The organism is Nocardia donostiensis (genome assembly GCF_002081715.1).
Taxonomy (GTDB): Bacteria; Actinomycetota; Actinomycetes; order Mycobacteriales; family Mycobacteriaceae; genus Nocardia; species Nocardia donostiensis.
Genome location: NZ_MUKP01000020.1, coordinates 1 through 57,671 on the forward strand (window position 1 = coordinate 1; position 57,671 = coordinate 57,671).

Annotated in this window: 46 protein-coding genes (1 of these 46 running past the window's edge); 30 read left to right on the forward strand and 16 right to left on the reverse strand. The window is 67.0% G+C overall.

What is annotated here, in order from left to right; all coding sequences use genetic code 11:
* A partial coding sequence (locus B0T44_RS28050) for a type I polyketide synthase (protein WP_081512162.1) occupies positions 1-12,667 on the reverse strand: 12,667 nt, incomplete at its 3' end.
* A gap of 794 nt (positions 12,668-13,461) precedes the next feature.
* Positions 13,462-14,931 (reverse strand): MFS transporter, encoded by a 1,470-nt coding sequence (locus B0T44_RS14770; protein ID WP_081512164.1) that lies wholly within the window; start codon positions 14,929-14,931, stop codon positions 13,462-13,464.
* A gap of 89 nt (positions 14,932-15,020) precedes the next feature.
* Here B0T44_RS14770 and B0T44_RS14775 point away from each other — a divergent pair, with 89 nt between their 5' ends.
* The gene (locus B0T44_RS14775; RefSeq protein WP_077120276.1) at positions 15,021-15,719 is read left to right on the forward strand and encodes a TetR/AcrR family transcriptional regulator; all 699 of its coding nucleotides are present in this window, start codon (positions 15,021-15,023) and stop codon (positions 15,717-15,719) included.
* Positions 15,720-15,841: 122 nt separating this feature from the next.
* On the opposite strand, the gene B0T44_RS14780 is transcribed toward B0T44_RS14775, so the two are convergent.
* Positions 15,842-16,909 (reverse strand): ferredoxin--NADP reductase, encoded by a 1,068-nt coding sequence (locus tag B0T44_RS14780; RefSeq protein ID WP_077120278.1) that lies wholly within the window; start codon positions 16,907-16,909, stop codon positions 15,842-15,844.
* Between the two features lie 212 nt (positions 16,910-17,121).
* On the opposite strand from B0T44_RS14780, the gene B0T44_RS14785 reads away from it, so the two are divergent.
* Positions 17,122-17,910: a mycofactocin-coupled SDR family oxidoreductase gene (locus tag B0T44_RS14785; RefSeq protein ID WP_175648114.1), complete on the forward strand. Its 789-nt coding sequence runs from the start codon at positions 17,122-17,124 to the stop codon at positions 17,908-17,910.
* A gap of 2 nt (positions 17,911-17,912) precedes the next feature.
* Entirely contained in the window at positions 17,913-18,740 is an 828-nt protein-coding gene (locus B0T44_RS14790) for a mycofactocin-coupled SDR family oxidoreductase (RefSeq protein ID WP_077120411.1), read from the forward strand.
* Positions 18,741-19,132: 392 nt separating this feature from the next.
* Here B0T44_RS14790 and B0T44_RS14800 read toward each other — a convergent pair whose 3' ends face one another.
* The 4 genes from B0T44_RS14800 to B0T44_RS14815 all read right to left on the reverse strand — a co-directional run bounded on the left by B0T44_RS14800 (position 19,133) and on the right by B0T44_RS14815 (position 21,680).
* Complete coding sequence (locus tag B0T44_RS14800) at positions 19,133-20,005, reverse strand: alpha/beta fold hydrolase (RefSeq protein WP_077120284.1); 873 nt, start codon at positions 20,003-20,005, stop codon at positions 19,133-19,135.
* 143 nt (positions 20,006-20,148) lie between these two features.
* A complete protein-coding gene (locus B0T44_RS14805; RefSeq protein WP_077120286.1) occupies positions 20,149-20,940 on the reverse strand; it encodes an SDR family NAD(P)-dependent oxidoreductase in 792 nt (263 codons plus the stop codon).
* A 25-nt stretch (positions 20,941-20,965) separates the two neighbouring features.
* Entirely contained in the window at positions 20,966-21,223 is a 258-nt protein-coding gene (locus tag B0T44_RS14810) for a hypothetical protein (protein ID WP_077120288.1), read from the reverse strand.
* 85 nt (positions 21,224-21,308) lie between these two features.
* The gene (locus tag B0T44_RS14815) at positions 21,309-21,680 is read right to left on the reverse strand and encodes a nuclear transport factor 2 family protein (RefSeq protein ID WP_077120290.1); all 372 of its coding nucleotides are present in this window, start codon (positions 21,678-21,680) and stop codon (positions 21,309-21,311) included.
* Between the two features lie 277 nt (positions 21,681-21,957).
* Here B0T44_RS14815 and B0T44_RS14820 point away from each other — a divergent pair, with 277 nt between their 5' ends.
* The gene (locus B0T44_RS14820) at positions 21,958-23,535 is read left to right on the forward strand and encodes a flavin-containing monooxygenase (RefSeq protein WP_281254080.1); all 1,578 of its coding nucleotides are present in this window, start codon (positions 21,958-21,960) and stop codon (positions 23,533-23,535) included.
* A 68-nt stretch (positions 23,536-23,603) separates the two neighbouring features.
* Here B0T44_RS14820 and B0T44_RS14825 read toward each other — a convergent pair whose 3' ends face one another.
* Positions 23,604-24,110 carry a flavin reductase family protein gene (locus B0T44_RS14825; RefSeq protein ID WP_077120295.1) on the reverse strand — a complete coding sequence of 169 codons (507 nt, stop codon included), beginning with the start codon at positions 24,108-24,110 and terminating at the stop codon, positions 23,604-23,606.
* A 124-nt stretch (positions 24,111-24,234) separates the two neighbouring features.
* Between B0T44_RS14825 and B0T44_RS14830 the strand changes: the two genes are divergently transcribed.
* Positions 24,235-24,945 (forward strand): PadR family transcriptional regulator, encoded by a 711-nt coding sequence (locus B0T44_RS14830; RefSeq protein WP_077120413.1) that lies wholly within the window; start codon positions 24,235-24,237, stop codon positions 24,943-24,945.
* A gap of 339 nt (positions 24,946-25,284) precedes the next feature.
* On the opposite strand, the gene B0T44_RS14840 is transcribed toward B0T44_RS14830, so the two are convergent.
* The 4 genes from B0T44_RS14840 to B0T44_RS14855 all read right to left on the reverse strand — a co-directional run bounded on the left by B0T44_RS14840 (position 25,285) and on the right by B0T44_RS14855 (position 29,667).
* Entirely contained in the window at positions 25,285-26,157 is an 873-nt protein-coding gene (locus B0T44_RS14840) for an IclR family transcriptional regulator (protein WP_077120300.1), read from the reverse strand.
* Positions 26,158-26,339: 182 nt separating this feature from the next.
* Positions 26,340-27,245, reverse strand: a complete 906-nt coding sequence (gene bphC / locus B0T44_RS14845; RefSeq protein ID WP_077120302.1) for a biphenyl-2,3-diol 1,2-dioxygenase — start codon at positions 27,243-27,245, stop codon at positions 26,340-26,342.
* A gap of 27 nt (positions 27,246-27,272) precedes the next feature.
* On the reverse strand, positions 27,273-28,451 hold the full coding sequence (locus B0T44_RS14850; RefSeq protein ID WP_077120304.1) for an acyl-CoA dehydrogenase family protein: 1,179 nt from the start codon (positions 28,449-28,451) through the stop codon (positions 27,273-27,275).
* Positions 28,452-28,461: 10 nt separating this feature from the next.
* Positions 28,462-29,667 carry a 3-ketosteroid-9-alpha-monooxygenase, oxygenase component gene (locus tag B0T44_RS14855; protein WP_077120306.1) on the reverse strand — a complete coding sequence of 402 codons (1,206 nt, stop codon included), beginning with the start codon at positions 29,665-29,667 and terminating at the stop codon, positions 28,462-28,464.
* Between the two features lie 174 nt (positions 29,668-29,841).
* Between B0T44_RS14855 and B0T44_RS14860 the strand changes: the two genes are divergently transcribed.
* The 3 genes from B0T44_RS14860 (at position 29,842) to B0T44_RS14870 (ending at position 31,443) form a co-directional block, all read left to right on the forward strand.
* A complete protein-coding gene (locus B0T44_RS14860) occupies positions 29,842-30,291 on the forward strand; it encodes a hypothetical protein (protein ID WP_077120308.1) in 450 nt (149 codons plus the stop codon).
* Positions 30,288-30,689, forward strand: a complete 402-nt coding sequence (locus tag B0T44_RS14865) for a hotdog family protein (RefSeq protein ID WP_077120310.1) — start codon at positions 30,288-30,290, stop codon at positions 30,687-30,689. Before B0T44_RS14860 ends, B0T44_RS14865 begins: the two co-directional genes overlap by 4 nt.
* A gap of 178 nt (positions 30,690-30,867) precedes the next feature.
* Positions 30,868-31,443, forward strand: coding sequence for a dihydrofolate reductase family protein (locus B0T44_RS14870; RefSeq protein ID WP_077120312.1), 576 nt, complete (start codon positions 30,868-30,870; stop codon positions 31,441-31,443).
* A 51-nt stretch (positions 31,444-31,494) separates the two neighbouring features.
* Here the strand turns inward: B0T44_RS14870 and B0T44_RS14875 are convergent, their stop codons facing one another.
* The 4 genes from B0T44_RS14875 to B0T44_RS14890 form a co-directional block, all read right to left on the reverse strand.
* Complete coding sequence (locus B0T44_RS14875; protein WP_077120314.1) at positions 31,495-33,210, reverse strand: ABC transporter ATP-binding protein; 1,716 nt, start codon at positions 33,208-33,210, stop codon at positions 31,495-31,497.
* Positions 33,207-35,060: an ABC transporter ATP-binding protein gene (locus B0T44_RS14880; RefSeq protein ID WP_077120316.1), complete on the reverse strand. Its 1,854-nt coding sequence runs from the start codon at positions 35,058-35,060 to the stop codon at positions 33,207-33,209. The genes B0T44_RS14875 and B0T44_RS14880 overlap by 4 nt, the downstream gene beginning before the upstream one ends.
* Positions 35,057-36,079 (reverse strand): alpha/beta hydrolase, encoded by a 1,023-nt coding sequence (locus tag B0T44_RS14885; protein ID WP_077120319.1) that lies wholly within the window; start codon positions 36,077-36,079, stop codon positions 35,057-35,059. Before B0T44_RS14885 ends, B0T44_RS14880 begins: the two co-directional genes overlap by 4 nt.
* 146 nt (positions 36,080-36,225) lie before the next feature.
* Positions 36,226-37,074 (reverse strand): helix-turn-helix domain-containing protein, encoded by an 849-nt coding sequence (locus B0T44_RS14890; RefSeq protein WP_077120321.1) that lies wholly within the window; start codon positions 37,072-37,074, stop codon positions 36,226-36,228.
* Positions 37,075-37,626: 552 nt separating this feature from the next.
* On the opposite strand from B0T44_RS14890, the gene B0T44_RS14900 reads away from it, so the two are divergent.
* The 22 genes from B0T44_RS14900 to B0T44_RS15005 all read left to right on the forward strand — a co-directional run.
* Entirely contained in the window at positions 37,627-38,817 is a 1,191-nt protein-coding gene (locus tag B0T44_RS14900; protein WP_077120325.1) for a lipid-transfer protein, read from the forward strand.
* A gap of 44 nt (positions 38,818-38,861) precedes the next feature.
* Positions 38,862-39,302 carry a type II toxin-antitoxin system Rv0910 family toxin gene (locus B0T44_RS14905; protein WP_077120328.1) on the forward strand — a complete coding sequence of 147 codons (441 nt, stop codon included), beginning with the start codon at positions 38,862-38,864 and terminating at the stop codon, positions 39,300-39,302.
* A complete protein-coding gene (locus B0T44_RS14910; protein WP_077120330.1) occupies positions 39,299-40,183 on the forward strand; it encodes a MaoC/PaaZ C-terminal domain-containing protein in 885 nt (294 codons plus the stop codon). The genes B0T44_RS14905 and B0T44_RS14910 overlap by 4 nt, the downstream gene beginning before the upstream one ends.
* Positions 40,184-40,207: 24 nt before the next feature.
* The gene (locus B0T44_RS14915) at positions 40,208-41,086 is read left to right on the forward strand and encodes an SDR family oxidoreductase (RefSeq protein ID WP_077120332.1); all 879 of its coding nucleotides are present in this window, start codon (positions 40,208-40,210) and stop codon (positions 41,084-41,086) included.
* Between the two features lie 2 nt (positions 41,087-41,088).
* On the forward strand, positions 41,089-43,299 hold the full coding sequence (locus tag B0T44_RS14920; protein WP_077120334.1) for an acyl-CoA dehydrogenase family protein: 2,211 nt from the start codon (positions 41,089-41,091) through the stop codon (positions 43,297-43,299).
* Between the two features lie 221 nt (positions 43,300-43,520).
* Entirely contained in the window at positions 43,521-44,240 is a 720-nt protein-coding gene (locus tag B0T44_RS14925) for a TetR/AcrR family transcriptional regulator (RefSeq protein ID WP_254854235.1), read from the forward strand.
* A 208-nt stretch (positions 44,241-44,448) separates the two neighbouring features.
* Positions 44,449-45,444 carry an alpha/beta hydrolase gene (locus tag B0T44_RS14930; RefSeq protein WP_077120338.1) on the forward strand — a complete coding sequence of 332 codons (996 nt, stop codon included), beginning with the start codon at positions 44,449-44,451 and terminating at the stop codon, positions 45,442-45,444.
* A gap of 23 nt (positions 45,445-45,467) precedes the next feature.
* Positions 45,468-46,358 carry an SDR family NAD(P)-dependent oxidoreductase gene (locus tag B0T44_RS14935; RefSeq protein WP_077120415.1) on the forward strand — a complete coding sequence of 297 codons (891 nt, stop codon included), beginning with the start codon at positions 45,468-45,470 and terminating at the stop codon, positions 46,356-46,358.
* A gap of 1 nt (position 46,359) precedes the next feature.
* Positions 46,360-47,280: a ferritin family protein gene (locus tag B0T44_RS14940; RefSeq protein ID WP_077120340.1), complete on the forward strand. Its 921-nt coding sequence runs from the start codon at positions 46,360-46,362 to the stop codon at positions 47,278-47,280.
* On the forward strand, positions 47,277-48,797 hold the full coding sequence (locus B0T44_RS14945) for a flavin-containing monooxygenase (RefSeq protein WP_077120342.1): 1,521 nt from the start codon (positions 47,277-47,279) through the stop codon (positions 48,795-48,797). Before B0T44_RS14940 ends, B0T44_RS14945 begins: the two co-directional genes overlap by 4 nt.
* 106 nt (positions 48,798-48,903) lie before the next feature.
* A complete protein-coding gene (locus tag B0T44_RS14950) occupies positions 48,904-49,671 on the forward strand; it encodes a MerR family transcriptional regulator (RefSeq protein ID WP_077120344.1) in 768 nt (255 codons plus the stop codon).
* Between the two features lie 449 nt (positions 49,672-50,120).
* A complete protein-coding gene (locus B0T44_RS14955; RefSeq protein ID WP_077120346.1) occupies positions 50,121-50,852 on the forward strand; it encodes a hypothetical protein in 732 nt (243 codons plus the stop codon).
* A 48-nt stretch (positions 50,853-50,900) separates the two neighbouring features.
* Entirely contained in the window at positions 50,901-52,397 is a 1,497-nt protein-coding gene (locus B0T44_RS14960; RefSeq protein ID WP_077120349.1) for a YHS domain-containing protein, read from the forward strand.
* Between the two features lie 27 nt (positions 52,398-52,424).
* Positions 52,425-52,685 (forward strand): toluene-4-monooxygenase system B family protein, encoded by a 261-nt coding sequence (locus tag B0T44_RS14965; protein ID WP_077120351.1) that lies wholly within the window; start codon positions 52,425-52,427, stop codon positions 52,683-52,685.
* On the forward strand, positions 52,686-53,027 hold the full coding sequence (locus tag B0T44_RS14970) for an MmoB/DmpM family protein (RefSeq protein ID WP_077120353.1): 342 nt from the start codon (positions 52,686-52,688) through the stop codon (positions 53,025-53,027).
* Positions 53,024-54,010, forward strand: a complete 987-nt coding sequence (locus tag B0T44_RS14975; RefSeq protein WP_077120355.1) for a ferritin family protein — start codon at positions 53,024-53,026, stop codon at positions 54,008-54,010. The genes B0T44_RS14970 and B0T44_RS14975 overlap by 4 nt, the downstream gene beginning before the upstream one ends.
* Before the next feature lies 1 nt (position 54,011).
* Entirely contained in the window at positions 54,012-55,106 is a 1,095-nt protein-coding gene (locus tag B0T44_RS14980) for a 2Fe-2S iron-sulfur cluster-binding protein (protein WP_175648111.1), read from the forward strand.
* A 24-nt stretch (positions 55,107-55,130) separates the two neighbouring features.
* Positions 55,131-55,451 carry a Rieske 2Fe-2S domain-containing protein gene (locus B0T44_RS14985; protein WP_217697546.1) on the forward strand — a complete coding sequence of 107 codons (321 nt, stop codon included), beginning with the start codon at positions 55,131-55,133 and terminating at the stop codon, positions 55,449-55,451.
* A gap of 33 nt (positions 55,452-55,484) precedes the next feature.
* Positions 55,485-55,694: a tautomerase family protein gene (locus B0T44_RS14990; RefSeq protein ID WP_077120359.1), complete on the forward strand. Its 210-nt coding sequence runs from the start codon at positions 55,485-55,487 to the stop codon at positions 55,692-55,694.
* A gap of 48 nt (positions 55,695-55,742) precedes the next feature.
* Positions 55,743-56,459 carry a 5-oxoprolinase subunit PxpA gene (locus B0T44_RS14995; RefSeq protein ID WP_139347962.1) on the forward strand — a complete coding sequence of 239 codons (717 nt, stop codon included), beginning with the start codon at positions 55,743-55,745 and terminating at the stop codon, positions 56,457-56,459.
* Positions 56,460-56,501: 42 nt separating this feature from the next.
* The gene (locus tag B0T44_RS15000; RefSeq protein ID WP_077120363.1) at positions 56,502-56,747 is read left to right on the forward strand and encodes an acetyl-CoA carboxylase; all 246 of its coding nucleotides are present in this window, start codon (positions 56,502-56,504) and stop codon (positions 56,745-56,747) included.
* 6 nt (positions 56,748-56,753) lie between these two features.
* Positions 56,754-57,671, forward strand: partial view of an acetyl-CoA carboxylase biotin carboxylase subunit gene (locus B0T44_RS15005; protein ID WP_077120365.1) — the 5' portion only. Its footprint extends 441 nt past the window's final position; the window shows 918 of its 1,359 coding nt (coding positions 1-918); it begins with the start codon at positions 56,754-56,756; the stop codon falls past the right edge of the window.

The following is a 57,671-nucleotide window of genomic DNA, read 5'->3' on the forward strand; positions in this document are numbered from 1 at the left end:
CGGTGAGCAGGGTGTGGAGGTGGTGTGCGGTGTCGGTGGGGGTGGGGTGGTCGAAGACGAGGGTGGTGGGGAGGGGTAGGCCGGTGGTGGTGGTGAGTCGGTTGCGGGTTTCGACGGCGGTGAGGGAGTCGATGCCGTGGTCGGCGAAGGTGCGGTGGGGGTCGATGGCGTGTGGGTGGGTGTGGCCGAGGACAGCGGCGGTGTGGCTGCGGACCAGATCGAGCAGCAGGTCGTGCTGTTCGGATTCCGGCAGTCCGGCCAGCCGCCGGCGCAGACCGCCGCCGTCACCCTCGGCCACCGCCCGGCGTTCGGCCACCAGGCCGCGCAGGATCGGCGGCAGCTGGCCTGCGCGGGCTCGGGCGGCCAGCGCGGGCCGGTCCAGCCGCGCGGCGATCGGCGCCGGATACGGCTGGGCGAGGGCGGCATCGAACAGGGACAACCCCTGTTCGACGCTCATCGATGCCAGCCCACTGCGCGTGATACGCGCGGTATCGGCCTCGTCCAAGTGGGCGGTCATCCCGGTGGTCGATCCCCAGTAACCCCAGACGACGGACACCGCGGGCAGGCCGTGGGCTCGGCGCTGGGCGGCCAGGGCGTCCAGCGCGGTGTTCGCGGCCGCGTAGTTGCCCTGCCCGGGCGCCCCGAGCACTCCGGCGGCCGAGGAGTACAGCACGAACAGGTCGAGGTCGAGATGCGCGGTGAGCTCGTGCAGATACCAGGCGGCGTCGACCTTGGCGGCCAGCACGCGGTCGAGCCGGGCCGGTGACAGCGCGGTGATGACGCCGTCGTCGAGCACCCCGGCCGCGTGTACGACGCCACCGAGCGGGGCGTCGCCGGGTAGTGAGTCGAGCAACTCGGCGACGGCACCGCGGTCGGTCACGTCGCAGGTACGCACCAGAACACGTGCCCCGAAACCGTTGAGCTCGCTGACCAATTCGTGCGCGCCGGGCGCCGCCGGGCCCTGGCGGCTCACCAGGAGCAAGGAGCGAACACCGTAGCCGGCGACCAGGTGCCGAGCCAGTGCTGCGCCGAGCACACCGGTGCCGCCGGTGATGAGCACCGTGCGATCGGGGTCGGGCCGGGTGGGCAGGGTGAGGACGAGTTTGCCGGTGTGGCGGGTCCGGGCGAAATAGCGGAACGCCTGTTGCGCATAGCGGATATCCCAGGCGCGCAGCGGCAGCCGAGCCAGGCTGCCACGTTCGAATGCTGCCGCGAGTTCGGCGAGAATCCGCTGGAGCCGGTCCGGCCCGGCCTGCATGGTGTCGAAGGCCCGGTACCGGACACCCGGGTAGGTCGCGGCGATCTCCTCGGGGTCTCGGATATCGGTTTTGCCCATCTCGATGAACCGTCCGCCGCGCGGCAGCAATCGCAGCGACGCATCAACGAAATCACCGGCCAGACAGTCGAGGACGACATCCACCCCCACACCGTCGGTAGCGGTCAGGAATTGCTGTTCGAAGTCCAGACTGCGGGAATCGCCGATATGGTCGTCGTCGAATCCCATCCGCCGCAGCGCATCCCATTTGCCGCGGCTTGCGGTGGCGAACACCTCCGCACCCCAGGAGCGGGCGAGTTGCACCGCGGCCATCCCGACACCGCCGGTGGCGGCGTGGACGAGTACCCGATCCCCGCGCTGCACCTCGGCCAGATCCCGCAACGCGTAGAACGCCGTGGAAAACGCCGCCGGTATCGTCGCGGCCTCGGCGAACGACCAGCCGAGCGGAATCCGCACCAGCAGGCGGTGATCGACCACCGCCTCCGGGCCGATCCCCTCGGTGATCAGCCCCATCACCCGATCTCCTGGCGCGAATGCACCCGCGTCCGGTCCCGTCTCGACGACGACGCCCGCCATCTCACTGCCGATCACGTCGTCGCCGGGACGCATATTCAGGCAGACGAGCACATCGCGGAAGTTCAGCCCGGCCGCCCGCACCGCGACCCGGACCTCGCCCGCCGCCACAGGCGCGCTCTCCGCGCCGCTATCGGAACAGTCGACGAGCGCGAGACCATCCGGGGTGCCCTTCCGAACCGCCGCCAGCCGCCACGCCGCCGCGGTGGGCACGGTCAGCGCGGTATCGGAGACCGGGGTCATCCGCGCGACGGACAAAGCACCCGAGCGGTACACGATCTGCGGTTCGGCGCAGGCGGCGACGAACGGCATCCACTGCGCCGGATCCGAACCGGGAGAATCGGTGTCGACCACGACGATGCGGTCGGGGTTCTCGGTCTGCGCCGAACGCACCAGCCCCCACACCGCAGCCGCGGCCGGGTCGGTGACCACCGTGTCCTCCGTTGCCACGGCGCCCGAGGTGACCACCACCAAACGGCACACCGCATAGCGGTTGTCGCCGAGGAACTGCTGTAGGACCGCCAGCATCCGAACGGTCACCCGATGTGTATCGGCGATGACCGCACCGGATCGCTGGATGCTGCCCAGATCGAACACCACCATCTCAGCGCCGACGGGCGCGTCCCCACTGGAGACGGCGCCCCACGGCACGAACGACACGGGCCGCGGCGCGGACACCGACACCGGTGTCCAGCCCACGATGTGCAGCGCAGCCGAGGCAGGGGCGAAGCGGTCCGCGCGAGCCGGGCGCATGGTGAGCGAGCCGACCGACAGCACCGGCCGACCGGCCTCGTCGCAGGCGTGCAGGCCGAAGATGTCGGCACCGGAAGCGACGATCCGGGCCCGCAATACCGACACGCCGCCCGTATATCTCACCACCGCGCGCCATGCGAAAGGCAGGACAGGGCCTGCGGTGAATTCAGTGAATGCAGTGAATTTCGAGGAGGCGGCCACGGCGTGCAACAGCGCGTCCAGCAACGCCGGGTGGATACCGTAGCGGCCCGCATCGCTCGCGGGCTCCGGCAGCGCGGCCTCGGCGTACAGTTCGTCACCGCGCCGCCATACCGCGCGTAACCCGTGGAACAGCGGCCCGTACTCATATCCCGAGTCGAGAAGGCGGTCATAGAGGTCGTCGACATCGACAGCTACCGCCCCCGCCGGCGGCCACACCGCGAGCACGGCCGCAGTATCCGCCGCGCAGGCAGGGGTGTGCGCGGACAGGATGCCTTCGGCGTGGCGGGTCCAGGCGCCGGTCGCGGTAGCGCGGCTGTGGATGGTGACCGGCCTGCTCCCGTCGGCGTCGGCATCACCGATGCGGAGCTGAACGGCCACACCTGCGGGCGTATCGGGAACGACCAGGGGTTCGAGGAGCGTCAGCTCGGTGACGGTGGGAGTATCGGTTTCCGCACCCGCCCGCGCCGCCAACTCCAGCAGACCGGTACCGGGGAACAACACCACCCCGGCGAGAGCGTGGTCGGCCAGCCACGGATGGGTGCGCAGCGACAGCCGGGTGGTGACGGTGAGACCGCCCCCGTCCGGTGCGGGCACAGCCGCGGCGAGCAGCGGGTGATCAATGGGTATCTGCCCGGTAGCGGCCACATCCCCACCCGCAGGCACCGGGGCGAGCCAGTAGCGCTGGCGCTGAAAAGCATAGGTGGGCAAGTCGATCCGCCGTCGATCGCCGGTGAACATCTCCGCCCACCGCACGGGAGTGCCGGACACGAACAGTCGCGCCGCCGACAGCAATATCTGGTCCAGGCCGCCGCGGTCCCGGCGGAGCGTGCCCACCACGACCGGCGGTGCGGCCGCCACCATCGGCAGTGCAGGTGTTCCCATCGACGCACCTGGTGCAGGTGCGCCGGTCGTGCCTGTCGGGGGCATGACGCGGGCGGCCGGATTCAACGGCTCGGACGCACCCGATGGATTACCAGCCGTAGTGCCTGGTGCGCCGGCCGGGGGAGTGGGCGCATCCAGGATGTGTTCGATGTGCATGGCCAGGATCGGGTGCGGGCTGGCCTCGACGAAAACCGAGAAACCGTCCGCGCGCATGGTGCGGACGACCGGTTCGAACAACACCGGGTAGCGGCAGTTGTCGAACCAGTATTGCGCGGTCAGCTCGGTGCCGGCGACCACAGCACCGGTGACCGTGGAATACAGCGGAATGTCGCTGTCGCGTGGTGAGACGAACGACAACTCACGCAGCAACCGGTCCCGTAACCGGTCCACCGCCGGGGTATGCGACGGTACCGTGGCCGGCACCACCCGTACCCGCGCGCCGTCCGCCCGCAACACCTCCACCAGTCGGTCGAGCGCACCGGCAGGTCCGGCGACCGATACCGCGGCCGGGCCGTTCACACCCGCCACCGAAAGACCGGCGTAGTCGTGCGTGTGCAGATATTGCTCGACCTTCTCGCGCGACAACGCTATCGACGCGATCGCACCCGTGCCGGCCAATTCCTCGGCGAAGATCCGGGACCGGGTCACCACCAGACGCATCGCATCGCCGAGTGATACAGCGCCGGCGATATGCGCGGCCGCGATCTCACCTTGTGAATGACCCACCACCGCATGCGGATGCACACCCGCTGCCTGCCACACCCGGGCCAAGGCGACCATCACCGAGAACAGCACCGGCTGCAACACATCGATCCGCTCCAGCAGCGCTGCGCACTGTTGCGGCGGCGCGGTGAGCACATCGCGCGGCGACCAAGCAACCCATGGTGCGAGGGCGTCCGCACAGTCGCTGATCGTCGCGGCGAAAACAGGCGCCGTGTCCAGCAGTTCCCGCCCCATTCCCACCCATTGCGTGCCCTGACCCGGGAAGACGAACACCGTCTTCGCCGGGCCGCGGGCCACCCCGGACACCACTCGATCGTCGAGCGCGCCGTCAGCGAGGGCATGTATCCCGGCTAGCAACTCGGCACGGTCGGCGCCGACCACGACGGCCCGGTGCGGCAGCTGCGACCGTCCCGATACCAGGGACCAGCCGACGTCGGCCGCCTCGGCTTCCTGATGCGCCGCCAGGTGTTCCCGCAGCCGCCGCGCCTGCGCTGACAGCGCCTCACGCGTCCGGCCCGACACCACCCACGGCACCGCCGCCGCGATCCCGGTGCCCCGGCCGTCCACACCTGTCGGGGCGGAGACAGCTGGGCGCGGTGCCTGCTCGAGAACGATATGGGCATTGGTGCCGCTGATCCCGAAGGAGGACACTCCGGCCCGGCGCGGACGCCCCTGTTCGGGCCAGGGCCGTCGTTCGGTGAGCAGCCGCAACGCTCCCGAAGACCAGTCGATATGCCGCGACGGCGCATCGACGTGCAAGGTGCGGGGCAGGACATCGTGCCGCAACGCCTGCACCATCTTGATGACCCCCGCGACACCGGCAGCTGTCGCGGTATGCCCGAGGTTCGATTTGATCGATCCCAGCCACAGTGGCCGGTCCGCGGGCCGGTTCTGTCCGTAGGTGGCCAGCAACGCGTGCGCCTCGATCGGATCACCCAGTGTCGTTCCGGTGCCGTGTGCTTCGACGGCATCCACCTCATCCGCGGTGAGGCCGGCATCGGCGAGTGCCTGCCGGATCACCCGCTGCTGCGACAGGCCATTCGGTGCGCTGAGCCCGTTGCTGGCGCCGTCCTGATTGACCGCTGTGCCCCGGATGAGCGCCAATACCTCGTGCCCCAGTTCGCGGGCCCGTGACAGCGGCTCGATCACCAGCACGCCCGCGCCCTCACCCCAGCCGATACCGTCGGCGGCGTCGGCGAACGGTTTGCAGCGCCCGTCCCTGGCCATTCCGCCCTGCCGGGAGAACTCCACGAAATTGAACGGTGTCGCCATCACCATCACGCCACCGGCCAGCGCCATCGCGCATTCGCCCGCGCGCACCGCCTGCACCGCCTGATGCAGCGCGGTCAGCGACGACGAGCAGGCGGTGTCCACCGAGATCGCGGGCCCGCGCAGGCCCAGCTCATAGGCAACCCGGCCGGAGACAACGCTGGGCAGGGTGCCGGTCATCCGGTACCCCTCGACACCCGCGGCGGCCGCGCCGGTATCGCCAGGGCCGATACCGTAGGACTGGGTGGTCACCCCAGCGAATACGCCGGTATCGCTGCCGCGCAGGGATTCCGGGTCGATGCCCGCGTGTTCCAGTGCCTCCCAGGCGGTTTCCAGCAGCAACCGCTGCTGTGGGTCCATCGCGACCGCTTCCCGCGGGCTGATACCGAAGAACTCGGCATCGAAGTCGGCGGCGTCGTCGAGGAACCCGCCTTCGCGGACGTAGGTTCGGCCCACCGCGTCGGGGTCGTCGTCGAACAGGTTCGCCAGGTCCCAGCCTCGATCGTCTGGGAAGGGCGAGAACGCTTCACGTTCCTCGACCAGTAACTGCCACAGACCTTCGGGGGTAGACGCCCCGCCAGGGAACCGGCAGCCGATGCCGACGATCGCGATCGGTTCCGTCCGCGCCGGCGATACCGCGGACAGGGATACGGATTCGTCGGGGGCGTCGGTCAATCGCCGCCGCAGATCCGCCGCCAGCGCCGCAGGGGTGGGGTGGTCGTAGAGGATGGTGGTCGGCAGTGACAGACCGGTGGCGTTGGCCAGCCGTTTCCTGGCGTCGACTGCGGCGAGCGAGTCGAAGCCCATGTCCTTGAAGGTGCGGTCGATATCGATGGCGTCGGGCCCGGAATGGCCGAGGACGAGCGCCGCCTGTTCGCGGACCAACGCCAGCAGGACCCGCGCTCGTTCGGTGTCGTCGAGGCGCCGGAGCGGATCGGCCTGCTCCCGCACGGGTGCTTCAGCGGCCTGGGGTGCCTGCTGTCCGGCGACAGCGTCGTCGGCCGGCGCCAGCCAATAGCGGCGGCGCTGGAAAGGATAGGTGGGTAGCGGTATCCGGCGTACCCGGCCGCCGTCGAACAGACGGCGCCAATCGACCTCGGCGCCGGCGACGTGCAGGTGCGCCGCCGATTCCAGCAGCCGGTCCAGACCGCGGTCGCCGCGCCGCAGCGATCCCACCACCACTCGCGGCGCGGTGCGGCCGGAGACGGCCGCCGCGGTGTCGCAGGCCTCGAGAGTTTCCTCGATGCCCGGTGTGAGCAGGGTATGCGGGCTGATCTCGAGGAACGCGGTGTAGCCGTCGGTGTATGCGGCGGCGACGGCGTCGGTGAACCGCACGGTGCGACGCAGGTTGTCGTACCAGTAGCCGGCACCCAGGCCTACCGTGTCTGCGACGGCCCCGGTCACCGTCGAGTAGAACGGGATCGTGTCCGTCTGCGGGGTGATTCCCGCCAATTCTCGCAAAACGGAGTCACGCAGCGCGTCGACGTGGTGGGAGTGGGAGGCGTAGTCCACTGCGATCCGGCCGGTCTGCACGCCGTCGTTTGCGCAGTCACGGGTGAATGCGTCCACCGCGGCGGGATCACCGGAGATCGCTACGGCCGCCGGGCCGTTGATCGCGGCAATGCTCGCGGCGTCCCCATATGCGGCCAATCGTGCCGCCGCATCCGCCGGGGACAGCGCCACCGACGCCATCGCACCCGAACCGGCCAGCTGCTCGGCGATCAAACGGCTGCGGGCGACGACGAGGTGGGCAGCATCGGCCAACGACAGCACCCCGGCTATGTGGGCGGCGGCTATCTCGCCCTGGGAGTGCCCGATCACCGCGTCGGGTTCCACCCCGATCGACTGCCACCACCGCGCCAGCCCGACCATGACGGCAAACAGCACCGGCTGCACGACATCGACCCGCTCGAGCAAGGCCGATACGGTGGCGTCGTCCTCTTCGGCGTGGAGGATCTCATGCAGCGACCAGCCCACCGCGGGGCTGAACGCGTCCGCGCATTCATCGATCGCCGCGGCGAACACCGGCGCGATCTCGAGCAGTGCGCGTCCCATCCCCACCCACTGCGCGCCCTGGCCCGGGAACACGAATACCGTCCCGCCCACCGGCCCGGCTTTGCCCGACACCATCCCCGGCCCGATGCTGCCGTGTTCGGCGAAGGCGGTCAGCCGCGCTGATATCTGCTCGTCCTCGGCGCCGAGCACCACGAGCCGGTGCTCGAACCGAGTTCGCAGCGCCAACGACCATCCCACATCGATCGGGTCCGGTCGCCGATCTCGCACCGCCAGGGCCAGGCGATCGGCCTGGGCGAGCAAAGCGTCCCGACTACGTGCCGACAACACCCACGCCACCGGGCTAGAGGCGGCAGGCGCGGCCGAAAGCTCACCCCGCACCGCGGGCGCTTCCTCCAGAATCAGATGCGCGTTGGTGCCGCTGATACCGAACGAGGACACCCCGGCCCGCCGCGGCCGTCCGGTATCGGGCCACCGACGTTGTTCGATCAATAGTGCTATGGCCCCATCCGACCAGTTCACATGCGGCGAGGGTTCGGTCACGTGCAGGGTGCGCGGCAGGACACCGTGCCGCAGCGCCTGCACCATCTTGATGACACCGGCGACGCCGGCGGCCGCCTGACTGTGGCCGATATTGGATTTGATCGACCCCAACCACAGCGGCCGGTTCGCCGGGCGGCCCTGCCCGTAGGTGGCGACGAGAGCATCGGCCTCGATGGGATCGCCCAATACCGTGCCCGTGCCGTGGGCTTCGACTGCGTCCACGTCGCCTGCGTCCAGTCCCGCATCGGCGAGTGCGCGGCGGATGACGCGCTGCTGGGCGCCACCGTTCGGTGCGGTGAGACCGTTGCTCGCGCCGTCGGCGGTGACCGCGGACCCGCGCACGACGGCCAGTATCTGGTGACCGGCCCGCTGCGCGTCGGAAAGCCGCTGCAACACCAGCATTCCGGCGCCTTCGGACCATCCGGTGCCGTCGGCGGACGCGGCGAACGATTTGCACCGGCCGTCCGCGGCCACCCCACCGTGCCGGGAGAATTCGACGAACAGGCCGGGTGTAGCCATCACCGTCACCCCACCGGCCAGCGCCATCGCGCATTCGCCTGCCCGCAACGCCCGCACCGCCTGGTGCAGAGCCACCAGCGACGACGAGCACGCGGTGTCCACCGAGACAGCCTGTCCCTGGGTGCCGAGGACGTAGGCCAGCCGGCCAGAGACCACGCTGGCAGCCGCGCCGGTCAACCGATAGCCCGTCAGGCCGGCCGCGTTCACCCCCGACCCGTAGCCCTGCTCCATCACCCCGAGGAAGATCCCGGTGTCGCTGTCACAGAGCGATACCGGATCGATACCGGCGTGTTCCAGTGCTTCCCAGGCAGTTTCGAGGACGAGCCGCTGCTGCGGGTCCATGGCCAGCGCCTCGCGTGGACCGATCCCGAAGAACTCGGCATCGAAATCGCCTGCGCTGCCGAGAAAGCCGCCCCGTCGGGTCGCGCTGATTCCGATAGTGTCCGGCTGTTGGTCGAACAGGGCAGCTAGATCCCACCCGCGGTCGGTGGGGAATTCGCTGATGGCGTCACGACCGGAGCTGACCAGATCCCACAGCCCATCGGCATCGTCGGCCCCGCCCGGGTAGCGGCAGCCGATACCGATGATCGCGATCGGTTCCGTGGCGTCGGTCGGCTCGGTCCCGGCAGCCGATCCCACTGTTCCGGCTGCTGCTCCCACTGTCTCGGGTGCTGTTTCGGCTGTCTGCTGGACCGTTTCAGGTGTCGATCGAACCGTTCCGGTTGAGTGCGGGAACGATTCAGCTGTTGGTCCGGCTGTTTCGGCTGTCGGTCCGACTGCTCCGGTTTTCTGCTGCACCGCTTCGGCGGTCGACGCTTTGTCGAGCATCCGCTGCAATAGGCGGGCGAGAGCGCGCGGGGTGGGGTGCTCGTACAGTACGGTCGTGGGCAGCGTCAGGCCGGTGTCGTGCGCGAGCCGGGTCCGGGTTTCGACGGCGGTGAGGGAATCGACGCCGAGGTCGGTGAAGGTACGGTCAGGTTCGATGGCGGTGGTGTCGTCGTGCCCGAGTACCAGCGCGGCACGCGCCCGCACGAAATCCAGCAGGATCCGGGCCTGCTCACGCTGTGTCAGTCCGCCCAGTCGCGCCGCGAGCGTTGTCGATGGGGTTGGTACGGTTTGCCGCGCGACAGCGCCGGGAGCGGTATCGGTGCTCGGCGGTGTGGGTGCGGCGCCGAGCCAGTACCGGCGGTGCTGGAAGGCATAGGTGGGCAGCGGAACCGGTGGCGTCGGCGCGTCGACGTCGAACAGCCGATGCCAGTGCACCGGCACTCCCGTCACGAACAGTTGCGCCGCCGATATGAGCAGCCGGTCGAACCCCCCGTCGTCGCGGCGCAGGGTACCGGTCACCGTGACCGTGGCGTGGTTCTCCGTATCGGCCGCGCAGGTCTCGGCGCTCGCCGCGACGGCAGGCGTCAGCACCGGGTGCGGGCTGGACTCGACGAACACCGTATGACCGTCGCGCAGCAGAGCTATGGTCGCCTGCGCGAACTGTACCGGCTCGCGTAGGTTGCGAAACCAGTAGCCGGCGTCGAGTTCGGCGGTGTCCAAGACAGTTCCGCTGACCGTCGAGTAGAAGGCGATCCGGCTCGAGCGCGGTGTAACGGCAGCCAGGGCGCGCAGCAGCCGATCACGCAACGGGTCGACCCGGGCGCAGTGCGAGGCATAGTCGACCGCTATCCGCGTGGCCCGGACCCCGTCGCGTGCGCAGGCCTCGAGGAAACCGTGCAGGGCGGCGTTGTCTCCGCTGACGACCACCGCCTCGGGGCCGTTCACCGCCGCCACGTTCAGCGCCTCGCCCCACGCGCGCAGCCGATCACCGACTGCCTCGGGCGGCAAGGCGACCGAGACCATACCACCGCGGCCGGACAGTTCCTGCCGGACGAGCCGGCTGCGGGCGACCACGACCGCGGCCGCGTCCGCCAGCGACAATGCCCCGGCCACACAGGCCGCCGCGACCTCACCCTGGGAGTGACCGACCACCGCGTCCGGCCGCACTCCCAGCGACGCCCACAGTTCGGCCAACGCCACCATCACCGCGAACAGCGCAGGCTGCACCACGTCGACGCGCTCCAGCTCAGCCCATCGCGGCCCGCCGCCGCGCAGCACATCGACCAGCGACCACTCCACCAGCGGCGCGAACGCCGCGTCGCATTCCTCGATGCGGCGCGCGAACACCGGTGCGCTGTCGAGCAGTTCACGTCCCATCCCCAGCCATTGCGCGCCCTGGCCGGGGAACACGAACACCGTCCCGCCCACCGGTGCAGCCACCCCGGACACCACCTCGGCCCGCGGTGCGCCGCAGGCCACGGCGTCGAGGCCCGCCCGCAAGTTCCCTGCGTCATCGCCGACGATCACCGCCCGGTGCTCGAGCAGCGCGCGGCTGGTGAGCAGTGACCAGCCGACCTGCGCGGCACCGAACCCGGTGTGCCCGTCGAGGTGGTGAGCGAGCCGCCGGGCCTGCTCGGCGAGGGCCTCGTGGCTGCGCGCCGACAGCACCCACGGCAGCGCAGGCCCGGTAGCGGCAGCCTGCGCCGGTTCCGTCTGGAGAGCCTGTTCGAGGATGACGTGCGCATTGGTCCCCGATATCCCGAACGAGGACACCCCTGCCCGGCGCGGTCGCCCGTCCGTGCGCCATGCGCGGCGCCGGGTCAGCGGCTGTACGGCGCCGCCGGACCAGTCCACCCGGGTCGAGGGCCGGTCGATGTGCAAGGTCGGAGGCAGCACCCCGTGGCGCAGTGCTTGCACCGTTTTGATGACCCCGGCGATACCGGCGGCGGCCTGCGTGTGACCGATGACGGATTTGATCGATCCCAGCCACAGCGGCTGCTGCGGCGGCCGGTTGCGGCCGTAGGTGGCCAGCAGCGCATGCGCCTCGACCGGGTCACCGACGACCGTTCCGGTGCCGTGCGCCTCGACGAAATCGATATCGGCGGCTCGCACACCCGCGTTCGTCAATGCGGTGCGGATAACTCGTTGCTGGGCGGCGCCGCTGGGCGTGGTGAGACCATCGGTGGCACCGTCGGAAGCGATGGCCGACCCGCGTATCAGCGCCAGCACCTGGTGCCCGCGGCGGCGTGCCTGCGACAGCCGTTCCAGTACCAGCAGCCCCACGCCCTCACCCCAGGCGGTGCCGTCGGCGGCGTCGGCGAACGGTTTACAGCGCCCGTCCGGCGCCAGGCCGCGTAGTCGGGAATGCTCGACGAACGGTTCCGGCGTCGCCAGCACCGCGACGCCGCCCACCAGGGCGAGACCGCATTCGCCCGCGCAAATCGACTGTACGGCCTGATGCAGGGCGACCAGCGACGACGAACTCGCGGTGTCCACCGAGACGGCTGGCCCGTGCAGACCGAGCACGTGGGCGATGCGGCCGGACGCCACGCTCGGCGACAGCGCGGTCAGCCGGTACCCCTCCGCGGCATCAGCCCCCGTGCCACCGGACCGGCCCGCGTAACCGCTGGGACCGATGCCGACGAAAACCCCGGTATCGCTACCGGCCAACGAATCCGGCGGGAGCCCAGCGTGTTCCAGCGCTTCCCACGCGGTTTCCAAAAGCAGCCGCTGCTGCGGATCCATCGCGGCTGCTTCGCGGGGACTGATATGGAAGAAGTCGGCGTCGAACCCGCCTGCGTCGTCCAGAAAACCGCCGACGCGGACGTAGCTTCTGCCAGCCGCTGCGGGGTCAGGGTCGAACAGTGCCGCCGTATCCCAGCCCCGATCGGACGGGAACGGGCTGATTGCGTCCTGTTCACCCAGCGCCAGCTCCCAGAGTTCGTCGGGAGTGCAGACACCGCCGGGGAACCGGCACGCCATACCGACGATGGCCACCGGGTCGCCACCGTGGGGCTCGCCGCCGGACCGATGCGGGTGAGGATCAGACCCCCGCAGCTGATCGACAGACGCCGAGTCGTCCGACATTGGCCTCCTTCAGGCACCAACCCGTGACGCCGGAACCTCACGGAGGCAAGCAAATTGGCCCTTATCACCACGCGGTCCGGCTCTCGAACATTGCCGTACGCCATCACCGGCTGTCAATGGCATGCCCACCTCTCCGCTCGAGCGGGTGCGGTCGCATCGGCGGGTGGTGAACAGCGCCGCCGCCGAGGTGCAGCGCCGATCTCGTCCATGTCCCGAACGACTGCTCGGGCCAGTTCGGCGACCGCGGAATTCCGCGGTCGCCGACCAGCTCACTCATCGCAGCAGGGACCGTACTCGGCGCACTGCGCCGGATTCGTCAGCATGCAGGCCAGGGGCTGGGTTCCCACCCAGGCCAGGGTCGCGGCCCGAGGTGGCCGCGGGGGCAGTCGAACAGACCTCGCCATCGGTGAAGCTGCGTAGGAATCCCCACCGTTCACGGTGCGGAGGAAGTCAAACAGCCTTTGGTGCCGGGGTTGCTCCGATCAGAGGGGTACGCCCGAACGATCATCGCCGCGAATACCATGATCCGGCCGCTCGATGTCGACCAACGCCTCTGTGTGAGTCCTGCCCCTACCTGAGTTTCCGGCGCATCGCACTCGGCTCGTTCAGGGAGGGGACGAGCTCTCGACTGTGATGATCACTGCGTCGGCGTAGCGCATGGCCAGCAGCGGTTCTGTCGATACACCGGGGGTGGACTCCGAACTGGAGAAGACCAACGCGGCGCCACGGTGTCTCTTGTGTTCTTGATCGGTGCCGATGACCGAACACGGCTCGGCCTGTATGTGCCCGTTGTGTCACTTCCTCGGTGCCGTGGTCGCGGTGGGGAGGATCAGATAGCACAGTACAGCCGTCGCCGCGAGGACTGCGGCGCCGAAGGCAATCCCTGTGGTGTAGCCCTGGACTTGCGCGGATACCTGATCGGTGGCCGTATTGGATGCCAGTGCCGCTACCGTGACGCTTGCCGCGATGGTGTTGAGGAGTGCCGTGCCGAGTGCGCCGCCGATCTGCTGCGCGGCGTTCACCGCGGCGGAGGCGACGCCTGCCTCCGGGGCGTCGATGTCGGCTGTGGCCGTACTCATGGCGGGCATCATGACCAGGCCGAGCCCCGATCCGATCGCGAGCTGGGCGGGAAGCAGAAATACCAGGTAGACGTTCTGGGTGTCCGGCTGAAGCTGGGTCAGTGCTGCCATACCCGCCGCGGCGAGGAGCAGACCTGCCACGATGAGTGGCCGCGGTCCGGAAAGTGGCAGCAGGCGGGCGCCGACCACGCTCGCACCGATCGCCGTGGCGACGGTGAGCGGCAGGAAGGCGAGCCCGGCGAGCACAGGGGAGTACCCGAGAATCGCTTGCATGTAGTAGGTGATGAAGAGGAAGAACCCGAACAACGCGACCTGCGAAAGCGCAACCGCCAGGAAGGCGCCACCCCGGGCGCGGTGGAGCAGGATTCGCGGTGGCAGTAGCGGGCAGCGCACCGTTGACTCCACCCGTGCGAGCGCGACCAGCAATGCCGCACCGGCCACGAGCAGGGCGATGACCAGCTGATCGCCCCATCCGCGGGACTCCGCCTGCGCGAAGCCGAGCACGATCGCGGCGAGACCTGCGCAGCTCAGTACCGCACCGGGAATGTCGAGCCCGATATCGGCGCCCGGGCGGGTCCGCGGGATGGCTGCGGCGCCGCCGGTCAGCGCGAGCACCGCGATCGGGACGTTCACGTACAGGCACCAGCGCCAGTCGAGGAACTCGGTCAGCATGCCCCCGGCCAGCAAACCCACCGCCGCACCACCGCTGGACAAGGCCCCGTAGGCGCCGAAGGCGATGCCGCGCTGACGTGGCTCGGTATAGGTCGTACTCAACAGTGACAGCGCCGCGGGTGCGAGGAGCGCGGCGAAAGCCCCCTGCAGGGCTCGGGCCGCGAACAGCGCTCCGCCACCGGGTGCGGCACCGCCGAGTACGGATGCGACCGCGAAACCGGCGAGCCCGAGGAAGAGCACGCGCCGCGTGCCGAAGCGGTCAGCGATCCGGCCGCCGAGCAGCAGCAGGCCGCCGAAGAACAGGATGTAGGCGGTGATGACCCAGTGGCGGTCGCCGTCGGACAGCCCGAGGTCGGCCTGGGCCGACGGTAGGGCGATATTCACGATCGTCGCATCGAGTACGACCATCAGTTGCACCAGCCCGACCACGGCGAGCGTCCCCCATCCTGCCGTCACGTCGTCAGATGCGGGGTATATGCCCTGGGCCGGGGCGCGGGAGTCCTGGTGGCTCATGGATCCTCCTACGGAATAGCCGTGCGTAACATTGTTCGTACTAACCGAACAATGTTCGGATAGGAGAACAACGTACTACACTCGCCGGTATGACAACCGACGATCACGGACTGTCCGCCGGACAGGGCCGGGCGCGAATGCCCGGACAAGTGTGGCTGCGCCCAGAGCCCGCACGACGGGAGCCGCTGAGCCGCGACCGCATCGTGCACACCGCTCTGGAACTGCTCGATGAGGAAGGAGCCGACCGCCTCACCATGCGGCGGCTCGCCGAACGGGTCGGGTCAGGGCTGACGACCCTGTACGGGCATGTCCGAACCAAAGACGACGTGCTCGACCTGGCGCTCGACGCCGTCTATGCCGAGATCCAGGTGCCCGAACCGGCCGAGGATTGGCGGGAAGAGGTCGCCGGGCTGATGTGTGCATGGCGGGAGGCCCTGGTGCGGCATCCATGGTCGGCGCGTTTGCTGGGCCGCCCGCAGCTCGGCCCGCACATGCTGGCACGCGAAGAACGTCTGTACGCACTGCTGGCCGGGGCAGGCCTGACATCGCCGCGGTTGCAGGACGCCGTCTACGCACTGTCGAATTACGTGATCGGCTCCGTGCTCATGCAGATCTCCTGGCAGGAACAGGAACCCGCTACGCGCCAGGGAGCTACCGCCTACATCCACGCCAATCGCGAGACCTATCCAGCCCTCGTGGCGCACAGATCGGACACCGACACGGACTGGAAACGCAGCTTCGACACCGGCCTTCGTTACCTGCTCGACGGTGTCACGGTGGACCGCTGACGCCGGCGAGCAAACCAGGGCCTGGACACGGCCGACTCACCCTGCTTACCGGCCGCCCGAAAATTTCGGCCTCGATCGAAGCGCCGTTCCCTGGCGCGCCGGCCGGAGCATCGCCCTGGGCGTCAGAACCTGATCTCTAGTTCGTCGGTGAGCGGGCGGGCCTGGCAGCCGAGGATGTAGCCCGCGTCGATGTCCTCGGGATCGAGGATCCCGGCGTTATCCATGGCTACCTCGCCGCGCAGTACCGTGCAGGCACATGAGCCGCATTCGCCCTCCCGGCAGGAATACGGAACGTCGAGACCACGGGCCAGCATGACATCGACCAGGGTGCGGTCGCGCGGCCAGCGCAGCTGGTGGACGGCGCCGTCGAGTTCTACTGCGACGTCGGCGGCGTCGGCCGGATCGGAGTCGGTATCGGCGAGACCGGCGAGATCAGCTTCGGGTTCCTGGAACGGGTCGCCGGACAGCGAACTGAACACTTCGGCGTGTATCCGCTCGCGGGGCACCCCGACCTCGGTCAGTGCCGCGCGCACCGCATCCATGAACGGGGCCGGACCGCACAGGAACGACTCGTAGCCGGTGAACGGAGCCGCGAATACGGCCAGCTGCGCTGCGGTCGGCAGGCCCTGCAGCGATTCCAGCCAGTGCACGATCGTCAGCCGCGCGGGGTATCGTGCGGCGAGCTCCCGCAGCCGGTCGGCGAAGATCACCGCGCTTTCGTCCCGGTTGGCGTAACACAGCGTCACCTGCCCGCTGCCCGCGGCCAGCGCCGATTCCAGGATCGACATCACCGGCGTAATCCCGCTGCCCGCGGCCCACAGCAGGAAATCGTGGTCGAGCGAGGTCGGGGTGAACGTCCCCGCAGGCGGCAGCACCTCGATGGCGTCGCCGACGGCGATGTTGTCGCACAACCAGTTCGACGCGTACCCGTCGCGAGTGCGTTTGACCGTCACCTTGGGCCGGTGCCCGGCCACCGGGGAACTCGCCAGCGAGTAGCAGCGCGCCACCGAACCGGTCTGCTCGCTGGGCACGCGCAGCGTGAGGAACTGGCCGGGCCGGTAGCTGAACCGGTCGGCCGCATCCGCGGGCACGTCGAACACCAGCGACCTGGCCTCGGCGGTCTCCTCGATCACCTCGGAAACCCGCAGCAGCAGCGAACGCGAGCTGCGTCGCGCATCAGCACTCGCCATGGTCACGGTCGTCCTCCTGTGGTCGCGAAGCCGGGGATGGCAGCCGCCATAGTTGCCGATCCCCGCCGCACAGATCGCGGGCGATCCCGGTGACCGGGAGGCCGCGGTCTGCTCGCCCGCTCACTGGGACGACGCGCCGTGTCCGATCATTCGCCGAACCTAGCGTTGCAGCTCATGACGCACAGTAATTCGAGGGGGCGCCCGTGAACCGTATGCAGGACAAGGTGGCGCTGGTCACCGGAGCAGCCCAGGGCATGGGCCGCAGCCATTGTGAGCGACTTGCCGCGGCGGGCGCCGACATCATCGCACTCGACCTGGACGAACAGGCCGACGAACTGGCCGCCACCGCGCGGCTGGTCGAGGCACACGGCCGCAGATGCGTCACCGGTTACGCGGATGTCCGCGTGGCGCGCTCGCTCGCCGATGCTGTGGCCGCAGGCACCGCCCAGCTCGGCCGCCTCGACGTGGTCGTCGCCAACGCCGGGATCTACGCCGATCTCGCGCCCGGATGGGAACTGCCGGAGACGGCCTGGCAGCGCGCTATCGATGTCAATCTCACCGGTGTGTGGAACACCGTCCGCGCCGCCGCCGGTTACCTGACCGCGGGCGGTTCGATCGTGATCATCGGCTCCACCAACGGGGTCAAGGGCGGGGTATCGGCCGCGCATTACGCCGCGAGCAAACACGCGGTCGTCGGCCTGGCCCGCACGTTGGCCAATGAGCTCGGGCCTCGCGGAATCCGGGTGAACACGGTACATCCCGGCTCGGTGGGGACACCGATGATCCTGAACGACACCGTGTACGCCAAGCTCCGGCCGGACCTGGACACGCCGAGCCAGGAGGATGCTGCCGAGGCGCTGGCGGCCCGGAATCTCCTGCCGGTTCCCTGGGTGGAGCCGGTGGATATCAGCAATGCCGTGCTGTTTCTCGCCTGCGACGAATCCCGGTACGTCACCGGGATCGAACTCGTCGTCGACGCGGGACTGACTCAGAAAGTGTGATGATGGGACGGGTACAAGGCAAGATCGCGCTGGTCACCGGCGCGGCCCGGGGGATAGGACGGGCGCAGGCGGTACGTTTGGCCGCCGAAGGCGCCGGTATCGTCGCGGTGGACATCTGCGGCCCGGTCGATACGGTCGTCATCCCACCGGCCCAGCCGGAGGATCTCGAGGAAACCAAGCGGGCGGTCGAGGCGACGGGCGCACGCGTCATCACCGCTATCGCCGACGTGCGCGACGGGGCGGCATTGCAGACGGTCACCGACGCCGCCGTCGACGAGCTGGGCGGGCTCGATATCGTCTGCGCCACCGCGGGAATCACCTCCGCCGGACCGGCGCTGGAGCTGGACGAGCAGGCATGGCAGACGATGCTGGATGTGAACCTCACCGGTGTCTGGCTCACCTGCCGGGCGGCCGCGCCGCACCTCATCGCCCGCGGCGCCGGCGCAATGATCCTGACCAGTTCGATCGCAGGACTGCGCGGACTGGTCGGTGTCGCGCACTACACCGCCGCCAAACACGGTGTGGTCGGATTGATGCGATCGCTGGCGAAGGAACTGGCACCGCACAATGTTCGGGTCAACTCGGTGCATCCGACCAACGTGGACACCCCGATGATCCAGAACGATATGGTCCGCCGGTCGTTCCGCCCGGATCGGGAGAACCCGACCCAGGCGGAATTCGCCGAGGCGGCCACCACGATGAACATGCTGCCGATTCCCTGGGTCGAGCCGGTGGACGTGGCCAACGCCACGCTGTTCCTCGCCTCGGACGAAGCGCGCTACATCACGGCGGTAGCCCTCCCGGTGGACGCGGGCAGCACCCAGCGTTAGCGCACCACCGGCTTCACCGCGGAATCGATCGACTGGTCTTCCTGCCCGCCGACGAGGTTGCGCCTCGGCGGCGAGCAGGATTTCCGCCCCGCTGACGTCGTGGCGCTCATCCTGCCGGTAGGCGTGCTTCGGGAAGCTGGAGTTCATCTCGGCGTTCACCTCGGCATAGCCCGCGATCGGTGCCGGCCGACGCGCATTCGCCGCCCATTACCGGCTGCACCACGCCCTCGGATCGGCGTCGATGACCTTCAGAGCAGCGATATCGTCCTGGATACCAAGGTTTCGGCCGCCGCGCTGGACGAGCACGAGGTCGTCTCTCGGGTCGTGCGGGCGACCACCCCCGCACGACCCGAGACAAGCCGGTAACGGACGGCCCGGGGATGCAGGTGGAATCAGTCGGGCCGAGTGAGGAACGCGCGGACCGCGGACTCGAAGGCCGTCTTCTGTTCGATCATCGCCCAGTGCCCGCAGTTGGGGAACACATGCAGTTCCCCGCGGGGGAGCGTGCGCATCGGGATCAGAGCCATGTCCAGCGGGCTGACCCGGTCGTCGCGGCCCCAAGTGAGTAGGGTCGGTGCGGTGACTCTGTGCAGCATCGCCCACGGGGGCGGGGTGTCGGAGGACTGCATCGCCTGCATCATCTGCGCGAAGGCCGCTTTGCCGTACATGCGCCGCGCACTGGCCAGCGTGTCGGGATCGGTGGCCTGGGTCCAGCGCTCCTCGATCAGCTCCTCGGTGATCAGCGCAGGGTCGTACACCATGGAGTACAGCCACTGGATGAGACGCTCCCGGCTGGGGTTCTCGGTGAACTCCTGCAACAGCCGGATGCCTTCACCTGGGCCGGGGCTGAACAGGTTCCTGCCCACCCCGCCGATGGTGACCACCCTGCGCACCCGCTGCGGGTGACTGCTCGCGTACCCGAGCGCGACACCGCCGCCCATCGAGTTGCCGACGATATCGACCCGGTCGAGACCGAGCGCATCGACGAACCGGACCACCGCGTCGGCGGCAGTGACCATAGGGTGGCCGCCGAAGTCGTCGCTGACCCCGAAACCGGGGAATTCCAGGATCAGGCAGCGGAAATCCGCGGCGAACACCGGAAGGTTGCCGCGGAAGTTACGCCAGCCGGTGACACCCGGACCTGAGCCGTGCAGCAGGAGCAACGGGGGACCATCGCCTGCCTCGTGATAGCGAAGCGTCCCGGCGTCGGTGCGGATCTCCCGCAACGTGTCCTCATAGCTCAATTCGGATGTCTCGGATGTCATCGGCCAACCTTTCTCTGCACCTATCGCGGCCGCTTCTCACGCTGCCACCGCCACCGAGCCGCTCCCAGTCCTCGTTCCGGTCAGTGGACATCCGGGGCGCGGCTGTGCGTGGACTGCGGAAGGACTTCGCCCGGCCGTACCTATCAGGCGTGGGTGCCGCCGTCGATCCGGATTTCGGTGCCGGTGATGAATGCCCCGTCTTCGGAGACCAGCATCGCGATCACGCCGGCGACCGCTGTGGGGTCACCCATCCCCGCGCCGCCCGATTCGAGTTCGGTCGGCAGGATGGGCGACAGTTTCGCGAACAGCGACCAGTCGGCGTCGGCGGGCACGTAACCCCCTGTGGCGTCGGTGATCCCGGATTTGATGCTGCCCGGCGCCACGCACACCGCACGTAATCCCTTGCCGGCGAACTCGAGCGCGAGCGCGTGGGTGAAGGACTGGATTCCGCCCTTGCTGGCAGCGTAGGCCGCCATGTACGGGTGCGCGAACGCAGCCGAGGTGGAACTGAAGTTCACGATCGTCGAGCGGTGGTTGGCCAGCAGCGCGGGCAGTGCCGCGCGCACCATCAGAAAAGTGCCGGTGAGGTTCACACCGATGATCTGGTTCCACTGTGCGAGGCTCGTCTGGTCGGTATGCGACGCGCGCAGGATGCCGGCGGCATTGACCAGCGAGTCCAGACCGCCGAGGCTCGTGACAGCGGACTCGACACCCGCGGCCACCGAGTCCTCGTCCCCGATGTTGATCTCCAGCGTGGTCAGGCGCTCGGCGAGGCCGCGTTCGCCGGCCTGCTCACGCACCTGCGCCAGCCCGTCGGCAGCGATATCGGCGCCGACGACGGTGGCCCCCTCGGCCAGCAGCCGCAATACCGTGGCCCGGCCGATGCCCGAGGCGGCACCGGTGACGAGGGTGCGGTGATCGTCCAGTCGGTTCATGACTTCCTCTCGTTGTGCGGGCTGCTCAACCGAGCCGCCCGGGAACCGGTTCGTGCCGGAGACCGTCGGTGCGCAGGGCACCGCTGTCCACCGCCCGCGTGATCGAGTCACGCAGGGCGGTGCAGGTCGGGATCCAGTTGCTGTGTTCGCCGTCGGCCGCGCGACGGGCGAACTCCGCGCATGCGGTCTCGGCGTCGTCGAGCCACTGCACACTGGTGTGGCTCGGGCTGAACTTTTCCGCCAGCACTCGGTTCCCGCACGTAGCGCACTGTATTTCCTGCATTGCTGCTCCTGTCGTCAACAGGCTCCGGCGGCGTGGCGCGCACCCGCGTAGCCGAAAGCCATCGCGTCTTTTTCCGTGGCAGATTTCAGCGGGGTTCGATATCGTCCGGCGACCAGAACGCACGCATACTGGTGATCTGTGCCTGCTCGTCGAAGGTCATGACGTCGATGGGGGAGACGGTGACGGTCTGCTCGCCGGTTTCGGTGACAACGCGGAATCCGAATGCGGCGCTGTTGCCCGCGATGCGGACGGTGAGCAGCTCGGTGGTGGTGCGCACCGCGTCCAGCGGGCGATAGAACTCCTCGATCGCCGCCCGGCCCGCATGCGGCGGGGTGCCGACCGGATCCTCGAGGGTGGCGTCCTCGGCGTAGAGCGCCGCGATATCGGCCGATGTTCCGGTGGCGACGGTATCGAGGTAACGGAGCACGGCTGCTCGGATCTGTTCTGCTGCAGGCATCGACGCTTTCTCCTGGCTCGGGCTGGTGTGTGAACCGAACCACAGGCGCGGGCGCGTGAAACAGCTCTTTCCCGCCCAGCGGGAGGGCCGGTGCTCGCGCGGGCCCGATGCTCGCCGAACGTCCGGCCGGATATGCCGGTCAGCGGGAGAACGGCTGGTCGCAGTGGTTGTGCGGCTTCTAGCGTCGCGAGGCGGAACTGGTCTCGATCGAAAGGCAAATACTGTGAGCGCGAAGCCGTCGTCGCGGAGGGCGACTATCCGGAGCAGTGTCGATGTCGTGGTCGTCGGGGCCGGGATCGCCGGCCTCTACGCACTGCACAAGCTGCGCAGCGAGGGATTGTCGGTGCAGGTGTTCGAGGCCGCGGACGGAGTGGGCGGGGTCTGGTACTGGAACCGTTATCCGGGGGCGCGCTGCGACGTCGAAAGCGTCGACTACTCGTATTCCTTCGATCCCGAGCTTCAGCAGGAATGGGATTGGAGCGAGAAATACGCCACCGGCCCGGAGATCCTCGCCTACCTCGAGCATGTCGCCGACCGGTTCGATCTGCGTCGCGGCATCGTTTTCGGAACCCGGGTGACCGATGTGGTGCTGGACGAGGACACGACGCGGTGGCAGATCCATACCGACGCAGGCGATATGGTGTCAGCCCGGTTCTGCGTCCTCGCGGTGGGGCCGCTGTCGAACGCGCACGTGCCCGCCATCGACGGACTCGAATCGTTCGCCGGGCAGCTGTACCACACCTCCACCTGGCCGCATGAGGGTGTCGATTTCACCGGTGCCCGTGTCGGCGTGATCGGTACCGGATCGTCCGGTATCCAGGCGATTCCGCATATCGCGGAACAGGCCGAGCAGCTGTACGTATTTCAGCGCACCCCCAACTACAGTGTCCCGGCGGGTAACAAACCCCTCGACGACGCGTCCCGGCAGGCGCAGAAACGCGACTACGCCGAACGCAGGCGGTTGTCGATGGCCAGTGGCGGTGGTTCGCCGCATCAGCCGCATCCGGAGTCGGCGCTGGCGGTCTCGGAGGCGGAGCGGCGGGCGGCCTATGAGGAACGCTGGCAGCTCGGTGGGGTGCTGTTCAGCAAAACCTTCCCGGACCAGCTGCTCACCCGCGAGGCCAACGACACCGCCCGCCAGTTCTGGGAGGAGAAGGTGCGGGCGGTGATCGACGATCCCGCGGTCGCCGAAGTGCTCATCCCCGTCGATCATCCGATCGGGGCCAAGCGGATCTGCACCGACGACAACTACTTCCAGACTTTCAACCGCGACAATGTGCGCTTGGTCGACCTGCGCGCGACACCGATCACCCGGATCGATCCCGCGGGTGTGCGCACGGGGGATACGCACTACGAACTCGATGCGCTCGTTCTGGCCACCGGATTCGATGCGATGACCGGCTCGCTGGACAAGCTGAACATTGTGGGCCGAAACGGGCAGACGTTGAAACAGGCGTGGGCCGAGGGTCCGAAAACCTACCTCGGGCTCGGCGTCGCGGGTTTCCCGAACCTGTTCAACCTGACCGGTCCGGGCAGCCCATCGGTGCTGGCCAATATGGTGCTGCATTCGGAACTGCACGTGGACTGGGTGGCCGCCGCTATCGACTACCTCGACGCCCGCGGCGCGCTGGCGTTGGAGGCCCGCCCGGAGGCAGTTGCGGAGTGGGTGGCCGAATGCGCCGAACGCGCGGCCGGGACCTTGATGATGGACGCCAACTCCTGGTACCTGGGGGCGAACGTGCCCGGTAAGCCGCGGGTGTTCATGCCGTTCGTCGGCGGTTTCGGGGTGTACGGGCAGATCATCGCCGATGTCGCCGCGGATGGTTATCGGGGATTCGACGTCATCGAGGGCTGAGCGACGCCGAACAGGTGGCCGTCGCGACGGGAACATCGTCTCGTCGCGGCGACCACCCGTTGTCGTTTCTAGTTCGCGAGTTCGCCGAAGCTGCTTTTGTAGAACAGCAAGGGGCGGCCGTTGTCGTCGGCTGCTGAGGCGGTGATCCGGGCCAGGGCGATCGTATGGTCGCCCGCGTCGTGCTCCAGTTCCAGCGTCGCCTCCAACCGGGCCAGTGCTCCGGTGAGCGCGGGGGCGCCGTTACCCGCGGGCGTCCATGTGATCCCGGCGAACTTGTCACCGCCGGATACGGCGAATTTCGCGCAGATATCGCGCTGATCGTGGGCGAGGATGTTCACACACAGCTGTCCGACTTCCCGCAGCCGCGGCCAGCTGGTGGACGTTTTGGCAGGACAGAACGACAGGTACGGCGGATCCAAGGACACCGACACCACCGATTGGCAGGTGAAGCCGAGGGGCTGGATGCCGTCGTGGGCGGTGATCACCGCGACGCCGGTGGCGAAGTGTCCCCAGACCCGGCGCAAAGTGTCCGGCGCGGGGACCTCTGGTTCGATGGCGACGCTGTCTGCATTCATATGTCCTCCCGAACGAAATATCGACCACCAGAATCGGGCGCGCCGCCGCGGCGTTCAACGCGGCCTCCCAGTGAGCGGTAGATCGGTGGGGCCGACCCCAGCTCGGCGTTGATACCATTCCGTGGTGACAGCCGAATCGATTTCCGGATCGGAGCTGCCCACTCTGCCGCCGACGAGCTGGGCAGTTCTCGGCATGCTCTCCTACGAGGAGGAGATTTCCGGCTACGACCTGAAGAAGTGGTGCGATTGGAGCTTGCGCTACTTCTACTGGAGTCCGTCCTACAGCCAGATCTACTCGGAACTGAAGAAGCTCGAACAGCACGGCTACGCGACCTCACGGGTGCAGCGCGACGAGGGTGTGCGCGGTCGCCGGCTGTACAAGATCACCGAGACCGGTAGGGCCGCTGTCATCGCCTGGACCAACGAGACGCCGGTCGACCCTCCCGTGCTCAAACACCACGTGATGTTGCGGATCGCCTACGGGCACCTGAGCTCGCCGGACCGGCTCAAGGAGATCCTGCGCGAGCACATCGCCTATGTGGACAAGCTGGAACGGCGGGCCGCGATCGATGCCGGTGCCGCCAAATCCGAACCGGGCTGGGCGTATTCGCAGATCGTGCTGCAATGGTCGGAGCGGTACTACGCGGCCGAACGCGAACTGGCCCAGCAGTTGATCGACGATATCGACGCGGCGGACGCGGTGCTGCAGCAGGCTCGACGGGGGGACGAGGCCGGGTATCCGAAACCGGTTCCGGGACATTGGCGCGACGTCGAGCGGTGGGTGCAGGCGGAGGAGGCCGAATCGGACGGCGCGTCGGACTCCTCATCGAGCTGACAACCCGCGGGGTGGGTGGTGCGCGGCCGACAGCCGAGTGAGAAGACCTATCGCGGCCGGATCGGCCGCCATGACGCGGCAGAAGCCGTTGTGGCTGCCCGGATCACAGGATATGAAGCCGCTACGGGTGAGCGCCACCAGCGGCGGTACCGGTTCCGTCGGCGGCCGGTAGCTCCGGACGCGCGGGCAGTCGGGCAGATCCCGTTCGCCTATCTCACCGACCGGTATCGGTTGATCGAGTAGGCGCATCCCGCCCGCGCCTGCGGCCTGGTCATCGATTCGACTCGGGTAATCCGGCGGCCAGGCCGGGGAGCGGGGCGGCGATCTCGGGGTCGGGTGTCATACGAACTGGGGGCTCCGCTGTGCGTCGAGGGCGGGCGGCTGGACGGTGGTGGTCCGCATCGTGGGCCCGCCGCGCAGCAGACGTGGCTGTTGCAAGGTGGGCGCCACCCTGGCCGTGCCGCTGTCGATATTGCGCCAGATGGCGAGCGCGGTGGTGCGGACGGGGGCGGCGAGGCGGTAGTCGAAGGTCATCCGATCCACCGGGCCGCAGACCGACACCGCGGCCACCGCTTCGCCGATCTCACCGATGGGGGCGGCGACACAGCCGAAACCGGTCAGCGATTCCTCCCGCTCATGGGCGATGCCGTGTGCCCGGACCTTGTCCAGCTCGGTGCTCAGCTGGGCCCGGGTGGCGATGGAGTACTTGGTCCGCCGCTGGGCCAGGTCACCGCCGTAGGTGTCGAGCCAGCCGTCACCGGAGAACGCGAGGATGGCCTTGCCGACACCGGTACAGTGCGCCGGATGCCTGCCGCCGACGCGGGTCGGGATCGCGGCCGCCATACGCCCGCCGATCTTCTCCAGATACACCACATCGGGCCCGTCGAGAACGGCCAGGTGCACCACATAGCCCGTCACCCGGTGCAGTTCGTGCAGGAACGGCATGGCGGCGCGGTGCAACCGGTCCTGATGGACCGCCAGCGACCCCAGTTCGACCAGCCGCATGCCGAGCTCGTAGTCGCGGCCGTGCCGCCGCAACCACCGCAGCTGCACCAGCCGTTCGAGCATGCGATGGACCGACGACCGTGGCAACCCGGTGCGCCGCACGATCTGAGCGAGGGTCAAAGTGCCGGGGCCTTCGAACGCGTCGAGGACGAGGGATACGCGATCGAGTACGGCACTCGGGGTCGCGGCGTCGACCTGGATTGTCATGGATCCTCCATGCTGAGAGCGAAGCAACTGCCTAACCTGTGTATTTCGATTAGGCATATTCCTATAGATACCATGACGATGTGGTTGCTGTCACATGAACCAGCGAGTAACTTTCGGTAGAAGCACCACGGGCCGCAGATCGAGTGCTCGATCTGCGGCCCGTGGTGACGCGCGGGGGTCGGCTACATCGCCGCCAGCGGCTCACTACCCGACCAGTCGTGGCCCCAGTAGCTGTCGGCGGTGATCTCCTCCGCGGTGTAGTACCGCTCGTCGACGCGCATCCCGTCGGTGCCGAACTCGATATCCCAGCCACCGGGTGCCCGCACATAGAACGACACCATCTTGTCGTTGGTGTGCCTGCCCAACGTCGACGAGACGGAGAAACCGTCCTTGACAACCCGGTCCAGCGCCTGGCCGACGGCGTCGAGCGAATCGACCTCCACCATGATGTGCACCAGACCCGGCGCACCACCGTGCGGTGCCGGGCACAGCGCGAGGCTGTGGTGCCGCTCGTTGACGCCGAGGAACCGGATGCGCACCGGCCCGAACTCCGGCGGCGCCGGGATCCGGAACGCGCCACGCGGCAGGAACCCGAGGATGTCGGTGTAGAAGGAGAACGCACCGTTCGGGTCCATCGTCGGCAGCACGACATGGCCCAAGCCCTGGGCGCCGGTGACGAACTTCGCGCCGAACGGCGTCACCACCGGGCTGTGGTCGAGCACGGCACCGTGGAACACCTCTAGCGTCGCGCCGGTCGGATCCTCGAAGGTGATGACCTCCTCGACTCGCCGGGCATCGGCCTCCTCGACCGACAGCGGCTTGACCGTGATACCGGCTGCGGTCACCGCCTCCTGCACCCGCACCAGCGCCGCGTGGTCGCGCACTTCCCAGCCGATGGTCACCACTTCATCGGACTCACCCGGCACGATGACCATGCGCGCAGCACGTTCGTCCATGCGCAGGTAGAGCGCGTTCTCGTCCGGCCCGCTGCCCTCGGCGAAACCGAGCACCTCGAAGGCGAACTTGCGCCACCGGTCCATATCGTTGGTCTGGATCTTGACGTAGCCGAGACCCTTGATATCAGTCATTGTTGTTGTCCTTCTTGGTATTCGGCATCAGATCATCGAACGCAGATGCTGGGCGGGCTCCAAGCCCAGCGAACTCAACGCTGATGCGTGGTACACAGTGCTCGGCACGTGGATGGCGTGATTCAGGCCCGCATGGGCATCACGCCAGAACTGCTGTAGCGGTTTGTCCATCCGCAGCGCATTACCGCCGGAGCGGGCGAAGATCTGGTCCACGGCCATCACCGCCCGCCACGCGGCCCGCACCTGAGTGCGCCGTCCGGCGGCGCGCTCAGCGAAGGAGACCTCCTTACCGGAATCGACGAGGTCCCATATCTTGTCGACATTGGCCAGCAGTTCCTGCCGGGCAGCGTTGATATCGGCGGCCGCCTCGCCGACAGCAAAGAGAACATACGGATCGTCCTTGATCGCGGTGCCCTGGGCACCGACCCGGTCACGCTGGTAGTCCAGATGCGCGGCCAGCGCGCCCTCGGCGATACCGATCACGGCGGAGGTGATACCGAGCGGGAACATATTGGACCAGGGCATCTTGTACAGCGTCTGGGTGACCCCGTACTCCCGCTGGGTGGTGCCGTCGATCACGTGGTCGCCGTTCATCACGCGGTAGTCGGGTACGAACGCATCCCGGACGATGATGTCCTTGGAACCGGTCCCCTTGAGGCCGACCACATTCCACGAGTCCTCGACGATCTCGTAGTCCGAGCGCGGCAGGATCATGTGCAGCATGGTGGGCGGCGTAGCGATATTGCCGTCCGGATCACCCAGCATGGCGCCGAGGAAGATCCAGTCGCAATGGTCGGTGCCGGAGCTGAACTGCCAGCGGCCGTTGAAGATATAGCCGCCCTCCACCGGGCGCGCGATACCGGTCGGCGCATACGGTGACGCCATCCAGGTGTCGTTGTCGTCGCCCCACACCTCTTCCTGCACCTTGGGATCGGCGAAGGCCAGCTGCCACGGGTGGACGCCGACGATACCGCAGATCCACCCGCTCGCCGGGTCCAGCGAGGCGGTGGCCATCACCGTTTCGGCGAATGCCCGCGGGTGGGCTTCATAACCGCCGTACTTCTTCGGCTGCAGCAGCCGGATGGGGCCCGCTGTCTTCAGCATCTTCGCGGTATCGTCCGGGAGCCTGCCCAGGCGTTCCGCCTCCGGCGCCTGGTCGCGCAGCTGATCGGCGATCGCCAGGATGTTGTCGAGAACCTTGCTCATATCATTCCTCTTAGGATGCGCTCATGCGGCTAGTAGTAGGTGTGGTGACCACCCCGTTTGCGAGGTTCTCGGCGACTTCGGCTTCCCAGCTCTTGACGGCCCGGTCGGTGTCGATCTCGAATTCGAAGCGGGTGGTCATATCGTCGGTGATGTCCTCGACGTCCACGTAGAACTGCTTGTACCAGCGGCGCAGCTGATACACCGGGCCGTCCTCCTCGGACAACAGCGGATTGTCGATGGGCGCCTTGTTCTTCCAGATCTCGATGTCCTGCTCGAACCCGACCTCGACACCCTCGGCGAACTGCGCGGCCATCGCTTCGGCATCGGCATCCGACATACCCGCGGGCTTCTTCACCATCGCGCCGTACTGGAGGACGAACGAATTCTCGGTGACCGGATAGTGGCAGTTGATCAGCACCGTTTCGATCGTCATACCCTGCGCTTCGCTCCAGAGCCAGTCGATCATATACGACGGACCGAAATACGAAGCGTCCGAACGCAAAGTGGAATTCGGATCATCGTAATTGGTGCCGACATTGACGTCGTGCCGCGGCGTGGAACGCATGTACTGGGTCGCGACATGCCCCTCGAAGACGTTCTTGAAATACCGCGGGAACGCGTAGTGCACATAGAAGAAATGCGCCATGTCCACGACGTTGTCGACGATCTCCCGGCAGTGCGAGCCCTCGACGAGCATGGTGTTCCAGGTCCAGTCGGTCCACTCCGGGCTGCCGTATCCCTCGATCTCCGGGATGGTCACCTCATCGGTGGGCTTGCTGCCCTGCGGATCGTGCCAGACGAACAGCTGGCCGTTGCGTTCGAGCGTCGCCCATGCCCGGGTCCGGGCCAGCGGCGGCACCCGCCGCGCATATGGGATCCCGGTGCATTTCCCGTTGCCGCCCCAGCGCCAATCATGGAACGGACAGGCGATGGAATCGCCCTTCACGGTGCCGTGGGCGAGGTTGCCGCCCATATGCCGGCAGTAGGCGTCGAGGACGTGCAGCTTGCCGTCCGTTTCGGACTGGAAAACCACCAGGGTGGTACCGAATGCCTTGACTTCGTGCGGTTTGCCGTCCTGATACGTCTTCAGCAGGCCGAGGCAGTGCCAACCCCTGGCGAACCGGGTCGGCGCCGGCGCAGCCTCGATGTGCCTGATTTCATCCGTATCGGTGTGCGGTCGGCCGTTGTGCATTCGACCCGGCATAGAAACCTCCATGTCTCACCGGAGTTGCATCGTGTGCGCAGATGGTGGCCCCGTTCGCCGGGGGCGGGAAGCGTGCCGTCCCGGTCAGTGGGCAGGTTTCCGGCGGTCCATCCCCTCGGTCAGCCCGGCTCCCGATGAGCGGGAGCAGCGGGTACAGCCGGGAGGCACCGGTTCTACGGTCGCGGCATGCGCACAACGGGAAGTAACGCGCCGACAACGCCGGGGCAGACCGGTCGGCCGGTGCTCATCGAACTCGATCCTGCTGAGATCGGCGAGTTCGCCGCGGCGACCCGGCCGGGGGAGCCGACGTGCGCTCCCACCCGGCACCCCGTCGTCCCGCCGACCTACCTTGCGGCTCAGATGCTGCTGCCGCGAATACCGGAGATAGACGAGTGGCCGTGCGCGGATGCCGGCGCGGGCACGACCGTGGAGCAGGACACCCTGTTCTTCGGCCCACCGCCGCGTGCAGGTGACCAGCTGACCGTGGTCACCCGAGTCGATGCCTATCGGCAAGCAGGGCCGGGCGACGCGACGACAAGGGAAATGCTCACCCAGTATTTCGATCCCACCGAGCGCCTGGTCGCCGAGACATGGACGACGATCACCCGCCCGAGCGCCGGACAGGAGGCCGAATGAACATCGCCCCGCCACCGCCGACCACGATCGGCCCGTTGCCTCTGCACGACTTCCCCGCACCGCACACCGGTCTCGTGCTCGGGGCGGGGCTGCTCGCCTCCTACGCGACCGATTGGCTCGGCACCGATTCCGTGCGCCGATTCCGCACCCGATCCGTGCGTCCGCTGTCACCCGGCGACACGCTGACCTGCTCCGCCCGGGTCTTGCAGACCTATCTGCGCGACGGTGAACCGCACGTCGACCTGGCGCTCATCGGCACCGACCGACACGGAGCGACAGTCGTTCAAGCGTGGGCCACGTTCATCTGCCCTCCAGTAGACAGCCGAGACGAACGGCCCGATGAGGTGTGCTCGGCCGTGAAGGCCCCTGCTGGGGCACTGCCGATCGGCGCCGCGTAACAGAGCGTTCTGGTCGTCTCCTTCGATCGGTTGAGCAAAACGCCTGCCAGGACCATCGGTTTGCGACCGACCGATGATTTCTGCGACTGGTCGCCGTCTACTGTTTCGGCACACGATGTCGCATGCGACAACTTCCGTTCGACGCACTGCGACACACCCGAACGAAGGAGTAGAGCCTATGTCCATCCTGATTGCCACCGCGTTCGTCTCACTCGACGGTGTCGTCGAGGCGCCCGGCGGGGAACCCGGCTACCGCAACTCGGGCTGGACCTTCGAAGACATCGAGTTCGACGAGGCCGCCTACGAGATCAAGGGTCGCGAGGAGGAGGAAGCCGAGGCCATGCTGATGGGCCGGGTCAGCTACGAAGCGTTCTCGACGGTGTGGCCGGATATGACCGAGGAGTTCTCCGGCTACAACGCGATGCCGAAGTACGTCGTGTCGACCACGCTGCAGGAGAAGGACCTGGTGACCAACTGGGGAAAGATCAGTATCCTCCGTTCGCTGGACGACGTCGCCGCGCTCAAGGAGACCGAGGGCGGGCCGATCAGCATCCACGGCAGTGCCACCTTGAACCGCAGCCTGTCCGACGCGGGCCTGATCGACCGCTACCATCTGCTTGTCTTCCCGGTCCTGCTCGGCGCGGGCAAACGGCTGTTCAGCGATACCGATAAGGACAAGCAGAACCTCCGGCTCCTCGAGAGCGAGTCCTACAGCAACGGAATCCAAAAGCTGGTCTATGACGTCGTCCACTGACCTGTCCCAGCGTGGTCGACTCGTCTCCGTGGTTGTGCACAACATACCGGCTCATCGGCTCGCTGCCGGTGCCATGGAGACCTCCCAGAAATCGGCATAGCGGCCGCCCCGGCGCAGCAGCTCGTCGTGGTTGCCGTCCTCCACGATCCGACCACCGTCGAAGAAGACGACGCGATCGGCGCGCTGGACTGTCCGCAGCCGATGCGCGACCATCACCACCGTCCGCCCCGACATCAGGCGCTCGATACCCTCATGGACGGCTGCCTCGTTCACCGGGTCCAGTGCGGAGGTCACCTCATCCAGCAGCACGATGGGTGCGTTCTTCAGCAGTGCTCGTGCGATCGAAACACGCTGGCGTTCACCACCGGACAGCAGTGCGCCGCCTTCGCCGACATTCGTGGCCCATCCATCGGGCAGGCGCTCGATCACCTCGTCCAGCCGGGCCGCGGTCGCTGCCGCCCGCACCTCGGCGTCGTCGGCGTCGGGACGGCCGAGACGCACGTTCTCCTCGATCGTGCCGTCGAAGAGATACACCTGCTGGAAGACGATGGCGAACTGCGCCATCAAGACCTCGGTGTCGATTGCGCGCACGTCCACCCCGCCCACGCGCACCGCACCGGCGTCCACGTCGTAGAACCGTGCGAGCAACTGCAGCAGTGTGCTCTTACCCGCTCCCGACGGTCCGACGACGGCGAGCCGCTGTCCTTCCGGCACGGACAGCGACATATCGCTGATCACCGGGCGGTCGCCGTGCCGGAAGGTGACGGACTCGAACTCGAGGTCGTGGCGCGTCGGCTGGATCGGTTTGCGAGGTTCCGGCAGCGGTGCGGTGCGCAATACCGCGTCCAGTCGCGCCAGCTCGGATCGTGCGCCGCGGAGCTGGCTACCGATCTCGGCCAGCGACAGCAGCGGATCGGCGCAGCGGGCGGCGAGCACCAGGATCGCCAAAACCTCTGCCGTGCCGATATTCCCGCCGAGCGCGAGGTAGGCGCCCAGGGCCAGCAGCACGGTGAACATCACCTGCACCACCAGCGTCAAGCCGAGTACACCGGTCAGCGCCGACAGCGTCAGACGGCGCGATGCCCGCTCGACTTCCCGCAGCGAGTCGTCGAGCAACCGGAAACGTTCGGCGGTCCGGCCGCCGGCCCGCAGCACCGGCTGGGCCTGTAGATATTCGATGACTCGCCCGGCGGCCTCATGGTCGCGTTCGTGGCGCTCGGCATCGGCCGCGGCCATCGAGCGCCCCGTCCAGATCTGGATCGCCGCGACGATCGGTACCGCGGCCAACGCGGCCAGCCCCAGCTGCCAATGGAAGGCGAGCATCACGGCAATGATCGTCAGGGGAGTCACCGTGGCGGAGACGAGCGGTGCCAGCAGATGCGCGATCACGCTCATTGCCTGCAGGACACCGCGGCTGGCCAGGACCGACACCTCCCCGACACGGCCGGGGGTGTACCAGCCGATGGGCAATCGGGCCATATGGTCGCCGAAACGGCGATACACACCACGCAACAGCGTGGTCCCGACGCGGAAACCGGACAGGTCGCTGCGATAGCGCAGTATCGCGTAGACCGCGACCGCGGCCCCGAACGCGAGCAGCCAGGGCCAGGCCTCCCCGGGATCGCTGCCGAACAGCGCCCGCAGTACCGGTACCAGCAGAGCGTAGGACAGCCCTTCGGCTAGCGCGGTCGTTGTCATCAGGGCCACGGTGCGACGTACCGGCTGAGCGTAGGAGTGCCCGAGCACACGCAGCAGCATTCGGATCATCGGGACTTGTCTCCTTGCAGTGTCGGATCAGCCGCTATCCCCGCACGGGTGTCGATCTCGTCGGCGATCGCCGATCGATGAGACCGCCAGAACGCGGAGAACTTCCCGCTCTGTGCCAGCAGTTCGGCGGGTCTGCCGCGTTCGACGATCGCCCCGTTCTCCAGCATCACGACCGTGTCGGCATCGGCGACGGTCTCCAAGCGATGGGCGATGACCAGAATCGTCCGATCGCCCCCCAACGTCGCCAGCGCCCGGCGTACTGCCTGTTCGGTCTGCGGGTCGGCGAAGGATGTTGCTTCGTCGAGCACCAGAACGGGTGTGGCGGCGAGTAGTGCGCGGGCAAGCGAGATCCGCTGCGCCTCACCACCGGAGAGCCCGGCGTCTTCGCCTATCACAGTCTCGTATCCGCGCGGCAGCTCGAGAATCCGATCATGGATATTCGCCAGCCGGGCGGCGCGTACCACATCGTCGCGGTCGGCGTGCGGTACCGCCAGTGCGATATTGTCCGCGACCGACGCGCGCAGCAGGCGAACATCCTGAAAGACGAAGGAGACCATTCGGTAGAGCTCCCGGCTGCCGAGCTCGCGCAGATCGACACCGCCTACGGTGACCGACCCGTGGGTCGGGTCGAAGAACCGCGGCAACAGTTGAACCAGCGTGGATTTTCCGCTGCCTGACGGCCCGACGATCGCGGTGACCGTACCTGGCTCTAGCACCAGGTCGATCCCGCGCAGCACCTCATGATCGGCCGTATAGCCGAATCGGACGTTACGAAATTCCACCCGGTGGCCCTGGGAGGCGATCGGGTGCGCAGGTTCCGGTAGCGACGGCTCCGCGAGCACGTCCCGGATCCGACCGACCGCGCGCCGGGCGGCCTGCATATCGTCGAAGCCGTGGCCCAGGGCCGCCACCGGCGCGGTCAAGCCCAGTCCGAGCAGCAGGAACGGCAGCAGGTCGGCTGGGGCCATGCCACCGGTCGTGATCAGGGCCGCACCGCCGACCAGCACGACCAGCAGCACGAACGGCGGCGACAGCGCCACCTGCATCCCAGCGGCGATCCCGGCGAGACCACGCACCATCCGGAGAAATATCTCGGCGAAATCGTCTGCGGCAGTGACGAATTTGCGGTGCGCGCGCCCGGCGCCGCCGAATGCTTTGACCACCGCGATCCCCTGCACGAACTCGACAACCGAATTCGCGATCCGTCCCATGGCCGCGTCGAACTCCTTCTGCTCACGCAGTCGGGTCGGGGTCATCATCAGCGGGACCAGCGCCACCGCCAGCAGCACCGGGATCAGCGTGATCAGCGTGAGCCGCCAGTCGACGGTGAACAAGTAGATCAGCGACACCAGCGGTACCACGAATGCCGAGACGAGCTCGCCGGGGGTGTGGGCGATGAACGGGTGCACGGCACTGACGTCCTCGCCGACCACCTTCGCCAGCTCACCGGTGCGGCGCCGGGAGAACCAGCCGATCGGTACCCGCCCCAGCCGCGTGGCCAATTGCCGACGGAACGACAGTTGCACCCGGCTGTCGAGCATATGCCCGATTCCCGACGACGCGGCCGTGAACAGTAGTCGCACGAACAAACCGGCCGCACCCACGATCACTACGACCCAGACGTGACCGTGATCGACCGGACCGGGCGACAACAGAGCCCGGCCCAATTCCACGACCGCCAGCAGCGGCGCCAAACCAGCAACGGCGCCGATGATCTGCAGGATCACAACGGCGATGAAACCGCCCAGATAAGGGCGCAGCAGCCGTGCCATGCTCTGCTCCCGCGCAGAATCGGCATCCGGTGGTGGTGCTGTCTGCTCACTCACCTCGGGAAGGTCAGTGGTAGTCATCGCTGTCCGGTTCTCCTCGATCCCGCCGCCGACCGCGAAACGAGCCGGTCCCGGAGGAACTCGGCGATCTCCGCCCGCGCCGCCTTGGCCTGCGGCACCAGGCCCGGCATGCTGAGGAACGCGTGGGTTGCACCGGGGTATTCGGTGAGCTGCGCGGGTGTCCCGGATTCGAGCAGCCGTTCGGCGTAACGGCGGCCGTGATCGGCCAGCGGGTCGATGGTCGGCACCACCACGAGTGCCGGCGCCAGCCCACTCCGGTCGCCGGCATGCAGCGGCGACAGCGGACGAGGATCCGTGCCCGACGGAACCGCCAGACGCTGGAAGAACCGGATCTCCGCGACGGTCGAAGTCGGGCTGTTCGCATGCTCGACCATCGAGGGGTAGTCGAACATCGTCTCGGTCAGATCGGTAACGGGGTTGACCAATACCTGCGCCTGCAAGGGCAGGCCGGACTCTTTGGCGCGGATCGCGGCGAGCGCGGCAATCAGCCCGCCGGTGCTCTCACCGACGACCGCGACACGAGCCGGATCCACTCCCCATTCCGCGGCGTGCTCGACCACGTGCTGTAGCACATCCCAGCCGTCGTCGACGGCTGCAGACAACGCGGTACCCGGAGCTATCAGGCGATGCTCCACCGAGACGACCACCGCGGGTAGTCGTGCGGCGAAATGACTGTTCGCCCAATCGCATTGAACCGCCGTGCCCACGAACCCGCCGCCGTGCACCTGAAGTAGGAGCGGCAGGTCGGCGTCCCTGCCGCCGTACTCGGGTGATGGCCGGTAAACCCGGACCGGAACTGCGCGATCGGGCAGCGTCACCTCTTGCCATTCGATCGCTGCTCCGCGGTCGGGAAGTCCGGTGACGACCCGCCCGATACGGGACGCCGCCTTGCGGTTCGCCGCGTCGCGGAAGGCAATCAACTCCTCGCTCGTCATCGTCGACCAGTCCGGCTCCCTTTGCAGGGCATGCAGCAGGCGGATACCCCGCGGCGGCCGTTCCGCATCGGTGACGTCGTTCATGTCTTCTCCTCGACCACGGTCATTGCGTTATCCGTCATCGCGCCGACCGGCGCACTTCCGGATAGAACTGTCAGCATCGCCAGCGCACCGACGGGTGTCTTGGAGAAATGTTCCGCTGTGGTCGGCGTCACGAGCGCCGGCCCGAGTCACATCTTGGGTGTCTGCTCCGGGGCAGCCCACGCGACGTCGTCGACCGCGAGCCACGGCGCGACCGCAACGGCGGTGGGCGTCACCCCGGCAAAGGTCATGACGTCCCGATGGAGGTGGGACTGGTCGGCATAGCCGCTCTCCGCCGCCACTACGGCGGCGCTGTGACCTGCGGCGAGACGGTGTACCGCATAGTCGAACCGGACTAGCTGGGCGGCGCGTTTAGGGGTGAGACCGACCTGGGATCGGAACCGGGACCACAGCCGCTTACGGCTCCAGCCGACCTCGGTCGCCAGCTGCTCGACCCGAACTCGTCCCCGGCTGGTCACCATCTGCCCCCAGATGAAGGCGACCTCCGGGTCGACCATCCGGCCCATCTCCTGTCGTCGAGTGAGCGCGGTCTCCGCGATCGCGAACCGTTCATCCCACGACCGGGCAGCGTGCAGTTGCTCCTGGGTCCGCACGGCATCGCGCCCCCACAGCTCTTCGAGAGTGACCACCGCCCCGCCCAACTCCGAAGGGTCGCCCAGCACCGCGTGTGCGACTACCGGCGACAGCCGTACCTGCAGGCAGTCGATATTGCGCCCGCGTCCACGAAGGCTGTGGGGCATGAGGCCGACAGCTGTGCAGCTGCGCATCCGCTGACTACTGGCGTCACCCATGAGCAGTCCGTCGCCGAAGTCGATGAACACTGTGAGTGCCGGATACGGAATCACTTGGATGTCGACGAGGCCCTTCGTCCGGCCGCGGAACCCGGCCATGCTGACCCCCGCCATACGGCCCGACCGGGACGGGAGCGCGATGTCCCACATAGCCGCAGCGTCAGGAACCGGCTCGACAGTTCGCATGCCGCCATGTTACGAACCGCTCGAGCGCCTTCGATGAAATCGCCTTCCCGTTGCCGGTGCGAGTGCGCTGTTCGACAGTCTCGCCATCCGGCCACCCAACCTCCCGCACCACTGCGACTGTCGACATCACCTTCATCAAGCCCTCGGCCTGCTGGCCGGTCGAGGACTCGACGGCGTCGGCCACACCGGCGATCCCGCAGCCAGGTCTTCCGTACCGCCATGACCACTGGCCAAGAACGAAACGTCTCAGTGCCCTGCCGAAGTTAAATGAGACGGTAGTCCCGGAAAGTGGGGTGCGAGGGGCTGGATTCTGCACCGGGCCGGCAGGAGGCTCGATGGCGGTCGCAAGTGCGTAACCTCCTCGCGTTCTGCCTTGTTGGCCTGGCATCACGATGAGCGAGGTAGCTGTGCGGTTTCCCGGCGTGGTCGCTGCTCTGGTTCTATCCGGATCAGCCGTCGGTATTGATATGGACGTCGTGTCCAACATATATTTAGAGTGACACGGCGTCTCAGATACCTGGGCGCCGCAGAGCGGCACATGGGAGTGCGTATATGACACAGAAGGTGTTCGTCATCGGCGTCGGCATGACCAAGTTCGAGAAGCCGGGCGAGCTGGAATGGGACTACCCCGACATGGCTCGCGAGGCGGGGACCAAAGCGCTCGAGGACGCCGGCGTGGGATACGACCAGGTCGAACAGGCCTATGTCGGGTATGTGTACGGCGAGTCCACCTCGGGGCAGCGCGCGGTCTACGAGCTGGGCCTGACCGGTATCCCGGTGGTCAACGTCAACAACAACTGTTCCACCGGTTCCACCGCGCTGTTCCTTGCGGCGCAGGCGATTCGCGGCGGGCTGGCCGAGTGCACGCTGGCGCTGGGCTTCGAGAAGATGCAGAAGGGTTCGCTGGGCTCGACCTACGACGACCGGGAACAGCCGATGATGCGGCATCTGCTGGCGCTCGCCGAACTCCAGGAGTTCGCGATGCCGCCCGCGCCGTATATGTTCGGTGCCGCGGGCAAAGAGCATATGGAGCGCTACGGCACCACCGTCGAGCAGTTCGCCCAGATCGGTGTGAAGAACCACCGGCACTCGGTGAACAACCCGTATGCGCAGTTCCAGAAGGAATACAGCCTAGAGGAAGTGCTGGCGGCCAAGCAGATCTACGGTCCGCTGACCAAGCTGCAGTGCTCGCCGACCTCCGATGGCTCCGGTGCGGTCGTCCTGGCGAGCGAGGCGTTCGTCGACCGGCACAACCTGTCCGAGCAGGCGGTCGAGATGGTCGGGCAGGCCATGGTCACTGATATGGCGTCCACCTTCGACACCCAGAGCGCGATCAACCTGGTCGGCGCCGATATGACGCGCACCGCGGCGTTGCAGGTCTACGAGCAGGCCGGGATCGGACCCGAGGACATCGACGTCATCGAGTTGCACGACTGCTTCTCGACCAACGAGCTGCTGACCTATGAAGCGCTCGGCCTGTGCGCGCCGGGTGAAGGCGGCCGCCTCGTCGACGACAACGCCACCACCTACGGCGGCAGGTGGGTCGTCAACCCCTCCGGCGGCCTGATCTCCAAGGGCCATCCGCTCGGCGCCACCGGGCTGGCCCAGTGCAGCGAACTCACCTGGCAGCTGCGTGGCACCGCCGATGCTCGTCAGGTCGACGGTGCGTGCATCGCCCTGCAACACAACATCGGCCTCGGCGGCGCGGTCGTAGTAACTGCCTACCGCCCTGCCGCGCGCTGACCATTCCCTCACGAACTTCGCTCAACCCGCACAAGGAGTAACCCATGGCATCCGTGTCCGTTTCCACCGATCTCCCCGTCACCCCTGAACAGGTGTGGGCGCGCCTGAGCGATCTGGCGAACTGGGAGGAATGGCTGACCATCCACCAGGGCTGGCGCAGCGAGCTGCCCGCCGAACTCACTGCAGGCTCCCGCTTCATCGAGGTCGTGTCGGTGATGAACATGGCCAACAAGATCGAGTGGACCGTCGCCGAGGTCGACCCGAACAAGTACCTGCGCATCACCGGCACCGGAATGGCCGGTGTCACCGTGGAATTCGCGCTGAAGGTGGAGCCGACCGACACCGGTGCCTCGGCCGTTTTCGATGCCAGCTTCACGGGCACGATGATCGTCGGCCCCATCGGCAAGGCCGTAGCCAAGAACGCCGAGGCCGACCTGAAGGCCTCGATGGCCAAGTTCACCGAGCTGGTCGGTTCGGCGGCGTGAGCACCTCGGAATCGGTCGGAGTCGTCTTCGACGGCTCCGGCCTTGGGCAGTGGACCGACGAGGAGCGGTTCGAGGTGACCGCCGAACGGATCGCCGAATACGCTGCGGCGACCAATGATCCGATCGCCGCGCACCGCGGTGGTGAGGTCGCGCCGCCGGTGTTCGCGGTGGTGCCGGTGTTCACCTCGATGGCGCCCGCGGCGCTGTCGGTGGCGCCGGTGGAACTGCTGATGAAACTGGTCCACGGTGAGCAGGACTTCCGGTTCCACCGGCCGATCCGGCCAGGGGACGAGCTGGTCGTGCGGGCCAAGCCGATCGGCTACCAGGGCAGGCCGAACGGTTCCACCGTTGTTGTCTATGCCGAAACCCGCGACGCCGCCGGTGCTCTCGTCAACGAGCAGTGGCTGACCGCGTTCTTCCGTAAGGTCGACGCAGGCCCGGGTGAGGGGGAGCAGGCGCCCGGGCACCGGATCACCGACGCCGACCGGGCGAGCGAGCCGGTCGCGACGGTCACCGCCCATATCGACGACGACCAGACGTTCCGCTACTCCCCGGCTTCGGGCGATCCGATGCCGATCCACCTGGACGACGAGATCGCCCGCATGGCGGGGCTGCCCGGCATCATCAACCATGGTTTGTGCACCATGGCGTTCACCTCCTGGGCCGCGCTGACCGAACTCGCCGACGGCGATACCGCGCGGTTGCGGCGGCTGGCGGTGCGCTTCGCCAAGCCGGTACTGCCGGGCCGGGACATCACCACCACCCTGTGGCGCACCGACACCACTGAACCCGGCGTGTCCGTCTATGCCTTCGAGGCCGAGGCCGAGGCCGACGGCGAGATCGCGATCACCGACGGCCGCGCCGAGATCACCACCGCCTGAACGACATCACGAGGAGCATCGAATATGGGAAAGCTTGACGGTCGCGTCGCAGTCGTCACCGGTGCGGGCCGGGGCATCGGTCGCGAGCACGCACTGCTGTTCGCCCGCGAGGGCGCCAAAGTGGTCGTCAACGACCTCGGCGGCAACAACGACGGGACCGGCACCGATGCCGGTCCGGCCCAGCAGGTGGTCGACGAGATCCGCGCCCTGGGCGGCGAAGCGGTCGCCAACACCGAGAACATCGCCACCTGGGACGGCGCCCAACGCCTGATCGAACAGGCCGTCAGTGAGTTCGGCACGCTGGACGTGCTGGTGAACAACGCAGGCATCCTGCGTGACGCCTTCATCGCCGGTATGGACGAATCCCAGTGGGACGCCGTCATCGCCGTGCACCTCAAGGGGCACGCCGCTTGCCTGCACCACGCCGCCGCGTACTGGAAGGCGCAGTCCAAGGCGGGCAAGCCGGTGAATGCGGCCGTGATCAACACCGCTTCTGCCTCGGGCACCTTCATGCCCAATGCGGGCCAGGCCAACTACGGTGCCGCAAAGGCCGGTATCGCCGCGCTGACCCAGGTAGCCGCTGACGAACTCGATCGCTACGGTGTGCGGGTCAATGCGATCGCGCCGATCGCCCGGACCCGGCTCACGCTGGCGACCCCCGGCATGGGCGCGCTGTTCGCCGCCGAGGTGCCCGAGGGCGAGTTCGATGCGTTCGACCCGGCCAATATCTCGCCTCTGGTGACCCATCTCGCCGAGGCCGGTTGCACGCTGACCGGCAAAGTGTTCGCGGTGCAGGGTGGTGCGATCACCGAACTCGAGGGCTGGCACGGTGTGCGGACTGTCGAGACCGACGGCCCGTGGACCATCGACGGCGTTGCCGCCCAGCTGAAGGAGGTGAACTAGCCGTGGCACGCACCGGCTATGAGCTCGGCCTCGGTGTCAGCGAGGATCATCTGGCCCTCGCCGATGCGGTCCGCGGGTTCGTCGAGCGAACCATAACTTCCGATATCGTCCGCGCCGCAGTGGAAACCACCACTGCGGGCAAACCGGTGCCGTACTGGGACGCTCTGGTCGGTCAGGATCTGCTCGGCCTGCACATCGCCGAAGAACACGGCGGTCAAGGTGCGGGCCTGATGACGCTGGCGGTTGCTCTGGAACCGCTCGGCCGTGGGCTGCACACCGGGCCGTTCGTGCCGACCGTCCTGGCGAGCGCGGTGCTCGGCGCGGCGGGCGGCCCGTTCGCCCGGGCGCAGCTGCCCGGTCTGGCCGACGGGTCGCGCACCGGTGCGGTAGCGCTGCAATCGAACCTGACCGGTGTGCTACGGGACGGGTTGCTCGTCGTCGACGGCACCGCCGACGGGGTGCTCGGGGCGGTGTCGGCGGATGTGCTCATCGCACCCGTCGTCGTCGACGGTGCGCAGCGGTGGGTCGCGTTCGACAATGCCGATATCACCGCGACCGAGCAGGACGGTATCGATGTGCTGCGCGGTTCGGCGCGGCTGCGGGCCGATGCGGTCGAGGTGGCGCCGGATCGGGTGCTCGAGGTGAGTGCGGCGCGGGTGCGGTCGGCCGCGGCGGTGGTGCTGGGCGCGGAGGCGGTGGGCGTGATGTCGTGGTGTGTGTCCACCGCCGCCGAATACGCCAAGACCCGAGTGCAATTCGGGCGTCCGATCGGTCAGTTCCAGGGCGTGAAACACAAGTGCGCCTATATGGGTATCGCGTTGGAGAAGGCGCGCGCGGTGCTGTGGGATGCCGCAGGCGCGCTCGATCGTGACGACGACACCGCCGACTATGCGGCGGCGATCGCCGCGCTGATCGTGCCCGATGTGGCGGTGCAGGTCGCGCAGGACTGCATCCAGGTGCACGGCGGTATCGGCTTCACCTGGGAGCACGACGCGCACCTGTACTACCGGCGCGCCTTGGCGTTGCGCGGTCTGCTCGGGCCGCGCGACGAGCGGGCCGATGCGGTCGCCGAGTACGCGCTGTCGGGGCTGAGTCTGCCCAGCGAGCTCGAGTTGCCCGCTGAGGCCGAGCAGATCCGGGCCGCGGTGCGCGCCGAGTTGGCCGAGATAGCGAAGCTCGGTGAGGACGATCAGCTCGTCGCGCTCGGTGACGGCGGCTGGAACCTGCCGCACCTGCCCCGTCCCTACGGCCGGTCGGCCTCGCCGCTGGAGCAGGTCGTGATCGCCCAGGAGATCAAGGCTTCCGGTATCCCGATGCCGCAGTTGCTGATGGGAACCTGGGCGGTGGCTGCGATCGTCGGACACGGTGACGAAAGGCAGAAGCAGGAACTGGTGGTGCCGACGCTGCGCGGTGAAGTCGTGTGGTGCCAGCTGTTCAGCGAACCGGGCGCCGGCTCGGACCTGGCGAGCCTGACCACCAAAGCCACCAAGGTCGAGGGCGGTTGGCGGGTCAGCGGTCAGAAGATATGGACCACGGTCGCGCAGTTCGCCGAATGGGCGATGCTGATCGCTCGCACCAGCCCGGACAAGCCCAAGCACGAGGGCATCACGTATTTCGTGCTCGATATGTCCAGTCCGGGTATCACCGTGCGCCCGCTTCGGGAGATGACCGGATCCGCGCTGTTCAACGAGGTTTTCCTCGACGATGTTTTCATTCCGGACGAGAACGTTGTCGGCGCGGTGGACGACGGATGGCATGTCGCCCGCACGACGCTGGCCGGTGAACGGGTGGCGTTGAGCCAGAAGATGGAGGCCTACGCCACCGACGCCGACCTGCTGCGTTTCGCTATCGGCCGACAGCTGTCGCCGGTCGCCCGCTACCAGGTAGGCGAGCTCATCGCCGAAAGCCGGGCGGTGGACGTGATCGGTGCGCGGGTGGTGCTCAAACAGCTGTCTGGTATCGACGTCTCCACCACCTCCAGTGTCGGCAAGCTGCTGGGTATGGCGCTGGGGCAGGCGATTTCGGAGTTCGTCGTCGCCCAGCTCGGCATCGCCGGTGTGGTCTCGGTGCCGGGGGAGCGCAGCAATCACGCGATGGAGCAGCTCATCGCGGGCCGCGCCACCACCATCTACGGTGGCACGACCGAGGTGCAGCTCAATGTCATCGGTGAGCGGATGCTGGGCTTGCCCCGGGACGCGACGGTGAACGGGTGAACACTCCCGCCCTTCGGGGCGGGCGGCGCCGAGGCCATCCGGGTCGTCCGTGTGGGCGACCCGGCCGGTCTGCTCACCTCTTCTGGGGGCTCGACCGGGGCCGTCGTTCGATCACGGTAGCCCGCAGTGAGCGTTCGTGTCTGTGGTTCCGGTTCTGAACACGCTGATCAGACGAGAGGGCTCGAAGTGGCGGACGCGGGGTGGACTAAAGTCCGTAACCGATGTCGAACAGGAACAATATGACTCCAGCGCGTACGGATGGTCGTGCCCGTCGCTGGGATCGACATCGCGCCGATCGCCGTGAGCGGATCCTCACGGCCGCGCTCGAAGCTGTCCAGACTCGTGGATCCGACGTCGGGGTGCAGGAGATAGCCGATCTTGCGCAGGTGCCGCGGTCGGTGTTGTACCGCCTGTTCAAGGACCGCCAGGACCTGGACGAACAGCTCCGTGCGCGCATACTCGACGATTTGATGGCCGACCTGGCTCCCACCCTCGATCCCGAGGGAACGGTGGCGGAGGCGATCGCGCGGGCCGTGAACGCCTATGTCGGTTGGATCGCGGCCAACCCGCGTCTGCACCATTTTCTCGGTGCCGGGTCCGCTCGCCAGTCGTCTCCGAACTCGCAGCTCGTCTCGGGAACCAAGATCGCCATCGCGGCTCGGGTCAGAGACGTTTTCGAGAACATCTTGCAGGCACAATCCGCACCGGTGCAGCTCGCCGAACCCCTGGCGTTCGGGCTCATCGGTTTCGTCGATGGCAGTGTCAACCGCTGGTTGAGTAGATCGATGCAGCCGTTGGATGCCGCAGAGTTGTCGTCGTATCTGCAGGAAGTGATCTGGGCGGTCATCGATAGCAGCCTCCGCAACGCTGGAGTGATGCTCAACCCGATGACGCCTATCTCCAGTGTGCTGACCAGCGAGTCGGTGGACCGGCTCGGCTGAATACGCTGACTTCCGGCACGCGCCCTCCGGCCCGCACCTGGCCAGTCGTAGTCGCCTCGAGATGGTCGGGTCGGCGGGCTGAAGTCCGGCGCTGACACCAGGATGCGACTCCTTTCTGCAGCGTAAGGGCCCCTGATCCTGTCGCCCCCAAAGCTATCCAGAAATGTGCCATTGACAAATGGGACATTGCTCATTGATGCTGTGCGGTATGACGGAAACCAGGTCAATGGCGACCTCGCAGGCAGTGCCTGTTTCCTCATCGCTTCAGGCACGGCTTGCGGCCGCGGCATCGGTGGTGGGATTGCGCCAGATCAATGGCATACTGCCGCGCAACCGCATCGGTATCGGTGCCGGACGCGGGCTGATCGCGGCCACCATGGCCGCTTTCGGTCCCACCCTGCCCGGCGCCCACGTGACTCAGGTCCGCTCGGGCGGTGTGCGCGGCGAATGGGTTCGAGCGGCCGGGGTCGAGCACGGCGATCGCGCTGTCTACTACATTCACGGCAGCGGCTATGTGATCTGCTCGGCACGCACCCATCGGGGTTTGGCCTCCCGACTGTCCAAGGCCACCGGGCTACCGGTATTCGTCGTCGATTACCGGTTGGCTCCCGAGCATCGTTTTCCGGCCGCCGCTGACGATGTCGAGGCAGGCTACCGTTGGCTGCTCGCCAACGGCTACCAGGCCCACGATGTGGTCATCGGCGGCGACTCCGCGGGCTGCCACCTCGGATTGGACCTGCTGCTGCAGAACCTGCGCACCGGTATCGACCAGCCCGCAGGCGTCTTCATGTTCTCCCCGCTGATGGACCTGACCTTTGCTCTCGCCGAGCAGCAGGATCGGCTGCGCCGCGATCCCATGGCTCCCGCGTGGGTGGGGAAGCGACTGGTCGAGTTGTACACCACCGGGCAGTCGGCGACGTCGCCGCGGTTGCGGTTGACGATCCCGTCCGGGGCCGCGCTTCCACCGCTGTTCGTGCAGGCCAGTGCGGAAGAGATGCTGGCAGACGACGCCCGCCACCTGCGTGACATGGCAGTGGCGGCCGGTGCTCGCTGTGACCTCGAGCTGTGGCCCGGCCGGATCCATGTCTTCCAGGCGCTGCCACTGCTGGTTCCCGAAGCAGAACCGGCGCTACGGCGTACTGCGCATTTCGTCGCCTCCGCGCTCGCGGAGGCGGGAACCTCGGTCCGGGAGCGGGTGAGCTGATCGTGTGGATAGTGGACAATCTGATGACCGCGCTGGGCGCCGGGAGCCGGCGCACCTACGGTGCGAAAGCGATCGTGACCGGGGCAGGCAGCGGTATCGGACGCGCTTTCGCGCTCGAACTCGCGGCCCGCGGTGGTGAGGTGCTGTGCGTCGATATCGATAAAGATCGTGCCGAGGACACTGTCCGGATGATCGAGCGGATACACGGCCGCACCGCGCACGCACTCTTCTGCGATGTATCCCAGCGTTCGGACGTGGAGAGTCTTGCCCTCCACGCGGAGCTGATCTTCCAGGACGCGCCGACCCTGGTGATCAACAACGCGGGCGTAGGGATCGGCGGAAAACCGGTGGGTGATATCGGTTTCGACGACTGGCAGTGGGCGTTGGGGATCAACCTGTGGGGTGTGGTGCACGGATGTGAGGTCTTCACTCCGCAGCTGCGGGCGAGCGGGCGGGGCGGCATCATCAATGTCGCCTCCGCGGCCGGGTTCGCCGCGGCGCCCGCCATGGCCGCCTACAACGTATCCAAGGCCGGGGTGCTGTCGTTGTCGGAGACCATGGCCGCCGAATTGTCCGGCAGCGGCGTCGCGGTCACGGTGCTGTGTCCCACGTTCGTCAAAACCAATGTGGTCACCGACGGCCGGATCGCCGCCGGGGCGAGCCGGCTCGCCGACGAGCTCATGCGCTGGACCGGGTTCTCGCCCGAGCGGGTCGTCCGGATGACCCTCGATGCGCACGATCTCGGCCGGCTCTATGTGCTTCCTCAGCTCGATGCCCACGTCATCTGGCTGCTCAAGAGGCATTTCCCCGCGCTGTACGCCCACGCGGCCGGCCTGCTGAATCGTGCTCTGCCGCAAGAGGTTCCGGTACACGACCGCGTAACCGGCAACAGCACCGAAAAGACAGGAGTTTGATATGGCATTCGAATTCGACGATATGCTCGCCAAGATCAAGTCTCGGCAGTGGGCCCTGGCCGATATCGAGTGGGATGCCCCGGGCGCCGAGCTGATCGATCCCGACCTGCACGCCAAACTCAAACCCTTCATGGCCGATCTGATGTGGATCGAGAACGTCGGTGCTCGCGGTTTCGCCGCCATGGCCAAGAAGGCCCCGACGCAGACCTTGAAGGAGATCTACCGCTACTTTCATGCCGAAGAACAACGGCACGCCAATGCCGAACTGGCGCTGATGCGACGCTGGGGCATGCTCGACGGCGACGAGATCCCCGAGCCGAACATCAACGTCAAGCTGGTGATCGAATTCCTCGACAAGCATGCCGACGATATGTCGCTGTCGTTCCTCGGCACCGTCATCCCGATGCTCGAGGTCGCCCTCGACGGTGCGCTGATCAAGTTCGTCACCGACGAGATCAAGGATCCGGTCGCGCAGGAAGTCTTCAAGAAGATCAATGCCGATGAATCCCGGCACCTGGCCACCGATTACGCGGTGATGGAGCTACTGGGTCACGCGACGATGCGTAAATTGCTCATCGAGCTGGTGGGGGGCTGGGCCAAGCCATCGTTCATCGTCGGTGTGCTCAGTTACGTGCCGCTACTGAACAAAATGCGCGACAATATCGTCGCCATGGGGGTCGACGAGGAGAAGCTCTACTCGGCGATGCGACGTTTCAAAGCCGTCGGGGAACGCACACCGATCGCCAACCGGGTCCCGATGTACCAGATCGTCAAGAAACACAGCGACTGGGTGATCAACCGTAATCACCCGTACCACCTGTTCGCTGACGCGATGGTCAAGCTGACCGCGCGCTACCCGCAACGTCTCCTGCGGCCACAGCCCACGTGGTCGAAGGAACTGACCTACGAGCCTGTCGCATGAGCGCGGCCGTGGAGCCACTGGACGTGGCCATCATCGGTGCGGGCTTCGCCGGTATCGGCACCGCCATCCGGTTACGGCAGAAAGGCATCACCGACTTCGCGATCTTCGAACGCGACAGCCGCATCGGCGGTACCTGGCGCGACAACACCTATCCCGGTGCGGCCTGCGACATTCCGTCGCGGCTGTACTCCTACAGCTTCGCGCCGAACCCGGACTGGTCGCATACTTACTCCGGCAGCGCGGAGATCCTCGCCTACATCGAGTCGATGGTCGACGAGGCAGACATCCGCCCGCAGATCAGGTTCGACCACACCGTCACCGGCCTGGTGTTCGACGAGGACGCCGGACTGTGGGTCATCAGCTTCACCGGCCGCCGCCGGAAAGTACGGGCTCGTACTGTGGTGCTCGCCTCCGGACCGCTGTCCAATGCCGGATTCCCGGACATTCCGGGGCGCGACACCTACGAGGGGCACATGATGCACAGTGCCCGCTGGGATCACGACTACGACTTCACCGGCAAGAAGGTGGCCGTGGTCGGTACCGGGGCCAGCGCGGTACAGATCATCCCGGAACTCGTGCGCCAGGCCGGATCGGTGAAGGTGTTCCAACGCACCCCCGCCTGGGTGCTGCCGCGAGTCAACCGGCGCACCAACGCCGCAACCAAATGGCTCTACCGGCAGCTGCCGGTAGCCCAGTCGCTGGCCCGCGAGGCGTGGTTCTGGGGGCACGAATCGGTGGCGCTCGGCGTGGTCTGGAATTCACCGCTGACCCGGGTGGTCGAATCGGTGGCGCTACTGCACCTGCGCAGTCAGGTCGGTGACCCGTGGCTGCGCCGCCAGCTGACCCCCGATTTCCGGGCCGGTTGCAAACGACTGCTGATGAGCAACGACTACTACCCGGCCCTGCAACGCGAGAATTGCAAGCTGATCACCTGGCCGATCGCGCGGATCTCGCCCCGGGGGATTCGTACGGCCGAAGGTATCGAGCACCGCTTCGACTGCATTGTCTTCGCCACCGGCTTCGATGTATCGAAGGCGGGCTCGCCGGTCCCGATCACCGGCCGAGGCGGGCGGGTACTCGCCGAGGAGTGGAGCGGCGGAGCGTATGCGTTCAAAAGCGTGACCGTTGCCGGTTACCCCAACTTGTTCCTGACCTTCGGACCGAACTCCGGGCCAGGGCACAACTCGGCATTGGTATACATGGAATCCCAGATCGAGTACCTCACCGATGCGATCGGTGTCGTCCTCGAACGAGACCTGCACAGCTTCGAGGTGCGTCGCGACCGGCAGGACCGCTACAACGAGAAGCTGCAGCAGCGGTTGGCGGGCACGACATGGAATTCCGGGTGCCGCAGCTGGTATCTGACCGATGACGGGTTCAACGCCACCATGTACCCCGGGTTCGGAACACAGTACGCACACCAGTTGGCGAGGGTCGATCTCGACGACTACCTCCTCACACCCCGCGGCTCGGAGATGCCGAGAGCCGGTACCCGAGCTGCCGTTACGCTCGGGTAATCTCGACGCGCGAGATGGTGCCCACCCGCGGTGTTGTTGCGCACCCGGAGGTGGGCAACACATATTGTCGGTGATCGGCAGGGAGAAAGGGCGGGCGAGTAGCCGGATGGCAGAGTATCGAATCGACGATCTCGCTCGTGCTGCCGGCACGACCGCCCGCAATGTGCGGGCCTACCAGGAACGCGGTTTGCTGCCGCCGCCCGTGCGCCGTAACGGCCGGGCGCTCATCTACGACGACACGCATCTGGCCCGGTTGAAGATCATCGATGCGTTGCTGCAGCGGGGTTTCACGACCGCCCATATCGCCGATTTCATCACCAGTTGGGAAACCGGTAAAGACCTCACCGAGATCCTCGGTCTGCAGCAGGCCGTCACCGCCAGTTGGGGCACTCCTCGAGAACGCCTGCGGGTGCCCCGCGAATTGGTCGACACCTTTCTCGGCGATTCCGCGGAACGCCCGGTGGACAACACACAACTCGCTCGGCTTGCGGAGCTGGGCCTGGTGGTGCTGCACGAGGACACCGTCGAGATCACCCAGCCGGAGCTGCTGGAGATATTCGCCGAGCTACACGGCTACGGTTTCGGCTTGGCCGGGCTCGCCGAGCTGTATGCGGGAATGATCAAGCGAGTCGACGATATTGCGGAGCTCATGATCACCGCAGCCAAGGATCAGTTGGTGGACAAGCACGGTCCAGGCTGGCTGCCCGACTCCGATCGCGAAATCTCCGAAACCGCCGCAATGCTCAACCACCTGCGCGAACTCGGAGTTCGCGCCGTCCACGACAGCCTCGCCCAAGCGCTCGACCGAACGCTGGCAGCACAATTGGGCGACTACCTCGCCGAGGCTGCGAGCCGGTATCGGGCCGAACGCTAGCGGCGCATGCCAGCCAACGTGTTTGCCCTGCTTGTCGTCCCGGTCCAAAGCCCACCCGAGGCCCTGCTGGGAGTTCCGTTCCCGGACAGGGCCTCGGCGTTATTCGCCGGCATTCAGTTGTCGGCCATGTGATCTCGGCTTCGTAAGAATTCTCTATTTTTGTAGGCGACGACTCCGCTTTCGTACCCCAGGTTCGGGGCATGGGTGTCGGATATCGCTCTGCCCGTGATCGGCGGCCTCGGCACCGGCTCGACAGCGGGCCGGTCGCACACGGCTGGCGAAATCGGGAGATCGACCCGGTGACAACACCTATTGCAGTGCGCTGACCAGGTATTTCTCCGAGTTGTCCAACTGGGTGACGCAAATTGTCCACGATGCGCACATCCAAAGACGTGGTCCATGCCACATCGTTTCCTCACAGTGATCTACTCCACAGGCAGGAAACGTCCATGATCAGTGATTCACCTGCTGGCCCGACCAGCGCTCTGCATGCACCGCAGCTCATCGCGAACAGCCGAATGCTGTACCTGGTGTGGGTGCCTGCGGATCCGGACGCTGTCGAGAAGCTGGTGCCTGCGGGCCTGACGCCGCGCGAGGACCGGGCGTGCTACCTCAACCAGTACGTGGTCGACGATCCGCTGCAGACCTCGAACGGCGCGGCGTCGGTCGACTCGTTCGGTGCGTACTCCCTTACCTATCTGGGCGTCGACCTGGCCGACCTGGACACCGAGGCAGGTGTTCCGGCTCGGTGGTGGACGCACTACTTCAACAGCTCCGAGCCGATGAACCGCTACGCCGCCGAGCGCGGCGTGCCGACCGGGGCCGGACGTACCGAACTCGCGGTGACCGCAGACAAGGTCGTCGCGACCACCTTCCTGGAGGGAAGTCCGGCCATTCGGACCACGGCGCGGTTCGGTGCCGGGCCTGCTGTCCGCTCGACAGGGCAGCTGCGCTACATCACCCGCGACACCGACGGCTTCGTCAGTGGCCGGTATCCGTTCGTCGCAGATATGGTGCCCGGTTTCGAGGTCGAATCGCTGGAATTCCTCGACCCCACCCACGACGTCTATGCGCTGCGTCCCGCCGACCCGTTGGCGGTGACGTTCGGCTTCTACTCGCCCGACATCACGTTCTGCTACCCGGGCGGCGAGGGCCCGCTGGGGAGCAGGCACGGCAGCTGATCCCACGAATCACCAGTCCCACCCGAAGTATCTCGAAGGAGCAACACGATGGCACTACTCGATCGCAGCGCCTGGTACGACCTGGCGCGGACCACGGAGTGGACGCCGACCTATATCTCGGCCGACGAACTGTTCCCGCCGGAAATGAGTGGTGGCGAGGGGATCCCGGACGAGGCCTGGGCGACCTATGACGAGCCGTACAAGGTGTCCTACCGCGAGTACGTCGATGTGCAGCGGCAGAAGGATGCGGGCGCCTACTCGGTCAAGGCCGCGCTCGAGCGCAACGATCTGTACAACAAGGCCGACGCCGGGTGGATCTCCATCCTCAAGGAGCACTACGCTGCCGTCGCACTGGTGGAATACGGTGCCGCGCTGCAGGAGTCGCGTTTCGTTCGCTGGTCCAAGGCGCCGGGCCTGCGCAATATGGCCACCTTCGGGATGTTGGACGAGATGCGGCACGGCCAGATCCAGCTGTATTTCCCGCACGAGTACATCAACAAGGACCGGCAGTTCGACTGGTCGCATCAGACGATGTGGACGAACAACTGGGTGGCGCTGGGCGCCCGCCACTATTTCGACGACATCATGATGACCCGCGATGCCGTGGAGACCTCGATCTATGCGAACTTCGCATTCGAGACCGGATTCACCAATCTCCAGTTCATCGGCCTGTCCGGTGATGCCGCCAACGCGGGCGACTACACCTTCTCCAAGCTGATCCAGAGCATTCAGTCCGACGAAGCCCGGCATGCGCAGCTGGGGACTCCCTTGCTGCAGATGCTGATCGAGCACGGCCAGGTCGAGAAGGCGCAGAACCACATCGACGTGTCGTTCTGGCGGTCCTACCGGCTGTTCACCATCCTGTCGGGCATCCCGATGGACTACTACGTGCCGCTGGATGTGCGGGAGAGCTCCTTCAAGGAGTTCATGCAGGAGTGGATCGTTACGCAGTTCATCAAGTCGATCGAGGACCTGGGCCTGCGCAAGCCCTGGTACTGGGACATCTTCATGCGCGACCTCGACGAGCACCATCACGGCCAGCATCTGGGCACCTACTCGTGGCGGCCGACGCTGTGGTGGCATCCGGCTGCAGGCGTGAGCCCGGAGGAGCGGGACTGGCTCGAAGAGAAGTACCCCGGCTGGAACGACACCTTCGGCAAGGTCTGGGACGTCATGATCGACAATTTCGTCAACGGGCGCGAAGACAAGACGATCCCGGGCACCCTGCCGATGACCTGCAACGTCTCTCAGCTCCCTATCGTGGGCACGCCTGGAAAGAGCCTGCAGGACAACACCCTCGTGCACGAAGGCCGCAAGTACCACTTCGCATCCGAGGTGGACAAGTGGATCTTCGAGCAGAACCCGAACCGGTACAAGCACCACAAGAGCCTCATCGACCGCTTCCTCGGCGGCGAGATCCAGCCCGCCGACCTCGACGGTGTCCTCGAGTACATGGGTCTCGGCGTGGTCAGCGAGGGCGGCAACGACGCCCACAACTATGCCTGGCTCGACCACTACCGCAACAGCCTGGCAACGGCCGGCTGATCCCCCGTTCACCAAGGAGACACAGCCATGGCACCATTCCCCATTTCCTCGAAGTTCCACGGTGACTTCGTCCTCAAGCTCGTTGCGGTCGACACCGACAACACGATCGACGAGGTCGCCGCGGCGGCGGCCGAGCACTCGGTCGGCATCCATGTCCCCGATCAGCCAGGGAAGGTCATCCGCGCGCGGGCCCAAGACGCCGATGCACCGTTCCCCCGGGATATGAAGCTGTCCGACACAGGGCTCGAGCCGACCGACACCATCGAGTTCTACTTCAGCGAGGTCTAGATGACTACCGAACCCACTGCCGCTGCCCAGATCGCCGACCCGGTCGGTCCCGTCGTGCAGGCCGGCGAGATCGCCGAGGCTGTCGCCGAAGCCGCTCGCATCGATAACGAGGGCAAACGCGTCGACATCCGCAACCGTGGCTCCTATGTGCGTGTCGAGGTCGACGGCGGCGAGTGTGTCCTGTACCGCGCCACGATCGAAGAACAGCTCGGGCGCCCGTTCCAGATGCATGAGCTCGAGGTCAGCATGCCGTCCTTCGTCGGGCGCATCGAAACCGGAACCGAACGCGTCCGGTTCTACCTCGCCAGCCACGCCACCGCCCGCAAGGAGGAAACCGCATGACCGCATCACTGCGCCCGCTGAAGACCTGGAGCCACCTCGCCGCACGCCGGCGTCGCCCGAGCGAATACGAGATCGTCTCGACGAAGCTGCACTGGCACCTGCGTGACAAGGAGCAGCCCTGGGACGTCGCCCACGAGGGTTACATGGCGGACTGGTATCGCCGGTACCGCAACGGAAGCCCGGTACAGCACTCGGATTGGGACGCCTTCCGTGACCCGGACGAGCTCGTCTACCGCTCCTACAACATCCTGCAGGACGGTCAGGAGAACTACGTCGAAGGCCTGCTGGATCAACACAACGAGGAGGAGCACGACAAAAGCCTCGACTCCGAATGGGTTGCCTGTCTGGCGAAGCTGTACGCCCCGGGCCGGTATCTGCTGCACACGGTGCAGATGGCCAGCGCCTACCTGGTGCATATGGCGCCTGCCAGCACGATCAGCAACTGCGCGGCCTTCCAGTCGGCGGACCAGCTGCGGTGGCTGACGCACACCGCCTACCGCACCGCCGAACTGGCCCAGTCGCATCCGTCGCTCGGATTGGGTTCCTCGGAGCGGGCGCACTGGGAGGAATCACCTGCTTGGCAACGCTTCCGCGAACTGACCGAATGCGTGCTCGCCACCCGGGACTGGGCAGAGTCCTTCGTCGCGCTCAACCTGGTCGCCAAGCCCGCGATCGACGAGGCGTTCTTCCGGCAGCAGGCGATCAGCGCCCGCCGCCACGGTGACACCCTTTTCGCGCTGCTGGCCGAGGCGGCGTTGCGCGACAGCGAGCGGTCCCGCCGCTGGTCGATCGAGCTGGTCCGCCACCTCGCCGAGAACCCGGCCAATGTGCCGGTGGTGCAGAAGTGGCTGGAGCGGTGGTCACCGCTCGCCGATGCCGCGATCGACGCCTTCTGTGCGGAACTGCCCGACAACCCGGACGCCGCGTCGGCCGCGATCAGCGCGTGCCGCGCTTTCCGCAACCAGTTGCCGCTCGGGGGCTGAGATGCGCACTTCGGAGCACATCAGCCGCTCTTCGAGCAGCGCTCCGGCAGGGTTGCAGCAGGCAGGCAACGTCACCACGGTGACGACCGCCGACGGCCTGTCGTTCCACTGCCCGGAGGGCGACACACTGTTGCGTGCCGCCCTCCGGGCCGGGATCCCGGCCGCCTACGAGTGCAACAGCGGCGGCTGCGGGACCTGCAAGATCGTTGTCCACGACGGGCAGGTCGACCAGCTCGACCCCGACCCACCGGGCCTGTCCGACCGTGACCGGCGCAAGGGCAAACTGCTCGCCTGCCAGTCGGCGCCACGCACCGACTGCACGGTGAAACTGGCCGCCGCCGCTTCCTGGCCTGCCGGGCACGTGCGACCGCAGCGCCTGGCGGTGCAGGTCGTCGCCGTTCGTGAGCTGACGCACGACCTGCGGGAGATCACGCTACGGGCCGATGCGCCTGCCGAGTTCCTTCCCGGCCAGTACGCGATGCTCAGCATCGCAGCCGGGAGCGCCGAGGGAGCGCAGCCGCAGCCCGAGCGGGCGTATTCGATGTCGAACCTGCCGAATCCGGAGGGGCTGTGGCAGTTCCAGGTGAAACGGGTGCCCGCAGGTCTCGTCTCGCCGCGGCTGGTCGACGAGGTGCGTATCGGTGATCGGATCTTCCTCGACGGCCCCTATGGCCATGCCCATCTACAGCCGACCGATCGTGATGTCGTCTGTATTGCGGGCGGGTCCGGGCTGGCGCCGATGGTCTCGGTCGCCCGTGGTCTCGCGGCCCGGGACGACGCGGCCGACCGGCGGCTGCACTTCTTCTACGGCGGGCGGCGCGAAGAGGATATGTGCGCACGGGAATTCGTGGAGGAGGTGACGTCCAGCCTGCGTCAAGCCTCGCTGGCCGAAGCGATCTCCGAAGAAGCGACGAATGGTTGGCGTGGAGCCCGCGGCTATGTCCACGAGCTGGTGGCCGACTATGAGTTGCCCGGCCTCGCCGACCACGAAATCTATGTCGCGGGCCCGCCGGTGATGACGGACGCGGTCGTCCGGTTCCTCGTCCTGGAACGCCAGGTGCCTGCGGAACGCGTTCATTTCGACCGATTCTACTGAGGACCAGCAATGGCATTCGAACATGTGACCACGTTCGACGACCTGTGGGAGGGCGAGATGGAGTCCTTCACGGTCGGCGATCAGGAGATCCTCGTCGCCCACCTGGAAGGCGGAGAGGTGATCGCCACGCAGGCGATCTGCCCGCATCAGCAGGTGGAGCTCGTCGAAGGCGAACTCCAAGGCAATTCCCTGACCTGCAAAGCGCACCTGTGGCAATTCGATCTGCCGACCTGCAAAGGGGTGAATCCGGGACATGCGCAGCTGGCGAAATTCCCGGTGAAGATCGAAGGCGAAGACATCTACGTCGATCCGACCGGAGACACGCCCAAGGTTGCCCATTCATGACACCGTTGCCGCACGACTCTACGAGGAGGCCCTATGCCTTTCGTCCGCATTGATTGGTTTCCGGGACGGTCGCTGGAACAGAAGCGTGAAATGGTCGCGACCCTGACTCCGGAAATAGCCAGGATCGCGAAGTGCAAGCCCGAAACCATCCAGTTCATTTTCACCGATGTCACTCGGGAGGACTGGGGTCGAAACGGTCGATTGTTCTGCGACTACTACGAATACGAGAACGATCCCGAATAACTTCTTCGCCGAAATCGCGAGGAAACAACACGTCACAAGGGGAACATCATGGTTACGCTGAACGCGGACATGGGTGAGTCGTTCGGAATCCACACATTCGGAAACGACGACAAGCTCGTGGATCTCGTCGATACGGTCAATGTCGCCTGCGGATTCCACGCGGGTGATCCGACGGGAATGCACGAGACGGTCGCCAAGGCGCTCGCCGGCGGCGTCACCGTCGGGGCGCATCCTGGTCTCCCGGACCTCGTCGGTTTCGGGCGCCGTGAGATGAAGCTCTTCCAGGACGAGGCGGCCGATATCGTGCGATACCAGGTCGGTGCGCTCGTCGCCTTTCTCAAGGCCGAGGGCGGAACACTGGACCACATCAAGGCCCACGGTTCGCTGTATGGCATGTCGTCGCGGGACCCGGAACTGGCCGAGGCCATCGCGAAAGTCGCGGCCGAATACGAAGTTCCGATCTTCGGCATCGCCAATACCGAACACGAAAAGGCCGCACAGAAGCTCGGCGTGCCGTTTGTCGCCGAATTCTATGTCGACCTCGGTTACCGTGCCGACGGTGGTCTGATCGTCGCGCGCCGACCCCACGCCACCCCGGTCGACGAGGCGACCGAACGCGCCCGCAAGGCGCTCACGGAGGGTATCGCAACGGCGGTCACCGGTGAGGAGTTCCCGATTCGCGTCGACTCGGTCTGCGTACATTCCGATACTCCGAACGCCATCGAGATCGCCCAGGCGGTCCGTAATGTCCTGTCCACTCTGTAACGGCACCGAGCGCGCGTCGCTCCCGATTCGAAAGGCACTTCCGTGAGCGAGCACCACGTCATCTCGCCGTTGCCCGGCGTTTTCTACCGATCACCCGCCCCCGGTCAGCCGCGGTTCGTCGAGACAGGCGCAACTGTCGATGCGGACCAGACGATCGGCCTCGTCGAGATCATGAAACAGTTCACCGAGATCAAGGCCGGTACGTCGGGCGTGCTCACATCGTTCGCGGCGGAAGACAACGGTACTCTCTCGCCCGGCGATGTGATCGCCGTCATCGAAACGAAGTGAAGAACCATGCGTAAGTTACTCATCGCCAACCGAGGCGAAATCGCGGTAAGGATCGTGCGGGCCGCACGTGAGCAGGGCGTGGCAACGGTCGCGGTCTACAGCGAGGCCGACAAAGACGCCGAACATGTCCGGGCTGCCGATGAGGCAGTGCTGGTCGGGCCGGCTCCGGCGACGGCGAGCTACCTCTCGGTCGATGCCATCCTGGCCGCGGTCCGGTCCAGCGGCGCCGACGCCGTACACCCCGGATACGGTTTCCTTTCGGAGAACGCCGACTTCGCTCGAGCCGTCCTCGATGCCGGTGCAGTGTGGGTCGGGCCGAGCCCGAGCGCGATTCGCGAAATGGGCGACAAAGTAGCCGCTCGCAAGAGCGCCGAGGCAGCAGGCGTCCCCACCGTCCCCGGGTCGGTGGGTGAAGTACACGATGCCGGCGAAGCCGAGCAAGTGGCCGAACGCATCGGTTTCCCCTTGGCCATCAAGGCAGCGGCAGGCGGTGGTGGTCGCGGTATCCGCGTTGTCGAAAAACAGGAGGATCTGGCCGCCGCGATCAGCACCGCCCAGGCCGAAGCCCGCGCGGCGTTCGGTAGCGATGCGGTGTACGTGGAGCGGTTCATTCCCCGCGCCAGGCATGTCGAGGTGCAGATCTTCGGCGACGGCAAGAACGCTGTGCATCTCGGCTTACGGGACTGTTCGATGCAGCGCCGCAGGCAGAAGGTTGTCGAGGAAGCCGGGGACCTCGGTCTGCCGGAGCGGATCGTTGCCGGTATGTCCGAGTCCGCGGTGCAGCTCGCGGCCAGCGTCGGTTACTCCGGAGCTGGCACAGTCGAGTTCTTGTTCGACGAACTGCGCACCGAGTACTACTTCATCGAGATGAACACCCGCATCCAGGTGGAGCATCCTGTCACCGAGATGATCTACCAGCGGGAC

Excerpts from the sequence above, each read along its gene's own strand:
- B0T44_RS14770 (WP_081512164.1), bottom strand. The coding sequence starts at position 14,931 with ATGAGCCACCAGGACTCCCGCGCCCCGGCCCAGGGCATATACCCCGCA.
- B0T44_RS14775 (WP_077120276.1), top strand. The coding sequence starts at position 15,021 with ATGACAACCGACGATCACGGACTGTCCGCCGGACAGGGCCGGGCGCGA.
- B0T44_RS14780 (WP_077120278.1), bottom strand. The coding sequence starts at position 16,909 with ATGGCGAGTGCTGATGCGCGACGCAGCTCGCGTTCGCTGCTGCTGCGG.
- B0T44_RS14785 (WP_175648114.1), top strand. The coding sequence starts at position 17,122 with ATGCAGGACAAGGTGGCGCTGGTCACCGGAGCAGCCCAGGGCATGGGC.
- B0T44_RS14790 (WP_077120411.1), top strand. The coding sequence starts at position 17,913 with ATGGGACGGGTACAAGGCAAGATCGCGCTGGTCACCGGCGCGGCCCGG.
- B0T44_RS14800 (WP_077120284.1), bottom strand. The coding sequence starts at position 20,005 with ATGACATCCGAGACATCCGAATTGAGCTATGAGGACACGTTGCGGGAG.
- B0T44_RS14805 (WP_077120286.1), bottom strand. The coding sequence starts at position 20,940 with ATGAACCGACTGGACGATCACCGCACCCTCGTCACCGGTGCCGCCTCG.
- B0T44_RS14810 (WP_077120288.1), bottom strand. The coding sequence starts at position 21,223 with ATGCAGGAAATACAGTGCGCTACGTGCGGGAACCGAGTGCTGGCGGAA.
- B0T44_RS14815 (WP_077120290.1), bottom strand. The coding sequence starts at position 21,680 with ATGCCTGCAGCAGAACAGATCCGAGCAGCCGTGCTCCGTTACCTCGAT.
- B0T44_RS14825 (WP_077120295.1), bottom strand. The coding sequence starts at position 24,110 with ATGAATGCAGACAGCGTCGCCATCGAACCAGAGGTCCCCGCGCCGGAC.
- B0T44_RS14840 (WP_077120300.1), bottom strand. The coding sequence starts at position 26,157 with ATGACAATCCAGGTCGACGCCGCGACCCCGAGTGCCGTACTCGATCGC.
- bphC (WP_077120302.1), bottom strand. The coding sequence starts at position 27,245 with ATGACTGATATCAAGGGTCTCGGCTACGTCAAGATCCAGACCAACGAT.
- B0T44_RS14850 (WP_077120304.1), bottom strand. The coding sequence starts at position 28,451 with ATGAGCAAGGTTCTCGACAACATCCTGGCGATCGCCGATCAGCTGCGC.
- B0T44_RS14855 (WP_077120306.1), bottom strand. The coding sequence starts at position 29,667 with ATGGAGGTTTCTATGCCGGGTCGAATGCACAACGGCCGACCGCACACC.
- B0T44_RS14860 (WP_077120308.1), top strand. The coding sequence starts at position 29,842 with ATGCGCACAACGGGAAGTAACGCGCCGACAACGCCGGGGCAGACCGGT.
- B0T44_RS14865 (WP_077120310.1), top strand. The coding sequence starts at position 30,288 with ATGAACATCGCCCCGCCACCGCCGACCACGATCGGCCCGTTGCCTCTG.
- B0T44_RS14870 (WP_077120312.1), top strand. The coding sequence starts at position 30,868 with ATGTCCATCCTGATTGCCACCGCGTTCGTCTCACTCGACGGTGTCGTC.
- B0T44_RS14875 (WP_077120314.1), bottom strand. The coding sequence starts at position 33,210 with ATGATCCGAATGCTGCTGCGTGTGCTCGGGCACTCCTACGCTCAGCCG.
- B0T44_RS14880 (WP_077120316.1), bottom strand. The coding sequence starts at position 35,060 with ATGACTACCACTGACCTTCCCGAGGTGAGTGAGCAGACAGCACCACCA.
- B0T44_RS14885 (WP_077120319.1), bottom strand. The coding sequence starts at position 36,079 with ATGAACGACGTCACCGATGCGGAACGGCCGCCGCGGGGTATCCGCCTG.
- B0T44_RS14890 (WP_077120321.1), bottom strand. The coding sequence starts at position 37,074 with ATGCGAACTGTCGAGCCGGTTCCTGACGCTGCGGCTATGTGGGACATC.
- B0T44_RS14900 (WP_077120325.1), top strand. The coding sequence starts at position 37,627 with ATGACACAGAAGGTGTTCGTCATCGGCGTCGGCATGACCAAGTTCGAG.
- B0T44_RS14905 (WP_077120328.1), top strand. The coding sequence starts at position 38,862 with ATGGCATCCGTGTCCGTTTCCACCGATCTCCCCGTCACCCCTGAACAG.
- B0T44_RS14915 (WP_077120332.1), top strand. The coding sequence starts at position 40,208 with ATGGGAAAGCTTGACGGTCGCGTCGCAGTCGTCACCGGTGCGGGCCGG.
- B0T44_RS14925 (WP_254854235.1), top strand. The coding sequence starts at position 43,521 with ATGTCGAACAGGAACAATATGACTCCAGCGCGTACGGATGGTCGTGCC.
- B0T44_RS14930 (WP_077120338.1), top strand. The coding sequence starts at position 44,449 with ATGACGGAAACCAGGTCAATGGCGACCTCGCAGGCAGTGCCTGTTTCC.
- B0T44_RS14935 (WP_077120415.1), top strand. The coding sequence starts at position 45,468 with ATGACCGCGCTGGGCGCCGGGAGCCGGCGCACCTACGGTGCGAAAGCG.
- B0T44_RS14940 (WP_077120340.1), top strand. The coding sequence starts at position 46,360 with ATGGCATTCGAATTCGACGATATGCTCGCCAAGATCAAGTCTCGGCAG.
- B0T44_RS14945 (WP_077120342.1), top strand. The coding sequence starts at position 47,277 with ATGAGCGCGGCCGTGGAGCCACTGGACGTGGCCATCATCGGTGCGGGC.
- B0T44_RS14950 (WP_077120344.1), top strand. The coding sequence starts at position 48,904 with ATGGCAGAGTATCGAATCGACGATCTCGCTCGTGCTGCCGGCACGACC.
- B0T44_RS14955 (WP_077120346.1), top strand. The coding sequence starts at position 50,121 with ATGATCAGTGATTCACCTGCTGGCCCGACCAGCGCTCTGCATGCACCG.
- B0T44_RS14960 (WP_077120349.1), top strand. The coding sequence starts at position 50,901 with ATGGCACTACTCGATCGCAGCGCCTGGTACGACCTGGCGCGGACCACG.
- B0T44_RS14965 (WP_077120351.1), top strand. The coding sequence starts at position 52,425 with ATGGCACCATTCCCCATTTCCTCGAAGTTCCACGGTGACTTCGTCCTC.
- B0T44_RS14970 (WP_077120353.1), top strand. The coding sequence starts at position 52,686 with ATGACTACCGAACCCACTGCCGCTGCCCAGATCGCCGACCCGGTCGGT.
- B0T44_RS14975 (WP_077120355.1), top strand. The coding sequence starts at position 53,024 with ATGACCGCATCACTGCGCCCGCTGAAGACCTGGAGCCACCTCGCCGCA.
- B0T44_RS14980 (WP_175648111.1), top strand. The coding sequence starts at position 54,012 with ATGCGCACTTCGGAGCACATCAGCCGCTCTTCGAGCAGCGCTCCGGCA.
- B0T44_RS14990 (WP_077120359.1), top strand. The coding sequence starts at position 55,485 with ATGCCTTTCGTCCGCATTGATTGGTTTCCGGGACGGTCGCTGGAACAG.
- B0T44_RS14995 (WP_139347962.1), top strand. The coding sequence starts at position 55,743 with ATGGTTACGCTGAACGCGGACATGGGTGAGTCGTTCGGAATCCACACA.